Origin of the sequence: Pseudofrankia asymbiotica, from assembly GCF_001983105.1 — a bacterium.
GTDB classification, from domain to species: Bacteria; Actinomycetota; Actinomycetes; order Frankiales; family Frankiaceae; genus Pseudofrankia; species Pseudofrankia asymbiotica.
The window spans coordinates 1-57,671 of record NZ_MOMC01000067.1; the positions used below are offsets into that span (position 1 = coordinate 1).

Annotated in this window: 41 protein-coding genes (1 of these 41 running past the window's edge); 30 read left to right on the forward strand and 11 right to left on the reverse strand. The window is 72.0% G+C overall.

Annotated elements, in window-relative coordinates:
* From BL253_RS29570 to BL253_RS29575, 3 genes are all read left to right on the forward strand, one after another.
* On the forward strand, positions 1-2,639 hold a 2,639-nt coding region (locus BL253_RS29570; RefSeq protein WP_338013758.1), incomplete at its 5' end, for an RHS repeat-associated core domain-containing protein.
* A 4-nt stretch (positions 2,640-2,643) separates the two neighbouring features.
* The gene (locus tag BL253_RS41920) at positions 2,644-3,129 is read left to right on the forward strand and encodes a hypothetical protein (RefSeq protein ID WP_131831605.1); all 486 of its coding nucleotides are present in this window, start codon (positions 2,644-2,646) and stop codon (positions 3,127-3,129) included.
* Between the two features lie 768 nt (positions 3,130-3,897).
* A complete protein-coding gene (locus BL253_RS29575; protein WP_274535270.1) occupies positions 3,898-5,628 on the forward strand; it encodes an HNH endonuclease signature motif containing protein in 1,731 nt (576 codons plus the stop codon).
* A 196-nt stretch (positions 5,629-5,824) separates the two neighbouring features.
* Here the strand turns inward: BL253_RS29575 and BL253_RS29580 are convergent, their stop codons facing one another.
* Together BL253_RS29580 and BL253_RS29585 are read right to left on the reverse strand one after the other, a co-directional pair.
* Positions 5,825-6,949 (reverse strand): epoxide hydrolase family protein, encoded by a 1,125-nt coding sequence (locus BL253_RS29580; protein ID WP_076820600.1) that lies wholly within the window; start codon positions 6,947-6,949, stop codon positions 5,825-5,827.
* A 286-nt stretch (positions 6,950-7,235) separates the two neighbouring features.
* Positions 7,236-7,691, reverse strand: a complete 456-nt coding sequence (locus BL253_RS29585) for a tellurite resistance TerB family protein (RefSeq protein ID WP_076820601.1) — start codon at positions 7,689-7,691, stop codon at positions 7,236-7,238.
* A 375-nt stretch (positions 7,692-8,066) separates the two neighbouring features.
* On the opposite strand from BL253_RS29585, the gene BL253_RS29590 reads away from it, so the two are divergent.
* The 11 genes from BL253_RS29590 (at position 8,067) to BL253_RS29640 (ending at position 19,886) form a co-directional block, all read left to right on the forward strand.
* Positions 8,067-9,308 carry an ABC transporter ATP-binding protein gene (locus tag BL253_RS29590; RefSeq protein ID WP_241835265.1) on the forward strand — a complete coding sequence of 414 codons (1,242 nt, stop codon included), beginning with the start codon at positions 8,067-8,069 and terminating at the stop codon, positions 9,306-9,308.
* Positions 9,309-9,518: 210 nt separating this feature from the next.
* A complete protein-coding gene (locus BL253_RS29595) occupies positions 9,519-10,766 on the forward strand; it encodes an extracellular solute-binding protein (protein WP_076820602.1) in 1,248 nt (415 codons plus the stop codon).
* 185 nt (positions 10,767-10,951) lie between these two features.
* The gene (locus BL253_RS29600) at positions 10,952-11,839 is read left to right on the forward strand and encodes a carbohydrate ABC transporter permease (protein WP_076820603.1); all 888 of its coding nucleotides are present in this window, start codon (positions 10,952-10,954) and stop codon (positions 11,837-11,839) included.
* A complete protein-coding gene (locus BL253_RS29605) occupies positions 11,836-12,663 on the forward strand; it encodes a carbohydrate ABC transporter permease (RefSeq protein ID WP_076820604.1) in 828 nt (275 codons plus the stop codon). The genes BL253_RS29600 and BL253_RS29605 overlap by 4 nt, the downstream gene beginning before the upstream one ends.
* Entirely contained in the window at positions 12,660-13,838 is a 1,179-nt protein-coding gene (locus BL253_RS29610; protein WP_241835266.1) for an ROK family transcriptional regulator, read from the forward strand. Before BL253_RS29605 ends, BL253_RS29610 begins: the two co-directional genes overlap by 4 nt.
* Positions 13,835-14,806 carry an ROK family protein gene (locus BL253_RS29615; protein ID WP_241835267.1) on the forward strand — a complete coding sequence of 324 codons (972 nt, stop codon included), beginning with the start codon at positions 13,835-13,837 and terminating at the stop codon, positions 14,804-14,806. The genes BL253_RS29610 and BL253_RS29615 overlap by 4 nt, the downstream gene beginning before the upstream one ends.
* A gap of 64 nt (positions 14,807-14,870) precedes the next feature.
* Positions 14,871-16,142: an N-acetylglucosamine-6-phosphate deacetylase gene (locus BL253_RS29620; RefSeq protein ID WP_241835268.1), complete on the forward strand. Its 1,272-nt coding sequence runs from the start codon at positions 14,871-14,873 to the stop codon at positions 16,140-16,142.
* Positions 16,142-16,927: a glucosamine-6-phosphate deaminase gene (locus BL253_RS29625; protein ID WP_076820606.1), complete on the forward strand. Its 786-nt coding sequence runs from the start codon at positions 16,142-16,144 to the stop codon at positions 16,925-16,927. The genes BL253_RS29620 and BL253_RS29625 overlap by 1 nt, the downstream gene beginning before the upstream one ends.
* 272 nt (positions 16,928-17,199) lie before the next feature.
* Positions 17,200-17,478 (forward strand): hypothetical protein, encoded by a 279-nt coding sequence (locus tag BL253_RS29630; RefSeq protein WP_081438819.1) that lies wholly within the window; start codon positions 17,200-17,202, stop codon positions 17,476-17,478.
* Positions 17,479-17,800: 322 nt separating this feature from the next.
* Positions 17,801-18,340: a hypothetical protein gene (locus tag BL253_RS29635; RefSeq protein ID WP_076820636.1), complete on the forward strand. Its 540-nt coding sequence runs from the start codon at positions 17,801-17,803 to the stop codon at positions 18,338-18,340.
* A gap of 70 nt (positions 18,341-18,410) precedes the next feature.
* Complete coding sequence (locus BL253_RS29640; RefSeq protein WP_076820608.1) at positions 18,411-19,886, forward strand: zinc metalloprotease; 1,476 nt, start codon at positions 18,411-18,413, stop codon at positions 19,884-19,886.
* Positions 19,887-19,889: 3 nt separating this feature from the next.
* Here the strand turns inward: BL253_RS29640 and BL253_RS29645 are convergent, their stop codons facing one another.
* Positions 19,890-20,468 carry a nuclear transport factor 2 family protein gene (locus BL253_RS29645; RefSeq protein ID WP_081438820.1) on the reverse strand — a complete coding sequence of 193 codons (579 nt, stop codon included), beginning with the start codon at positions 20,466-20,468 and terminating at the stop codon, positions 19,890-19,892.
* A gap of 170 nt (positions 20,469-20,638) precedes the next feature.
* On the opposite strand from BL253_RS29645, the gene BL253_RS29650 reads away from it, so the two are divergent.
* Entirely contained in the window at positions 20,639-21,217 is a 579-nt protein-coding gene (locus tag BL253_RS29650; RefSeq protein WP_076820610.1) for a dihydrofolate reductase family protein, read from the forward strand.
* A 91-nt stretch (positions 21,218-21,308) separates the two neighbouring features.
* Here the strand turns inward: BL253_RS29650 and BL253_RS29655 are convergent, their stop codons facing one another.
* Positions 21,309-23,621 carry a phosphoinositide-specific phospholipase C-related protein gene (locus BL253_RS29655; protein WP_081438821.1) on the reverse strand — a complete coding sequence of 771 codons (2,313 nt, stop codon included), beginning with the start codon at positions 23,619-23,621 and terminating at the stop codon, positions 21,309-21,311.
* A 247-nt stretch (positions 23,622-23,868) separates the two neighbouring features.
* On the opposite strand from BL253_RS29655, the gene BL253_RS29660 reads away from it, so the two are divergent.
* The 9 genes from BL253_RS29660 (at position 23,869) to BL253_RS29700 (ending at position 33,915) form a co-directional block, all read left to right on the forward strand.
* Positions 23,869-24,603 (forward strand): DUF7873 family protein, encoded by a 735-nt coding sequence (locus tag BL253_RS29660; protein ID WP_076820611.1) that lies wholly within the window; start codon positions 23,869-23,871, stop codon positions 24,601-24,603.
* An 814-nt stretch (positions 24,604-25,417) separates the two neighbouring features.
* Positions 25,418-26,641: a glycosyltransferase family 4 protein gene (locus BL253_RS29665; RefSeq protein WP_241835269.1), complete on the forward strand. Its 1,224-nt coding sequence runs from the start codon at positions 25,418-25,420 to the stop codon at positions 26,639-26,641.
* Complete coding sequence (locus BL253_RS29670) at positions 26,638-27,906, forward strand: lysylphosphatidylglycerol synthase transmembrane domain-containing protein (RefSeq protein WP_081438822.1); 1,269 nt, start codon at positions 26,638-26,640, stop codon at positions 27,904-27,906. The genes BL253_RS29665 and BL253_RS29670 overlap by 4 nt, the downstream gene beginning before the upstream one ends.
* A gap of 67 nt (positions 27,907-27,973) precedes the next feature.
* Positions 27,974-28,930, forward strand: coding sequence for a sulfite exporter TauE/SafE family protein (locus tag BL253_RS29675; protein WP_076820613.1), 957 nt, complete (start codon positions 27,974-27,976; stop codon positions 28,928-28,930).
* 239 nt (positions 28,931-29,169) lie between these two features.
* On the forward strand, positions 29,170-29,766 hold the full coding sequence (locus BL253_RS29680) for a sulfite oxidase-like oxidoreductase (protein ID WP_076820614.1): 597 nt from the start codon (positions 29,170-29,172) through the stop codon (positions 29,764-29,766).
* A 42-nt stretch (positions 29,767-29,808) separates the two neighbouring features.
* On the forward strand, positions 29,809-30,579 hold the full coding sequence (locus BL253_RS29685) for a ferredoxin reductase (protein WP_076820615.1): 771 nt from the start codon (positions 29,809-29,811) through the stop codon (positions 30,577-30,579).
* A 130-nt stretch (positions 30,580-30,709) separates the two neighbouring features.
* The gene (locus tag BL253_RS29690; RefSeq protein WP_076820616.1) at positions 30,710-31,381 is read left to right on the forward strand and encodes an O-methyltransferase; all 672 of its coding nucleotides are present in this window, start codon (positions 30,710-30,712) and stop codon (positions 31,379-31,381) included.
* A 72-nt stretch (positions 31,382-31,453) separates the two neighbouring features.
* Positions 31,454-33,046: a phytoene desaturase family protein gene (locus BL253_RS29695; protein WP_076820617.1), complete on the forward strand. Its 1,593-nt coding sequence runs from the start codon at positions 31,454-31,456 to the stop codon at positions 33,044-33,046.
* A gap of 95 nt (positions 33,047-33,141) precedes the next feature.
* A complete protein-coding gene (locus tag BL253_RS29700; protein WP_076820618.1) occupies positions 33,142-33,915 on the forward strand; it encodes a class I SAM-dependent DNA methyltransferase in 774 nt (257 codons plus the stop codon).
* Between the two features lie 263 nt (positions 33,916-34,178).
* Here the strand turns inward: BL253_RS29700 and BL253_RS29705 are convergent, their stop codons facing one another.
* A complete protein-coding gene (locus tag BL253_RS29705; protein ID WP_076820619.1) occupies positions 34,179-35,156 on the reverse strand; it encodes a type IV toxin-antitoxin system AbiEi family antitoxin domain-containing protein in 978 nt (325 codons plus the stop codon).
* Between the two features lie 964 nt (positions 35,157-36,120).
* Here BL253_RS29705 and BL253_RS29715 point away from each other — a divergent pair.
* The 4 genes from BL253_RS29715 to BL253_RS29730 all read left to right on the forward strand — a co-directional run bounded on the left by BL253_RS29715 (position 36,121) and on the right by BL253_RS29730 (position 42,357).
* Entirely contained in the window at positions 36,121-38,028 is a 1,908-nt protein-coding gene (locus BL253_RS29715) for a methylmalonyl-CoA mutase subunit beta (RefSeq protein WP_076820621.1), read from the forward strand.
* Positions 38,028-40,343 carry a methylmalonyl-CoA mutase gene (scpA, locus tag BL253_RS29720; protein ID WP_076820622.1) on the forward strand — a complete coding sequence of 772 codons (2,316 nt, stop codon included), beginning with the start codon at positions 38,028-38,030 and terminating at the stop codon, positions 40,341-40,343. The genes BL253_RS29715 and scpA overlap by 1 nt, the downstream gene beginning before the upstream one ends.
* A gap of 4 nt (positions 40,344-40,347) precedes the next feature.
* The gene (gene meaB / locus BL253_RS29725; protein WP_274535271.1) at positions 40,348-41,394 is read left to right on the forward strand and encodes a methylmalonyl Co-A mutase-associated GTPase MeaB; all 1,047 of its coding nucleotides are present in this window, start codon (positions 40,348-40,350) and stop codon (positions 41,392-41,394) included.
* A gap of 150 nt (positions 41,395-41,544) precedes the next feature.
* The gene (locus BL253_RS29730) at positions 41,545-42,357 is read left to right on the forward strand and encodes a class I SAM-dependent methyltransferase (protein WP_076820623.1); all 813 of its coding nucleotides are present in this window, start codon (positions 41,545-41,547) and stop codon (positions 42,355-42,357) included.
* 35 nt (positions 42,358-42,392) lie between these two features.
* On the opposite strand, the gene BL253_RS29735 is transcribed toward BL253_RS29730, so the two are convergent.
* The 5 genes from BL253_RS29735 to BL253_RS29755 form a co-directional block, all read right to left on the reverse strand.
* The gene (locus BL253_RS29735) at positions 42,393-42,857 is read right to left on the reverse strand and encodes a DUF5990 family protein (protein ID WP_076820624.1); all 465 of its coding nucleotides are present in this window, start codon (positions 42,855-42,857) and stop codon (positions 42,393-42,395) included.
* 103 nt (positions 42,858-42,960) lie between these two features.
* A complete protein-coding gene (locus tag BL253_RS29740) occupies positions 42,961-45,540 on the reverse strand; it encodes an Hsp70 family protein (protein ID WP_076820625.1) in 2,580 nt (859 codons plus the stop codon).
* 259 nt (positions 45,541-45,799) lie between these two features.
* Positions 45,800-48,622, reverse strand: a complete 2,823-nt coding sequence (locus BL253_RS29745) for a WD40 repeat domain-containing serine/threonine protein kinase (RefSeq protein ID WP_241835270.1) — start codon at positions 48,620-48,622, stop codon at positions 45,800-45,802.
* A gap of 313 nt (positions 48,623-48,935) precedes the next feature.
* Positions 48,936-50,018 carry a hemolysin family protein gene (locus BL253_RS29750; protein WP_076820627.1) on the reverse strand — a complete coding sequence of 361 codons (1,083 nt, stop codon included), beginning with the start codon at positions 50,016-50,018 and terminating at the stop codon, positions 48,936-48,938.
* Positions 50,015-51,709 carry a hemolysin family protein gene (locus BL253_RS29755; RefSeq protein ID WP_076820628.1) on the reverse strand — a complete coding sequence of 565 codons (1,695 nt, stop codon included), beginning with the start codon at positions 51,707-51,709 and terminating at the stop codon, positions 50,015-50,017. Before BL253_RS29755 ends, BL253_RS29750 begins: the two co-directional genes overlap by 4 nt.
* 673 nt (positions 51,710-52,382) lie before the next feature.
* Between BL253_RS29755 and BL253_RS29760 the strand changes: the two genes are divergently transcribed.
* The gene (locus BL253_RS29760) at positions 52,383-54,635 is read left to right on the forward strand and encodes a glycosyltransferase (protein WP_076820629.1); all 2,253 of its coding nucleotides are present in this window, start codon (positions 52,383-52,385) and stop codon (positions 54,633-54,635) included.
* Positions 54,636-55,320: 685 nt separating this feature from the next.
* Entirely contained in the window at positions 55,321-56,853 is a 1,533-nt protein-coding gene (locus tag BL253_RS29765) for an NAD(P)/FAD-dependent oxidoreductase (RefSeq protein WP_076820630.1), read from the forward strand.
* A gap of 123 nt (positions 56,854-56,976) precedes the next feature.
* Here BL253_RS29765 and BL253_RS29770 read toward each other — a convergent pair whose 3' ends face one another.
* A protein-coding gene (locus tag BL253_RS29770; RefSeq protein ID WP_076820640.1) for an acyl-CoA thioesterase crosses the window boundary here: on the reverse strand, positions 56,977-57,671 show its 3' portion. The gene runs 268 nt beyond the window's last position; the window shows 695 of its 963 coding nt (coding positions 269-963); its start codon lies off the right edge, out of view; the stop codon is at positions 56,977-56,979.

The following is a 57,671-nucleotide window of genomic DNA, read 5'->3' on the forward strand; positions in this document are numbered from 1 at the left end:
CCCGCACCCTGCCCGACGGCGCCACCGACACCTACCGCCACGACCCCGAAGGCAACCTCGTCGAACACACCGACCCCGCCGGCCTCACCACCACCACCGAGCACACCCACTTCGACCTGCCCGCCGCCCGCACCACCCCCGACGGCGCCCGACTGGCCTTCGACTACGACACCGAACTGCGCCTCGTCGCCGTCACCAACCCCCACGGCCTGGTCTGGCGCTACACCTACGACCCCGCCGGCCAACTGACTACTGAGACCGACTTCAACGGCCGCGTCCTGCGCTACACCTACGACCCCGCCGGCCAACTCACCACCCGGACCAACGGCGCCGGCCAGACCATCACCCTCACCCGCGACGCCCTCGGCAACATCCTCGAGAAACACAGCCCGAACGGCGTGACCACCTTCGCCTACGACCCGGCCGGCCAGGTAGTACGAGCCACTAGCCCCGCCGGCGCCGGAGACGGCGGAGCCGGGGCCGGCGGCGAGGCCGCCAGGGTCGAGGTGACGTTCGAGCGCGACGCCGCCGGAAGGGTCGTCGCGGAGACGATCGCCGGCCGTCGCGTCGTCTCGGAGTACGACGCGCTGGGCCGCCGGACCCACCGAACCACCCCCTCAGGCGCGGTCAGCGATTGGGAATACGACGCCGCAGGTCATCCCCTGACGCTGCGTACCGCTGGCCATACCCTCCGATTCACCCACGACGCCGCCGGCCGCGAGATCGAACGCCTCCTGACACCGCTCGACGACGCCGAACTCAGACCAGGCGGCTCAGACATGAGCAGCTCAAGACTGGGCGATTCGGGACCGGCCGGTTCCGGGCCGGGCAATGTCGCGTCGGGCAATTCCGAACCGGACAGCTCAGGCACGGCCGTCGCGCTCACCCAGACCTGGGATACTAACCACCAACTGCTGTCCCAGACCGTCACCGCAGGCCCGCTCGACTCGCTCGGGACAGTATCCGCGAGCCTCGCTCGCCCTGCCAACGCCGCTGCGACCCGGCTATTGCAACGACGGGACTTCGCGTACAGCCCCGACGGCTACATCACGGAGATCGACGACCTCGCCGGTGGCCTGCGCCGCTACGATCTCGACCCGATGCGCCGCGTCGTCGCCGTCACCGGTTCCGCCTGGCAGGAACGCTACGCCTACGACGCCGCCGGCAACATCACCCACGCCACCTGGCCGGTCATCGGCTCACCGACGACCACCCAGAGAGGCATGGGCGACGAGACTGGAACCAGAGCCGGGACCGGAGCGGGAGCGAGAGCTGAGGTCGCAGACGGCACCGAGGTCGAAGTTGGGGTTGGAGTTGGCACCAGCCGCGGCGAGGAGGACGAGCGCGGCGGGCGTGAATACGCCGGCACCCTGATCCGCCGCGTCGGCGCCGTCCGCTACGAACACGACGCCCAGGGCCGCGTCACCCTCCGCCAACGCAGACGTCTCTCCGCCAAGCCCCACACCTGGCGCTACACCTGGGACGCCGACGACCGCCTCACCACCGTCGCCACCCCGGACGGCGCCCTCTGGCACTACCTCTATGACCCCTTCGGGCGCCGCGTCGCCAAACACCGCCTCACCGCAGACGGAACGATCGCCGAACGAACCACCTTCACTTGGGACGGAACGGTCCTCGCCGAACAACACCACACCACCGGAACCCTCGGCATCGGAACTCTCGGCACCGGTGATGACGTTGGCGTCATTGCCGCATCGGCAGCAACCGCCACCGACCTGAAGAGTCTCGCCACCAGCGGGCCGTCGGTGACCACCTGGGATTGGGAGCCCGGCACCTTCCGACCCCTCACCCAGACCGAACGTCGCCGTTCACAGGGCCCAGCGCGTCCCGGCGATTCCGAAGGCTCGGCCGGCTCTCCTGACTCGGCTGGCTCCGGCAGCCTAGACGGCTCTCACGGCTCCAACGGTGCTGACGGCATCAACAGCGCCGACCAGGCCTGGTTCGACGCCCGCTTCCACGCCATCATCACCGACCTCATCGGCACCCCCACCGACCTGGTCGCCCCCGACGGCACCCTCRCCTGGCACCCCCGCACCACCCTCTGGGGCGTCACCACCCCACCCACCCCTGACATCCCTATCTGCCCGCTACGCTTCCCCGGCCAATACCACGACCCCGAATCCGGCCTCAACTACAACTACCACCGCTACTACGACCCCGAAACCGCCCGTTACGAATCTCCCGACCCTCTTGGTCTTGAAGCATCGCCTAACCCTATTTTCTATGTAGCGAACCCGTTAAGCTGGCTTGACCCATTCGGCCTTGCGGCATATAAGAACTTGCACGCCTTCGGCAACAGGAGCGGCCCGCGTCCGCCACGGATAGATAAGGATCTTAAGGTTGGCCCAGATGGAAATCTAATTCCACAGGGCCCAGAAGATGCGATGGGGGCCTCCACCTTTGGGGATCCGATGAGAGCTCCGCTCAAAGGTCATTACCATTCTATTCCCGCCGATACTCAAATGCCGGAAGGTCTTGCGGTAGTTCGTGATGGATCTGATGTCGCAGGCCCTCACCTGCCGACGCATGCCACGATATACCCCACTCAGGCGATGACACCTGAAACGTTTGCCGAGCGCTTCTTGGCGCTACCTTGGAAGTATGCCGGAAGAAAGTAGCGACGTGGAGCCTTGGGAAGAGCTAGTCGAAACCGAGAAAGCGTATTTCGCCTGCAGAATGCGATTGTTTGCGGCCGGAGCCAAGGATCAGCTGGAGCTAGCGCTTACGGATCCGCGTGGGCGGGCCGCTGCGCTGCGAATGCTACTCGCCGTTCCGGTCGATTTGACGATGGAACTCGTGGAGGATGTATTCGAGGCAAGTATTGGTCTGACCGATGATATAGCGATAGCGCGAGATGTGTTGCGTCGAGTCGACCCGGGATGGCTATCGACTGCGCTACGCCCCCTTCTTGCCAATCGTTTCGAGGAGCCTAAAGAGCCAGTTGACTGGGTGGACTATCGGTGTGCAGCGGATCTTCTGGCGGATCTGAATCAGAATTCTCTCCTAAGTCGATTCCTCATCTGGGCCATCAGGATCGATGATCCTGATGTGCAAGAAATCGTGGACGATTACAGGTATGTCCTTGAAAATCACCCGCCCCAGCCATAGAATTCGATGTATTGTCCCTCGGATGTCCRCCGCCCCAAGGATCATGTCGCCATTTCCATTGCTGTTAAGGGATTCGCGAGATGGGGTTGGTCGGTATTGGCGGCACCGAGTATCGAATTTTTACCTTCGCCAGCGCGCACGACGATTACTKGACAGTGGAACGCGAGTATCTTGCCTGGATTCCTTGCGTCGAGAGGTCGCGTAATTGGATACCGGGCCGATGAATATTATGATCTTGGTCTGGTCGCGGGGTTCTCGTGTCGAACGAGTTCGGAATTATCGACGTGAGTCGATATCATTCGCGGTCAATGATAGTCATCTCCGTGTCGCCGGAAGGTATGCGGTTAGGTATGTAGCTCCCCTCTCTGTTGGCAGGATTGCGGCATCGGGACGGATTGGTTTCGTTGCTGCGTGAGACCGCGGATGAGCGTTCTTCGGGTCTCGAAAAATTCGGGGGGTGCACCCCCCGAAGGGTGCGAGCTGGACAGGTGTTCGAATGCGTGGTTTCGTTGGGACATGCCTGACGTGCCTGTTCCCGAGATCCCTCTTCCTGGGGGTGAGGCTGCCTGTCCGCCGGTAATCCCGGCCGGGTCGGTGGYCGGTATGTCCGCGGAATCGGCCCGGTTCGGATTCCGGGATGATTGTGGCTGCGTACGGGAAATCGAGGCAGAGAACGGGGATAAGGCGCCTTCTGGCGTTGGCGGTGACGGCTTGGGTGCAAGCGGCTCTGGTAGGGGTGCGGAGGGTACGGCTGTTGACGATGCGGGCGTGGGAAGTGGTGGCGAGGGCGACGGCCTGGTGGGCGGTCGTGGTGCGGGTGGTGCTGGGGCGGTTGCGGATGACAGCGAGGGTCTGGTCGGCGGGGGCGACGAGTGGTTGGGGCAGCGGCATCACGCGCTGGACGTGGCGGATGGGGTGGTCGGCGGACTGGAGAAGCTGGGCGGGGCGAACCTGTGGGCGCTGTCCGACGCGGAGGCGCTGGAACTGCTCGACCGGGCCGAGCGGTCCCGCCGGCTGCTGGCGGCGCTGCTGCTGGCGGTGGTCCGGGACCTGAACGACCGGGACCTGCGTGGAGTGTTCGGCGAGGAAGACCTGCCCTCCACCGCTGACCTGCTGCGCTGGCACCTGAAGACACGCCCCGCCGACGCGCGGCGGACGGTAACCCTCGCTCGCGATCTCGACGGCCCCTACCGGCGCACCGGCCAGGCGCTGGCCGCCGCCGAGATAAGCCACGAGCAGGCCACCGTCATCGCCGGCGCGCTCAACTCCCTGCCCGGCGATACGCCCACCGAACAGCGGGACTGGGCCGAGTCCTTCCTGCTCGACCAGGCCCGGCACCTCGACGCCGGTGACCTGGCCCAGCTCGGCAAGACCATCCGAGGCCGCCTTCAGGACCAGCTCCACCCGCCCGGCAGCGACCCGACCGACGACGGTGACCAGGCCCGTCGCCGCGAGCTGCACCTCACCGACCAGCCCGACGGCACGACCCGGATCCACGGCACGCTGGACGCCGAGGGCGCCGCCGCGTTGCGCGCCGCCCTCGAACCACTCTCCCGGCCGAAGCCCCTCGGCGAGAACCCGGAAGACCACCGCACGGTCGCCCAGCTCCGCGCTGACGCCCTCATCGAGATCACCGAGCGTGTCCTGGGCACCGGCACCCTGCCGCTCTCGCGTGGCACCCGGCCCCACGTCACGGTCACCACCACCGTCGACGAGCTGCTGAGCAGGGACCGGGCCGGGTTGGCCACCTCGGCCACTCCAACCACTCCAGCCACCACCGGCTATGGCCTGCCGCTGTCCCACGCCGCGCTGGAAAGAATCTGCTGTGACGCCGACCTCACCCACCTCCTGCTCTCCCGAGAAGGAATGCCCCTGGAACTCGGCCGGACCCGCAGGATCGTTCCGCCCTGGCTACGCCGCGCCCTCGCGGCCAGGGACGGCGGCTGTGCTTTCCCGAACTGCCCCAAACCGGCCGCCTGGGCAGATGCTCATCACCTCGTCCACTGGCTTTCCGGCGGCGAGACGAACGTCGGCAACACCATGCTGCTCTGTCCCTACCACCACCGTGTCATCCATCGCGATGAATGGAAAGTCCTCATGGGCGTGGACGGTCACCCGTACTTCATTCCACCCTATTCAGTCGACACACAGCAGCGGCCCCGACGCAACCCTCTCCACCGCACCCTCAACCACCTCTACACCGGAATCTGGGATCCCACCCATGCCGGCGGTGACGGCTTGCCCGACGAGCCCGTCCGGCAGCCCACTCATGACCGTGGCGTCAAGGAGGCCGTCAGCGGCTGGCGCGCGTCCGGTGTCCACGACGGCCCGGACAGTACTTTGTTCGTCGGCCCTCGTCGGCACTCCACCCTTCGTCAGCCCGGTGCCTCCGCCGGCCCTCTGCCATATGAGAACCACGAAGACCGCGAAGACGCCCTGCCGACCAGCGAACCCGCATCTCAGCCATGGCTCGGCTGGCCGGAACCACCAGCGAACTGACCTCGGCAGCGCCAGTGGAAAGTGGATGGAGCTGCCGGCAGCAGATCAGGCCACCCCGCCAAGGCGCATCGCGCCGCCCGCGAGCGCTGGAAGCGAACGAAGTGGGCGGTGCGACGACGAACTGGCGGTCCGAGCGGGCCAGACTGAGGGCTCCCGCCCCGAGCCGCCCGCCCCAGACCGAGCCGCCCCGAACCGTTCAGGTGACCTTGGCGAAGAACGCGCGGAGGTCGGCGGCGAAAGGACCCGGCTGGTCCATCGCGATGAAGTGATGGCCGGCGGGGTTGTCGTCCGGMCAGTGGAGGATGGTGTTGTGGCGTTCGGCGAGCCGGCGGATTCCAGGCGGTCCGCTGTAGACGCCGGTCGGCGCGGCGGTCTGGCCTTCCGGCCAGCTGGAGCTGGTGCTGTCGTAGTAGGGCCAGGCCGACGTTCCGAATGTTCCGGTGAACCAGTACAGGCTCACGTTCGTCAGGAACAGGTCCCGGTCGATCACCTGGTCCAGCGGCCGGCCTGACGCGTTGAACTCGTGGAACTTCTGCGTCATCCAGGCCAGCGCGGCGAGCGGGGRGTCGTGCCACCCGTACGCGAATGTCTGGGGCGCCGTCCGCAACAGCGCGTGATGGTCCACGCCGCTCGCCCAGTCCTGCGACATCATGCTGGCGTACGCCGCCCGCTCGTCCTCGGTCATGTCGGGCAGGTCCTTCTCGGTGGGGAAGCCGAGTCCGCTGACGACATAGACCCCAACCACCTGGTCCGGTGCCACCCTGGCCACCTCGGGGGCGACGTAGGCCCCGAAATCCCCGCCCGCCGCGCCGTACCGCTCATAGCCGAGACGGCGCATCAGCTCCACCCAGATCCCGGCCACCCGAGCCGCGGTCCAGCCGGTCTCCCGCGGCGGCGCGGAGAACCCGAATCCCGGCACGGAAGGTACGACGACGTGGAACGCCTGGGCCGGGTCATCCCCACGCGCGCCGGGATTGGTCAGGTGGTCGATGAGACCGGTGAACTCCACGAACGAGTTCGGCCAGCCATGCGTCAGGACGATCGGAAGGGCGGCGGGCTCGGGCGAGCGTACGTGCAGGAAATGGATGTCCTGGCCGTCGATCTCCGTCGTGAACTGCGGGAACTCGTTCAGTCGTGCCTCGTGCCGGCGCCAGTCGTAACTGTCGCGCCAGTAGTCGGCCAGCTCTCGGAGGTAGGCGGCGGGGACACCACGGCTCCAGCCGTCGCCGGGCAGCTGCCGCGGCCACCGGGCGTGGTCCAGCCGGTCTTTCAGGTCCGCTGCGTCGATCTCGATCTGGAATGGGCGGGTCCCAGCGCTCATGTCTCTCCCAGTTCGTCGAGGCGATGGGATCAACGGTAGAGCCTCTACAGGTCGGAACCTGTCCTAAATGAGCGGCGAGAGACGCGCGGTGGCGGGAAACCTCCTCCGGGCATGTCGGCTTCCGGGCATGCCGAAGCGCCGGGAGGGCGACCACGGCGGTCACCCTCCCGGCGGGGCTGACGTCAGCGCCGGAAAAGCCGAGCCCGAGAGCCGGGGCTCGAGAAGCCTGGGCCCGAAACGCCTGGGCCCGGAAAGCCAGAGGCCTGACGTCAGAGACCGAGACGGGTCAGAGGTCGAACTCCTCGGGGGAGAGGCCGACGGCGAAGCAGGCCTCGCGGACGACCGCCTGCTCGGTCTTGTCGAAGGTGCCGTCCGCGCCGCCGATGATGATGCCGATCTGGATCACGGCGCGGGCCTCGGCCGGCTTCTTCTTCGTCTTGCCGATCTCCTGCAGTACCGAGACCTTGCCGAAGGCGAAGTCGGCCATCAGCTTGTTCAGGTACTCGTTGAAGCGCCGCTGCAGGTCGTCGGCCGGGAAGTTGTTGAGGACCTCGTTGGTCGCGATCAGGCCGGCCACCCGCTGGCGCTCGGCCGGGTCGACGCTGCCATCGGCGGCGGCGACCAGGGCGCACATCGCCATGCTCGCGTCGCGGAACGCCCCGCTCTTCAGGTCGTTCTTCTTCGCGACCAGCTGGGTCTGCATGCCCTGCGCCGACTGCCGCAACTGATTCCAGATTGCCACCGCTGCTCCTTTGCGCGCGGCCGGCCCGGCGGGCCTGCCGGGCCGGTCCCTCGTCAGCCGCCCGCCGGATCACGGCCCGTCCGGCGTCGCCGATTCTGCCCAGTCAACGTCCGACGATCGCGGCGCGCTCCCAGCCACGGCGCGCGGCCGGCCACGGCGCGCAACCGATCCCGGCGCGTAGCCGATCGGCGGCCGTCGCGGTCTGACCGCGAGGTGGCGCGGCCTCGGACCTTGGGTGATCCGGGCGGGACGTTCCGTACCGGGGTGTGCCGAACCGGGGTGTACGGTGACTCCTCGCCACGCGCCGAGACAAGGCGCGGGTGTCTCTTCACAACGGATCGTCCGGCACGTACCTGCCGGTGGAGGGGAAACAAGATGGCRACCGTGACCTTCGAGAAGGCCGAACGGCGGTATCCCGGAGCGCCCACGGCGGCGGTCAGGGGCATCGACCTCACGATCGAGGACGGCGAGTTCATGGTGCTCGTCGGTCCCTCGGGGTGTGRCAAGTCGACGACCCTGCGCATGCTCGCCGGGCTCGAGGAGGTGACCTCGGGCCGCATCCTGATCGGCGACCGCGACGTCACCAACGCCCCGCCGAGGGACCGCGACATCGCGATGGTCTTCCAGAGCTACGCGCTGTACCCGCACATGTCGGTCTTCGAGAACATGGAGTACGCGCTCAAGATCGCAAAAACGCCCAAGGAGGAGCGTGAGCGCCGGGTCAGGGCCGCCGCGACGCTCCTCGGCCTCACGGACTACCTCGACCGCAAGCCGAAGGCGCTGTCCGGTGGCCAGCGCCAGCGGGTGGCGATGGGCCGGGCGATCGTCCGGGAGCCGCAGGTCTTCTGCATGGACGAGCCGCTGTCGAACCTCGACGCCAAGATGCGGGTGCAGACCAGGACCGACATCGCGAAGCTGCAGGCCGACCTCGGCGCCACGACGGTCTACGTCACCCATGATCAGGTCGAGGCGATGACCATGGGTGACCGCGTCGCGGTGATGAACGAGGGCGAGCTGCAGCAGGTCGCCGCGCCGATGGAGCTCTACCGTCGTCCCGCCAACCTCTTCGTCGCCGGCTTCATCGGCAGCCCGCAGATGAACCTCCTACCGGCGACGGTGACCGGTGGCTCGATCCGGCTCGGCGAGTACATCCTGCCGCTCAAGGCCCCGGCTCTGGCGAAGCTGCCCAGGGACCTGACCGTCGGCCTGCGCCCGGAGGCGTTCCAGGTCGTGCCCGACGGCGGCCTCCCGCTGGACGTCGTGGTCGTCGAACACCTCGGCTCGGACTCGTACGCCCACGGCACCGTGACGCTGGGTGAGGGGCCGGCGGGGCCGGCGGGGCCGGCGGGGCCGGCGGGGCCGGCGGGGGCGGCGGGGGCGGCGGGGGCGGCGGGGGCGATGGGGGCGGCGGGGGCGATGGGGGCGGGAGCGCCGGGTGAGCGAGTGCCGGGTGAGGCGGCTTTGGGCGAGGGGCCCCTGGGCTCGGGAACCAGCCGCCTGGTGGTCCGGGTCCCGTCGCGGCAGGAGGTCGCCAAGGGCGACCGGCTCCGGGTGGCCGTGGACGGCGGGGACATCCATCTCTTCGACACCGTCACGGGTCTGCGCCTGGACGCCTGACCGCTGTCTCGCCCCGGCCGTCCGTGGCCGGGGCGAGGCGCGGCAGGGCGGGTCAGCACGGAGCGTCGTTACGTTCCGGTGAAACCGGAAGATTCTTCTTGACCTGAATAAGTAAGGATGGTCAACTAACAAACCATCGCTGGGCGGTCGATCGACCGGATGCCCAGACAGCTCCGTGACAGTCAGTGACAGCCAGGAGACGGGAGTCCGATGAAGAAGAAGCTCACCGGTCGGGTCGCGGGCGGCGTCGCGCTCGTGGCGGCGACCACGCTCGCGCTGACCGCGTGCGGCGGTGGCGGCTCGTCCGACGACGGCTCGACCACGCTCAAGCTCGTGGTCGCCGACTACGGCACCGGACCGGACAACGCCAGCTCCAGGTACTGGCAGGGCATCGCCGACGACTTCCACGCGGCGCACGCCGACATCACCGTCAAGATCACGTCGATCCCGTGGACCCAGTTCGACCAGCAGGTCCAGACGATGATCCAGAACAAGCAGTACCCGGACATCACCGAGGGCGACTACTTCTCGAACTACGCCGAGGACGGCCTGCTCTACCCCGCCTCCGACGTGCTGTCGAACCCGGGCAACCTGCTGCCCGCCTTCAAGGACCAGGGCACGTTCGAGGGCCAGCAGTACGGCCTGYCGTTCACGACGTCGAGCCGCACGCTGTTCTACAACAAGAAGCTCTTCACGCAGGCCGGCATCACCAGTGCGCCGAAGACCTGGGCCGACGTCCAGGCGGACGCCGAGAAGGTCAAGGGCCTCGGCCAGACCGGCTTCGGCCTGCCGCTCGGCGCCGAGGAGGCGCAGGCCGAGTCGCTGCTGTGGATGCTCGGTGCCGGCGGCGGCTTCCAGGCGGACGGCAAGTACACCATCGACAGCGCGGCGAACGTCGAGGCCTTCACCTTCCTCAAGGGCCTGGTCGCCGCGGGTGACACCGAGCCGAACCCCGCCACCGTCAACCGCACCGACCTGTGGCAGAAGTTCGCGCAGGGCCAGGTCGGAATGATCAACGGTTCGCCGGCCCTCATCCCGATCATCCAGGACGCCGGCGTGCTGCGGGACAGCGACTGGACCTCGGTCCCGATCGCGGGCAAGAGCGGCCCGCTGGCGACCACGCTCGGCGTCTGCGACAACGTCGCGGCGTTCAAGCCGAACGGCCACCAGACGCAGATCAAGCAGTTCCTGGACTTCGCCTACCAGGACAAGTACCAGCTCCAGTTCGACAAGGAGTACAAGCTGCTGCCGGCCACCACCACGGCCAGTACCGCGCTTGAGTCCGACCCCGTGTTCGCGCCGTTCCTCACGGCCCTGCCCAAGTCGATCCAGTACCCCAGCGACACGTCGTGGGCGAACGTGAAGACGAAGATCCAGCAGACCATCGGCACGGCCGTGACCGGCGACCCGGCGTCGGTTCTCGGTGACCTGCAGAAGTCGGCCACGGCCGGCAGCTAGCCCTGGACCCCTCGGGCTGGGTCCGGTCCCGGGCCGGACCCAGCCCGAGGCATGCTCACCCCACCGCGTTCCGGAACCGAAATCCCAATACCGGAACGCCGGCACCGGAATGCCGGCGTTCCGGTGCCGGCACCGGAACGCCGGCACCTCTGTCCCAGCAGCCGAACCAGAAACGTGAGGATCAGATGGCCGCCCTGCGTCGCCTGACGCCCCTGGCGTGGCTCGGCCCGGCGCTCGTGCTCATCGGCGTCGTCGTCCTGTGGCCCGTCGTGGTCATGGTCCAGTCGTCGTTCCAGCACATCGGCGGCGAGGGCTTCGTCGCCGGGTACAACGGGACCGACAACTACGACCGCCTGTTCCACGAGCCCGACTTCGTCCCGGTGCTGCTGCGGACGCTCGTGTGGGTGGTCGTGGTCGTCGCCGTGACGATGCTGCTGGCGCTCGGCCTCGCGCAGCTCTTCCACCAGCGCTTTCCCGGCCGCCGGGTGGCGCGGTGGGCACTGATCGTCCCCTGGGCCGCGTCGGTGATGATGACGGCGCTCATCTTCAGGTGGGCGCTCGACYCGAACAGCGGCGTCATCAACCTGTTCCTGCACCAGATAGGCGTCGTCGACAAGCTCGGCTCGAACCAGGCGCACTGGCTGGGCGACCCGCACCACGCGCTGCCCTGGATGATGGCCGTGGCCGTCTTCGTGTCGCTCCCGTTCACGACGTACGCGATCCTCTCCGGACTGYAGGGCATTCCCGAGGACGTGTACGAGGCGGCGTCGCTCGAYGGGGCCACCGGGCTGCGTAGCTACCGCGACATCACGCTGCCGCTGCTGCGGCCGGCGATCGTGGTCGCCACGCTCATCAACGTCATCAACGTCTTCAACTCTTTCCCGATCATCTGGGAGATGACGCGGGGAGGGCCGGGCTACCAGACGAGCACCTCGACCATCTTCATGGTCGACCTCAAGCAGGGCAACGTCGGCGAGGCGGCCGCGATGTCGGTCATCAACTTCGCCCTGGTGATCGTGATCGTCGTGGTCTACCTGTCGACGACGCGCTGGAAGGAGCAGGTGGACCGGTGAGGACCTCCCGTGCCCGCACCGTGGCGGTCGCCACCGGGGCGTACCTGGTCGCGATCGTCTTCCTGCTGCCCTACGTCGAGATGATCATCGCGGCTGGCCGGACGAAGCGCGAGCTGCTGGACGCGAACTACTTCCCGAAGCACTTCACGTTCTCGAACTTCACGTCGCTGTGGTCCGCGGACGGGCTCGGCGGCAACATCTGGGTCAGCCTGCAGGTCGCCGGCGGTGCCACGATCCTGGCACTCCTGGTCGCCATACCGGCGGGGTACTACACGGCGCGGCACCGTTTCCGCGGCCGCACGGCGTTCCTGCTCGTGGTGCTGGCGACCCAGATGTTCCAGCCGGCCGCCATGCTGGTCGGCCTGCAGCGCGAGTTCACGAACTTCGACCTGCCCTCGGCGACCGTCTCCCTGATCATCGTGAACGCCGGGTTCAACCTCGCCTTCGCGATCTGGATCCTCAACGCCTTCTTCTCCTCCATCCCCGTCGAGCTGGAGGAGGCCGCGCAGGTCGACGGCCTCAGCCGGATCGGCGCGCTCGTCCGGATCACCCTCCCGCTGGCGGCGCCGGGCATCGTGACCGCGCTGATCTTCACCTTCATCACCGCCTGGAACGAGTTCCTGGTCGCGCTCACCCTCAGCCTCGGCTCGCCACCGGCCGACCGRCCGCTGACCGTGGCGATCGACGGGTATGTCGGGCAGTACTCCACCGACTGGGGCCACCTCTTCGCCGGCGGCCTGGTCGCGACCGTGCCGGTGATCATCCTCTTCGCGCTGATCGAGCGCCGCGTGGTGACCGGCCTGACGGCCGGAGCGGTCAAGTGACCCGGACCTCCCGGATCGGCTCCGCGGGCTCCGCCAATCCGGCAGGGACCCCGGGTCCACAGGAGCGGCCCGCCGCCCCGCGCCGCCGCCAGCTGCGGCCGACCGGCAAGCTGCTCGCCGAGGATGCCAGGCGCCACCACCGCGCCCTGATGCTGCAGCGGCTCTTCAGCGAGGGCCCGGTCAGCCGCGCGGACCTCGCCCGCGCCACCGGCCTGACCCGCGTGACGGTGTCCGACCTGGTGGGTGGCCTGATCGACGACGGCCTGATCGTCGAGCTCGGCTCGCCGGCCGAGACCCGGGTCGGGAAGCCGCCCACCCTCGTCGGCATCGCCGCCGACGCGCGGCACATCGTGGCCCTCGACCTGTCACCCGACGATCGCATGATCGGCACGGTCCAGGACCTCCTCGGCGCGGTCAAGGCGCGCGTCGAGCTCCCGCGCGAGGGGCGGTCCGGCGCCCAGGCTGTCCGCCTCGCGGTCAGCCTGGCCGCGGAGCTGCTGCGGGCGACGGACCGGACGGTGCTCGGGATCGGCGTCGGCAGCCCCGGCATCGTCGACGGCCGCGGCGTCGTGCTCGACGCGCCGAACCTGAGCTGGCGCGACGTCGACCTCGCGGGCACGCTGCACCGCGAGTTCGGCGTCCCCGTCCACGTCGCGAACGACGCGAACACCGCCGTGCTCGGCGAGCACACGTTCGGCGAGGCCGGCGACGGCGACTTCCTGCTGCTGCGCATCGCGACGGGCGTCGGCGCCGGCCTCGTCGTCGGCGGCGTCCTCGTGCAGGGCCACGGGTCGGCCGCGGGCGAGATCGGCCATGTGATCGTCGACCCCGGGGGCAAGCCGTGCGCCTGCGGACGGGTCGGCTGCCTGGAGACGGTGCTGGCCGTGCCCCGGCTGCGGGAGCGGGACCCGGCGGCCCTCGCCCAGGTCGGCGAGGTGCTCGGCGAGGCGCTGGCGCCGGTCATCGGCCTCCTCAACCTGCACCAGCTCGTCCTCGCCGGCCCGCGGGACCTGCTCGACGGCGCGCTGCGCGACGCCGTCGACCGGACCGTCAGGGAGCGCACCATGGCGGTGACCACGGAGGATTTCGTGGTACGCACCTCCCCGCTGGGCGACGATGTCGTCCTGGCCGGCGCCGCGGTGCTGGTGCTGTCCGGAGAGCTGGGGGTCTCGTGAGCGCGGCGACGGAGCTGGTTCGAGACGCTCGAGACGCCGCTGGCGCGCGGGTGGGGCTTGACATCGGGGCGACCAAGATCCTTGGAGTGGTCGTCGCCGCGGACGGGACCGTGCTCGCCCAGGCCAGGGAGACGACCGTCGCCGGGCCCGACGGGGTGCTGGCCTCGGCCGGGGCCGTGCTCGAACGGCTCGCCGCGGCGGCCGGCGGCTCGCTGCCGGCGGTCATCGGGGTCGGCGTGCCCGGCATCGTCGACCGCGCCGCCGGCGCGGTGAAACACGCGGTCAACCTCGGCCTGGACGGCGACTGGTTCCCGCTCGCCGCGCGCATCGGCGCGCGCGCCGGCGACCTGCGCCAGCCGGGGGCGGGCGCGGCTCGGGTGACGCTCGAGAACGACCTCAACGCCGCGACCTGGGGCGCCCACGTGCTCAGCGGGGCCGACGACCTCGCCTACGTGAGCCTCGGGACCGGGCTCGCGGCGGGCTTCGTCCTCGACGGCGTGCTGCGGCGCGGAGCGCACGGCGCGGCCGGCGAGATCGGGCATGTGCCCGTCGACCCGGCCGGCGAGCTGTGCTCCTGCGGGCAGAAGGGCTGCCTCGAACTGGTCGCGTCCGGCTCGGCCGTGACGGCCGCGTGGCCGTCGCCGGATCTGCCCGCCGCCGAGGCGCTGTTCGCGGCCGCGTCGGCCGGCGACCCGGCGGCGGTCGCGGCGCGCGACCGCTTCGTGCACGGGGTCGCCGACGCGGTCCGGATGCTCGGGCTGACCGTCGACCCGGCCGTGATCATCCTAGGCGGTGGCGTCGCGAACCTCGGTGCCCCGCTGCGCGACGCGGTGGCCGCGACGCTGCGCACGCAGGCGGCGACCTCGCCGTTCCTCGCGTCGCTCGACCTGGCGAGCCGGCTGCGGCTGGTGCCCCAGGGCATGCCCGTCGGCGCCCTGGGCGCCGCGATGATCGGGGATGCCGGGTGACCGGGCAGCCCAGGTGACGGGCCGGGCTCAGGTGGACAAGGCTCAGATGGCCTACGAGGCTCAGGTGACCGACAGATCCCAGACGGCCGGCGACCTGCGGATCGTCGGCGGCCTGGACGCCGCCGGCCGGCCGGTCGAGATCCTGATCGCGGGCGGCCTGGTCGCCGACCCGTTGGTCGGCACCCGGTTGGCCGACTCTCTAGCCGGCGCGGCGGAGTTCGACGCCGCCGGCTGCCATGTGCTGCCCGGCCTCATCGACCTGCAGGTCAACGGCGCCGGGGGATGCGACCTGACGGACCAGCCCGACCGGCTGTGGGACGTCGCGACGACGCTCGCTCGCTTCGGCGTCACCGCCTTCGCGCCGACCGTGATCAGCTCCTCCCCGGAGGCCCGCGCGGCGGCGCTGGCGGCCCTGCGCGCCGGCCCGCCCGCGGGCTGGGCCGGCGCCGTTCCGCTCGGGCTGCACTTCGAGGGGCCGATGATCGCCCCCGGCCGCAAGGGGGCACATCCCGAGCACCGGCTGGTGGCGCCGTCGGCGGCTGTGATCGAGGGCTGGTCGCGGGCGGGCGGAGTCCTCATGGCGACCGTGGCGCCCGAGCTGCCCGGCGCCTTGCGGGTCATCCGTGAGCTGGCCGCCCGCGGCGTGCTCGTGTCGATCGGCCATACGGAGGCCGTGGCGGCCCAGGTCGCGGCCGCGGTCGCGGCCGGCGCCAGGCTTGTCACCCATCTCGGCAACGCCATGCCGCCGCTGTCCGCCCGTGAGCCGGGACCGATCGGCGCCGCGCTCGGGGGCTCGGAGCTGCTCGCCGGGGTGATCGCGGACGGCTTTCACCTCGACCCGCTCACGCTGCGGCTCGCCTGGCGCGCGCTGGAGCCCGACCGATTCCTCGTCGTCACCGACACCACCGCCGCGCTCGGCATGCCCGACGGCCCGGCCAGGCTCGGGGACCAGGACGTGATCGTCTCAGGTGGCACCGTCCGCCTCGCCGACGGGACGCTGGCCGGCTCGGCGGCCTCGCTGCCGTGGTGCCTGCGCACGCTGGTGGCGACCGCCGGCTGCCACCTGGCCGACGCCGTCGCGTGCTGCACGTCGACGCCCGCCGCGCTCGTCGGCGACCCGTCCCGGGGGTGGCTTCGGCCGGGAGCCCGCGGCGACGTGACGATCCTCGACCGGAACCTCGACGTGGTCGCCACGATCGTGGCCGGCCGCGTGGTCCACGACGCGAGGCGCGCCGTCAGTACGGGGCACACCTTCGGTACGGGGCACACCTTCGGTACCGGGCACACGGTCCACGGCACGGGGCACATCGATCACGACACGAACGGAAGGTCCTGATGGAGGTCGTGCCGCTCACGACGGCCGGGGAGGTCGCGGCGCTGGCGGCCGACGTCGTCGAGGCGCTGGTGCGGCGCAGGCCGGCCGCGGTGCTCGGGCTCGCCACCGGCTCCAGCCCGCTGCCCGCCTACCAGGAGCTGACCCGGCGCCACCGGGCCGGCGCCGGCCCGTCGTACGACGAGGTGACCTGCCTGAACCTCGACGAGTACGTCGGCCTGCCGCCCGGCCACGAGCAGAGCTACCGTGCCACCATCGCCCGCGAGCTCACCGACGGGCTCGGCATCGATCCCGCCAGGGTGCACGGCCCCGACCCTGGCGAGGACGGCCTGGCGACGGCGGGGGAGCGGTACGAGGAGCTGATTCTCAAAGTCGGCGGTGTCGACGTCCAGCTGCTCGGGATCGGCTCGGACGGTCACCTGGCCTTCAACGAGCCGGGCTCGTCGCTGGCAAGCCGTACCCGGATGAAGACGCTCACGGCGCGGACCCGGGCGGACAACGCGCGTTTCTTCGGCTCGCTCGACGAGGTACCGCGACATGTGCTGACCCAGGGGCTCGGCACGATCCTGCGGGCCCGCCACCTGCTGCTGGTCGCCACCGGTGCCGGCAAGGCGGCGGCGGTCGCGGCCGCCGTGGAAGGGCCGGTCTCGGCGTCCTGTCCCGGTTCGGTGCTGCAGCTGCATCCGCACGCCACCGTGCTGCTCGACGAGGCCGCCGCGTCGGGACTCGAGCGGGGCTCCTACTACCGCGAGGTGTACGCCGGCAAACCGGCCTGGCAGGGGCTCTAGCCCGGCTGGCCTTCCTGGTCGAGCGGCCTGATCTTCCTGATCGCGACGGTCAACATCGCTTTGCGGCCCCGTCGGGAAGGTCCTATGGTTCGGATGTGCCAGCCGGATACAGCGGGTGATGAACGCCGGCCTGGCACTGACCCGATCTCGGCCATGGCGCCCGCGCCGCAGGCCGATGTTCGCGCGTCAAGYCGTCGCAAAATACCGACGGTGTGCCCCCAAAGGCAGGTCATGGCGGCCGCCGGGCTGGAAGACCGAAACGGGAGCAGGTCATGCGGGATGACGTGGGAATGGATCCGATAGGAACGCCTCGCTCGGGGATGGATATCACCGAGCTGGCGGCGGAGCATGTCGAGTTGCTGCCTGAGCGTATGACGCTGGCGGTGATCCACAACGGTGAGTCCATCGGCACCGGGAACAACTCTCCGGTCAACTCGCCGGGCAGCAACAACATCGTTACCGGGAACAGCTCGATGGTGCAGACGATCGGCAACGCCAATCCGTTCATCCAGTCTGTGGCAAGTGGCGACAGCTTCTTCGACCAGTGGTGACCGCCGGGCGGGCGTAAATTGGCGCGGGCGCGGGCTCCTCCGTCCRTGGCTCCTCCGTCCGTGGCTCCGCCTGTCCGAGCCGCTTTCCCTACCGCCGCCGGGTGCGTTCTCTGCATTCTTGAACGACCTCGGGCTGTGGAACAGTCCGCCCGAGCCTGCCTGGCGGGCAGGCGGATTCTCCATGTCCTGACCGCGTATCGGATGGTCCCGAAAATTTTTTCCGGCAGTGGCGACACGCCCGCGAAAATGTTTTGGGTCGTCTCCCGGTGCGGCTAGCCTCTCGCTGAAAGTAGTCGTGGAGGCACCGGACCGGGAGATGAAGATGAGTGAGGCYGGCGCGAATCAGCGGGACGAGTGGGCGGAACTGTCCGAGGAGCGGGCGGAGCTGCTCCCCGACCGGACCACCCTCGCTGCGGTCGAGATCGGTCGGAAGGAGTTCTACCCGTCCAACGTCGCGGTCGAGAATCCCACGTCGAACAACTTCCCGGTCGGCTCTCCCGCGTCGAACAACGCGATTGTCGCCAATGCCTCGGCGCCGGAGGTCACCGGCGGCTTCATGCCGATCCTGATCACGCTGATGCCGAGTATCAACGTCATAGTCCAGAAGTCGGATCTCGACAGCCTCGACGTCGGGCACCATTCGGACGACGGGTACTCGGATGACGCGCCTGTCAGCGAGGGGCACGCTGACACGCCCGTGAGCGAGGGGCACGCTGATACGCCCGTCAGCGAGGGGCACGCTGACGCGCTCGCGGACGAGGGGAATACACACGACTCCCCCGTCGACGACGGTCGGGCGGCTGACCCGTATGCCGACGGCAATGGATGGATGGACTTCCTGCGGCGGTTGTTCGGGCGATAGTGGATGTATTCCATGATCGACGAGGCGCCGAAAGGAGGTGACGAACGGGCGCCAGGGGAGAGGATGCGCGATGACCGAGCCCGCGTGGCCGGCACAGGCTCCGGCTCCCACGGCTCCCGTCCCGACGGCTCCCGTCCCGACGGCTCCAGCCTCCACGGTTCCGTCCTCCACGGTTCCGGCCCCAGAACTGCCCGACCGGCCCAGCCGGGCTGATGGGCTGGCGTTGCTCGGCGAGTTCGCCGGGTCCGGCCTCGCGCGTCCCGTCTTCCTGGCGCGCCGTGCCGATGGCCAGGTCGTGACGCTCACCGAGCTGCTCGCGCGGATCGTCGAGGCGGCGGACGGCACCCGTGACGTCGCCGCGATCGCCGACCGCGTCGGGCGTCGCTGCGCCCGCGCGGTGAGCGGCGCCGACGTCGCATACCTGATGACCCACCGGCTCATGCCACTCGGCCTGATCGCCGCGCCGACCGGCGTGACGCCGACGCCGCGGGCGAAGGCCCTGCTCACGCTCTCCGCCCGGCGCACCCTGCTGCCCGCGCCGGCCGTGCGCCGGATCAGCGGGGCGCTCGCCGGGTTCTTCCGGCCGGCGGTCGTCTCCGTGCTGCTCGCCCTGCTGGTGGTCGCCGACGTCTGGATGTTCGGAAGGCACAGCGTGCGGGACAGCGCCGCCATGGTGCTGGCCACCCCGTCGATGATCCTGGTGCTGCTTGGCCTCACGCTCGCCTGCGCGCTTGTCCACGAGTGCGGCCACGCGGCGGCCTGCCGCTACGGCGGCGCTCGGCCGGGCGTGATCGGCGTCGGCATGTATCTCGTCTGGCCGGCCTTCTTCACCGATGTCACCGACTCCTACCGGTTGAGCCGCTGGGGGCGGCTGCGTACCGACCTGGGCGGGATCTACTTCAACGGGCTCTTCGCGCTGCTCGTGACCGGGACGTTCGCCCTCACCCGGGCCGAGGTGTTGGTGATGGCCCTGCTCCTCGTCCACATGGACGCGCTGCGGCAGCTCGCGCCGTTCGTCCGGCTGGACGGCTACTACATCGTCAGTGATCTCGTCGGGGTGCCGGACCTGTTCAACCGCATGGGACCGGCTGTGCGCTCCGCCTGGCGGACGGCGAGGCTCGTGATCCCGTCCCGGCGGCGTGCCCGGGCGAGCGCGGGATCGGCGCCGGACCCTGGGCTGGCCGGGTTGACCCGGCGGGCCCGTCTCCTGGTGACCGCCTGGGCGCTGTGCGCCGCGCCGATGATCGCCGTGAACCTCGTCATGCTGGCGGTCTACGCGCCCTTCGTGCTGCCCCGGACGGCCCTGGCGGTGCGCGACGAGTTCGGCCAGGCGAGCCGGGCCCTGGCCGGTGGGGAGCTGGTCGCGGCGCTCGCCGGGGCCGTCGGCACGGTGCTGGTCGCGTTGCCGGCCATCGGGATGGTCTACGTGCTCGTCCGGGTCGGCCGGCGGCTGGCGCGGGTCGCGCGGGTGGCGTGGGCGCACTGGACGAGCCGGCGACGCTCCGGGTGCGTCAGCCACGCTGGTGCGCGGTCCGTCGGCGGTTGATCTTCAGCTCGCCGGGCCAGAGCCGCCAGTCACCCATCGACGCGGTAGCGATCGAGGTAGACCGAACCAGGGCAGCACGCTGTTCTCGAAGCGCGTCATCGCGCGGACGCGGTCCGCGGCCAGGCCCAGGACGATGAGGCCGGTGCCGTGGCGGATGCCGCTGGGGGTGTGTACGTAGAGCCCGAACGCGGGCTGGCCGTTGGCGCGGGTCGGCACGAGGTCGTACGCGCGGCCGGCGCCGAACAGGAGCGCGCAGAAGCTGGTCACGACGTCCCGTCCCTCGTATTCGAGGGGCATGGGTGGCATGGACATGAAGACGTCGTCGGTCAGCAGGGCGGCCAGGGCGTCGAGGTCACCCGACTCGTACGCGCGGACGAACCTCGCCACCAGCTCGTCCTCGGCCGGCGACCCGGCGACGGGTGCCGGCTCGCGGGCCGCGGCCGCGGGCTGATCGCGCCGCAGGCTGGCCCGGGCTCGTTTGAGGGCGCCGTTGACGGACTCCACCGTCGCCGTCGCCGTCGCCGTCGCCCTTGCCCTTGCCGTTGCCGTTGCCGTTGCCGTGTCGCCTTCCTCCGGCGCCATGTCCTGCCTCCCTCTCGGTTCGGAATCCGCCGTCCCGGTATGGACACCGGCCAGGACCCGAACTGGGCGGTCGGCCGGCGACCAGTGTGCCGACGGCGCGGTGTCTACCTCGGTGGTTGCTGACCACGTCAGCCGCTGATCACATCAACGGACTCAGATGGAGCACGGACATGGGAAAGATCGTTACCAGTGAGAACGTCTCGTTGGATGGTGTCGTCCAGGACCCGACCGGTGAGGAGGGCTTCAAGTTCGGGGGCTGGTTCGGCCGGATGTCGGACGCGGACCGCGGGGCGTGGGGCGCGCTGGAGTTCCAGGAGGCGCTGGCCGCCGGGGCGCTGCTGCTGGGCGGACGCAGCTACCAGTACTTCGCCACCGGGTGGGCGTCCCGCGACGGCGAGTGGGCGGACCGGCTGCGGAGCCTGCCCAAGTACGTCGTGTCCTCGACCCTCGCCGACCCCTCGTGGGTCAACACCACCATCCTGACCGGCGACGTGCTGGCCCAGGTCGCGAAGCTGAGGGAGACGGCCGACGGGGACGTCGTCGTCTATGCCAGCGGCCAGCTCGTGCAGGCGCTGCTGGAGCACGACCTCGTYGACGAGCTGCGACTGGTCGTCCACCCGTTCGTCCTCGGTTCCGGCGAGCGCCTGTTCCGCGAGACCAGCGACATGAAGCCCGTACGCCTGGTCGACGCCCGGACCATCGGTGAGGGCCTCTCCCTGCTGGTCTACCGACCCATCCGAGACGCCTGACCTCCGTCCACGACCACCCTCGCGACCTGCCCAGCGCCCAGCGCCACCTGGTCCTGGTGCCACCTGGTCCTGGCGCTACTGGCCGTGGGCGCTACTTGGCCGCGGACAGGCCGTTGAGGGTGGCCATGGCCTGGGGGAGGGCGCCGATGTTGGCGAAGTCGACGGCGACGAAGGTGGGGCGGCGGTCCCGTTCGCGTTCGCAGAGGGCCGCGCGGGCGAGCAGGATGCCGGTCGTGTTGTCGCTCAGTGCCGCGCGGCGGTCGGGGGCGGCCGCGGTCAGCCAGTGGTTGACCAGCAGGAGCTTGGCGTCGGCGGAGCCGCGCTTGACCGTGCAGGTGGCGAGGTCGTCCGCCGTTCGCGCGTCGAACGGGGTGTCCGAGGCGTAGCGGTAGAACGAGCGCAGGAAGCTGCCCGGGGTGTCCTGGCTCTCGGTGAAGACCACCAGGCGGTGCCCGGAGGTGATCATCTCCCGCAGCGTCGGCCACCCGCCGTCCGGGTCGGCCGGCGGGGAGAGCACCTTGCTCCCGAGCCCGGCCTGCTCGACCGCGCCGATGATCTCGCTGGCCGGTACCTGGTCCTGCAGGATCAGGGTGACGACCTCGGTGGGGTTGCGGTTCATCCAGTCGCCGATCGCGCGCAGCTCGGTGGTGAAGTCGAGCGCGCCGAGTTGGCACATGTCATGGCAGAGCCACAGCCCTGGCCGGGCCGAGACGGCGCCGCGGGTCAGCGGCTCCAGCGCCGCCCTGGTCGTGGGATCGAGCGCGTCGAGGGCCCTGCTCACCTCCTCGGGCGTCGTCCAGTGATGGACGTCGAGCAGTAGGCCGCGCACGCCCAGGTCGAGCTGGTGGACGATCGACGGGTCCTGCGACGGGCCGAGGAACCGGTCCTCGCTGTTGGCCATCGCGTTGTGGCTCGCCGCGTAGCTGACCTGGTCGTAGTGCCGGTCGCAGAGCCGCGCGGACCCCTCGCACACCACGCGGGTGTCCGCCGCCGCGCCGGGGAACGCGGCCCACGTGACGGCGACGATGGCCGGGATGACGACCACCGCGGTGGCCACCAGCCGGCGCCGCCGGGTGTGCCGCTCGAGCCGCGCCACCGCGGCGGCCAGCAGCGACAGCCCGGCCACGACCACGCCGAGTATCAGCATCCAGATCGCGAGGCGCAGGAAGTCGCTCTCGATCCCGCGGTAGGCGCTGGCGCCGAAGTCGGTCAGGACACCGGCGGCGCCCTTGGGCAGCTTCGAACCGGACGTGTCGAGGGAGGTCAACGGGTTCGGCAGGGCCAGCCGCATCGCCACCCCGAGCAGCAGCGATCCCACGCCCGCCGCGAGCCCCGCGTAGCCCAGCGCCCGCACCGGCGAGCGGCCGCGGGACGTCGCCACCGCGGCGACGCCGACGAGCCCGCCGAAGATCGCCACCACGCACGCGGCGCCGACCGGGAGCAGCAGCCCGGAGATGTCGTGCAGCCGGTCGATGGCCCTGATCGTCGGCTGGTCGCGCAGGTCCGACAGCGACACGCCGAAGTTGAGGACGGTGCCGTCCACGAGCCTGCCGCGCAGCTGCTGGATCGCCTGGTCGTCCCCCTGGAACAGCGGCGGGCCGAGCAGGGCCAGCGCCCCGGCGATGTCGCCTGACAGCAGCAGCGCCCGCGCCGGCTCCTGTAGCTGCGCCCGGGTTATCGGGTCGAACCGGGCGAGCACCGTGCCGAGCACCAGGTCGGCGTCCTGCGGGCGCAGCTTCATGGTCGGCAGCGACTTGGGCGGGCGGCCGGCGGCGACGTCGTTCAGCGTGGCGATCACGCCGTCGGTGAACGCGGAGACGTTCGACACCTGGTAGGTGGTGCCGGCGCCGAGCTCGCCGGCGAGGTAGCGGTTGGCCAGACCCGAGATGTTGGTGAACAGCGGGCGCATGTCGACGGTGAGCGTGATGTCGTCGGCGTCGCCGCGCAGGTAGGCGACGACCCGGCGGATCTGCTCGTCGGTCATCCCCTCGACGGTCGACGGCGGCAGCACCGTGCGCAGGTTGGCGGTGATCAGCGTCCGGTCGACCGGGAGGCCGRCCAGCAGGTCGTCGACGGCCGGGTCGGGCAGGACCTCCGTGTAGACCCGGTCGTAGGCGTGCACGTGGCTCAGGCCCTCGGTGTAGAAGTTCGGGCTGAGCACGGTGGACCGCGCGGTGAGGATCACGACCAGCGGCAGCCAGCTGAGCACGACCAGCGCCGTCAGGGCGATCTGCGCGAGCCTGCGCCGGCCGGAGTCCACCCGGGCGTCCACTCGCCTGTCCGCCCGCTCACCCGCGGGGCCGCGCCTGCTCAGGCGGGCGGCCAGCCCCGGCCGTTTCCGGGCGCCCTCCAGCCCCGCCGCCGCCGGTGGCGCCGTCGTCCCGTCCTGCTCCCCGAGCCGCACGGGCCCCAACCTACCGAGATCCGGACAGCCCGACCGGTGCCCCGGGGGAAGCCCTGGACCATCGGGCGCCGACGGGCCGTGTGGTGTCACGCGGTGTCGCRTTGCCGACCGCCGGCGCGGGAAAACCGTTCGGACATTTCGGATGGTTTCGGTACTGTTGGCGAATCCAGAGATCAAACCGGCTCGCCGGGCCAGGGAGAAACCGTCCCGGTTCGTCGGCCCGCTTTCGTCAGCCCAGGGAGGTGCCGTGACCAAGCTGAACCAGATCGTCGCGATCGAGAAGGGCGTGAAGGCGCGCGCCGCGCGCGAGTTCGCCGATTTGCAGGGTTCCGCGCAGAAGGACGCCCTGCTCGCCGGTATCTCCCGGACCTACCTGCCGCGCGACGAGGAGGGCGACCAGCTGCCGCCCGAGGGCACCAAGGTCCAGGTGCGTGTGGAGGATGTGCTGACGCAGCTTTCCGGGGTTCTGACCCGGCTGTTCGACGTCGTCGCCACCAAGGACATCGCGAACCGCGCGGCGACGGCCGACGTCACCGTCGACGGCGTGACGCTGCTGCGTGACGTGCCGGTCGCCTACCTGCTCTTCCTGGAGAAGCAGCTGGCCGATCTGCAGGCGTTCCTCGCCAAGCTGCCGGTGCTCGACCCGGCCGAGGACTGGGCCTGGGACCCGGCCGCCGGCGTCTACCGCACGCCGACGACGAAGACCCTGCGCTCCCGCAAGGTGCCCAAGGTGCTCGTCAAGTACGAGGCGACGGAGCACCACCCGGCGCAGACCGAGGTGTTCACGGTCGACGAGCCGGTCGGCGAGTGGTCGACGGTGAAGTTCTCCGGCGCCCTGCCCGCGGACCGGCGCAGGCAGCTGGTCGACCGGGTCGTCGCCCTGGCGGAGGCCGTGAAGGTCGCCCGCGAGGCCGCGAACCAGTTCGAGGTGACCGATCAGACCGTCGGCCGGCAGGTGTTCGACTACCTGTTCGCCCGTTAGTTCGCCCAGGGGGCCGCCTCCCGCCCGTCAGCGGATAAAATCCCTGACGGGCCGGGACCGGCCCGCGTAACCGGCCCCCGGCGGCCGGTTCACAGTCTCCCGCCTGGAGCGGCGGGACGCGCTCGGTGACGGGCGCGAAGCTGAGACTCATACTCAGGATCACAAGGGATGGTGACAGCGGGGGTTCGATTCCCCTCCCCGGCTCGAACCTGCCGGGGTAGCCCAGTGGTAGAGGCAGCCGTCCATGAATCTTAGTCTCTCGCTCCACAACTGAAGACAGGCCATATCGCCAGGCCGGCCGACGTCCGGACAATTAAGGTCGAGGTTGCGGGTTCAAGCCCCGCGCGGTGCTCCACCTGCGCCGCTAGCTCAATAGGAAGAGCGCGACCCGTGTGATGCTGACCGGCCGCCAACAAAACGGACTGGCGTGTGCATGATGGCCATCCTCGGGGCCCGGAGAAGGGTAGTCTCCGGGCTCCACCAAATCTCGCCGGGCGTCACCGGTTCCAGCGGTCGTGGCCTGTCTCGGGCGCGGTCGGCCGCCCTGGTCCAGGCCACCGCCGTAAGCTGACGCGGCCAGGCCGACCACCTGGTAGGCGGCCGGGCCGGCCGCCGGTAGCGGCTGGCTGGCGCCCGTCCGATCGGGTCGACGGCGAGACAGGCCACATGGAGATGCTTGAGGTCAGGGGTATCTTCCGGTATGTCCGACCTGGCGGTGCCTGGGCCCGTCCGCCAGCCGTCCTCCAGCCCAACGCGGACAGGTCGCGTCGTCCGCCCGAAAGGCGGCCGACAGTTGATGTCCACGCACCGGTCGATGCATCGCACTCTGATCGTCGCGGACAAGTTCCCGCCAGTGCTGGGCGGGATCCAGACCTTCGCCTACGCCTTCGCCGCGACGCTGCCCGCTGACAAGGTCCTCGTCGTCGCGCCACCGCACCCGGACGCGCCCAAACTGGACGCGGACGCGCCCTTCGAGATCGTCCGGCATCCCGCCGCCCGGCTGCGCCTGCCCGGCGCCGGGCCCGCCATCGGCCGGATCGCGCGCGCGGAGGGCTGCGCCGCGGCCTGGTTCCCCGCCGGCACGCCGCGCGGGATGATCGCGCCCGCGCTGCGCCGCGCCGGGGTGGAATGGGTGGTGTCGTCCACACACGGGCATGAGTACGGGTGGTCGCAGCTTCCCTACGGCTGGTCCCTGGTACGGGCGGTCGCCGCCCGGGCGGACGTCGTCACCCACCTGACCGAGGTGACCCTGCGTCGCCTGCGCAAGGTCGCGCCCGCCGGTACCAACTTCGAGCGGCTGACCGGTGGCGTCGACGTCGACCGGTTCCAGCCCGGGACGGGCGGCGAGGACATCCGTCGCAGGCATKGATGGGGTGATCGTCCTGTTGTGACCTGTGTGGCCCGTTTGGTGCCGCGTAAGGGCCAGGACGTCCTGATCAGGGGGTTCCCGTCGGTGTTGCGTAACCACCCGGACGCGCTACTGGTCGTCATCGGCCGTGGGCGGAGCGCCGGCCGGCTGCGACGACTGGCGGCGAGCGCCGGTGTCAGGGAGAATGTCGTTCTCACGGGCCCCGTGCCCGAGGGGGAGCTGCCCGCCTACCTGGACGCGGCGGATGTGTTCGCGATGCCGTCGCGGCCCGCCAAGCTGGGCCTGGACCTGGAGGGACTCGGACTGTCGTCGCTGGAAGCCGCCGCCGCTGGCAAGCCGGTGATCACCGGCGCCGCCGGGGGAGCGCCCGAGGTCGTGATCCCCGGTGAGACCGGGCTGGTCGTCGACGGTTCCGACGTGTCCGCTGTCGCCGGTGCGGTCGACGGGCTGCTCGCCGACCCGGACCGCGCCCGGCGCATGGGCGCCGCCGGCCGGGAGTTCATGATGTCGTCCTGGACCTGGGAGTACCTCGGCGGCCGGCTCGCCGCGATGCTGACCGGCCCGTCGTACGCCTCCGCCCTCGCGGGCGCCCCCGCGAGGGCGGCCTCCCCGCCGTCACTGGATCTTCCGTTCCCGGCGGACCGCACAGACGGCCCGACGGCGCCATGAGCGAACTGGCGGAGCGGGTGGTCGAGCCGGTAGCCGGTCCGACGTCGCCCGAAGTGACGCTGCCCGAGGCCTCGCCGCTCGGAACCGAGCTGCTCGGAACCGAGCTGCCCGAAACCGAGCCACCAGCGACCCGGCCGGCCGAGACCGCGTCGTCGGCGACCCCTCTCCTGGCAACCGAGCAGACCGGAACCGACCTGGCTGGAACCGACTCGTCCGAAACTGAACTGGCCGGAATCGAACTAGCTGGAACCGAACTGGCCGGAACCGAACTGGCCGGAACCGAACTGGTCGGAATCGAGCAGCCCCTGGCGGCGCCCGCGAGCGTGCCGTCGGCGGCGAAGTCCCGCCGGTCCCGGCGGATCATGGCCGTGCTCAGCATCATCGCGCCCGCCATTGGCGCGGTGTGGCTCGGAACGCACCACGAGGAGCTGCGGGCGGCCTTCCAGGCCTGCAAGCGGGCCGACGGCGAGTGGCTGCTGGTCGCGGTGGTGGCGGCGTGCGCGACCTACTTCGCCGCGGCGGCGAGCATGAAGGGCGCGGTGACGCGCAAGCTCCCGTTCGGCCAGCTGCTCGCCATCCAGATCGCCGGGATCCTGCCGAACGTGCTGGTGCCCGCCGGCATGGGCGTCGCCGCCCTGCAGACCCGCTACCTGCTCAGGCGCGGCCTGACCATGGCCGAGGCCGTCGCCTCGACCGCCGCGAACGCGACGGCCGGCGCGATCCCGCATGCCGTGATGCTCGTCGTGCTGCTGTTCGCCGGGGCGGTCCCGTTGCCGCACCTCGCGTTCGGGGGGATCATTCGCTACCTCGTGGTGGCCACCGCGGTGGTGGTGCTCGTGACGGCGTGCGTGCCCAAGGTGCGCCGGGTCGTCGGCTCGGGGGCACGCCGCCTGGCCGAGCACCGTGACCTGCTGTCCGGCGCGGGCAGCACCCAGCGGGCCGTGCTGCTGTGGGGCGGCTCGATCGCGATCCCGATGCTGCACGCCGCGACGCTGTGCGCGATCGCGGCCGCGCTGCACGCCCCGCTCGGCCCTGGAAAGATCATCGTGGTCTACCTGGTGGCGAGCGCGCTGTCGGCCATCATCCCGTCGCCCGGCGGCTTCGGCGGGCTCGACGCGGCCCTGACGGCGCTGCTCACCGGTGCCGGCGTGCCCACCGCCACGGCGATCGCCGCCGTCCTCGGCTACCGCCTGCTCACCGCCTGGCTCCCGCTGGCCCCCTCCGCCGCCGTCTGCGGCGTCCTCATCCGCACCCGCGTCATCTGACAAGATCTGACAGGTTTGTGAGCCGGGCACAAGGCGGGTCCGCGCGCGGGGCCGGAGGGTCTGGGGCGTGAACGGGATCGACGCGCTGCTGACGGCCGGGGCCGGGCTGCTGGCCGGTGGCGTCAACGCGATCGCGGGCGGCGGCACGCTGATCGCCTTCCCCGCGCTGCTGGCCGCCGGGCTGCCGGCCGTCACCGCCAACATCACCTCGTCGGTCGGGCTGGTCACCGGCTACGCGGGCGGCGCGCTGGGCTACCGACGCGAGCTCGCCGGCCAGGCGGCGCGGCTGCGGGCGCTCGGCCCGGCCGCGATCCTCGGCGGGGCCGCCGGCGCCGTGATCCTGCTGGTCACGCCCGGGGGCGCCTTCAAGGTGGCCGTCCCGTTCCTCGTCCTGCTCTCGTGCGCGCTGCTGGCCAGCCAGACGAAGCTCGCCGGTGTCGTCGCCCGCCGCCGCGCGGCCAGGACCACCGGATCGGCGGCGGTCGCGGCACCCGCCGTGCCGACGGCCGGGCTGGGTGCCACACCGGGCGGGCCTGCCGCACCAGACGGGCCCGCGCCGGGGGGGTCTCCGGCCGGAGCCGGCACGGCGACCGCCGAGGTGACCGCCACCTCCCAGGCCACCACGCCGGCGGCGGCGGTGCCGGCGGGCGCCTCCGCCGCGCAGCCGGTCACCTGGCCGACGCGGGTCGGGGTGTTCCTCGCCGGCGCCTACGGGTCCTACTTCGGGGCAGGGCTTGGCGTCCTGCTGCTGGGGGTGCTCGGGATCCTGCTGGTCGACGACCTGCAGCGCACGAACGCCCTCAAGACGCTGCTGTCGTTCATCGTGAACGCCGTCGGTGTCGTGATCTTCCTGGCGAGCGCCCAGGTCGCCTGGGCCTACGCCGGCATTCTCGTCGTCGCCTCGGCCGTCGGCGGCGTGCTGGGCGCCCGCGTCGCGCGCCGCCTGCCCGCCAAGGGCCTGCGCGCCGGCGTCATCACGCTCGGCCTTGTCGTCGCGGTCGTCCTGCTCATCCGTGACCTGTGACGGCCTGACCTGTGACGGCCTGACCTGGGGCGATCTGAGCTGGGGCGGCCTCGTCCAGCGGGCCTCCCGCCCGGCCCCGACCGCGACCGCGCCGTCGCCCGCCTGACGCTCCTCGACCGCGACCTCGCCGCCCGCTGACGCCGCCGGCCGCCGCCGTTCCCGGCCGCTGACTTCATGCGCGGGACGCGCCTGGCGGGCGCCGTGGTACGTGTAAGCACGGCCGTGGTACGTGTAAGCGCATGGGGATCGTCTCGCCCGGCTTCCAGGGCCGGCGCCGTTCCAGCCCGACGCTGCCACCAGGCCAGTACCTCGAAGAGGACTTCCCGGTCCTGTCGGCCGGCCCTACGCCACGTATCCCGCTGGACCGGTGGCGGTTCACCATCACGACCGAGACCGGCGAGAAGTACGCCTGGACCTGGGACGAGCTGCGGGCACTGCCGCAGGAGACGCCGACGGTCGACATCCACTGCGTCACCAGCTGGTCGAAACTGGGCACCGAATGGGAGGGCGTCTCGCTCGACGTCCTGTTCGCCGACGTCGAGACGACCGCCGACTACGCGATGATCCATTCCTACGGCGGCTACACCACGAACCTGCCGATGGAGGATCTGCTCGACGGCCAGGCGTGGATCGCGCACAGCTACGACGGCGAGAACCTGGACCCGGAGCACGGCGGCCCCGCCCGGCTCCTCGTACCGCACCTGTACTTCTGGAAGTCCGCGAAGTGGGTCCGCGGCATCCAGCTCATGGTCGAGGACGCCCCGGGCTTCTGGGAGGCGGCGGGCTACCACGAACGTGGCGATCCGTGGCGGGAGGAGCGCTACGAGGGCGACTGATGGCGGGTGACTGATGGGGAAGGCTCCGTTGGTGAAGACTCCATGACCGCCCGCCCGGCCCGGGTAGCGGCCCGGATGGCGTGGCGGGTCGGCCGCCTGACCGAGATCGTCGACGAGACCTCGACAGCCCGCACGCTCGTCCTCGACGTGCCCGGCTGGCCGGGGCACCTCGCCGGCCAGCGGGTCGACGTCCGGCTGACGGCCGAGGATGGCTACCACGCCTCGCGTGCCTACTCGATCGCCGCGCCCGCGAACGGCGACCGGGTGGAGGTCACCGTCCAGCGAGTGCCAGACGGTGAGGTGTCGCCCTACCTGACCGAGGTCTTCGCGGTGGGGGACCCGGTCGAGCTGCGCGGGCCGATCGGCGGCTGGTTCGTGTGGCGACCGGACGGGCCACCCGATCCGGTGCTGCTCGTCGCCGGTGGCTCCGGGATCGTCCCGCTGATGGCGATGATCCGTGCTCGCCGCGCGGCCCGCAGCCGAGTCCCGTTCCGGCTGGTCTACGCCCTGCGCGGCCCCGGCGAGACGTACTACGCCGCCGAGCTGCGCGCCCGCGGCCCCGAGGATGGCGGCCTGGACGTGGCCTATGTCTACAGCCGGGCTGTTCCGGAAGGCTGGCGGCTCTCGCCCCACCGGATCACCGGGACGGACCTGGCCGCCAGCGGCTGGCCCGCCGAGCTCAACCCCACCTGCTACGTCTGTGGCCCCACCGGCTTCGTCGAGCATGTGGCCGACCTGCTCGTCGACCAGGGTCACGACCCGTCCCGCGTCCGCACCGAGCGCTTCGGTCCCACCGGCTCCTCAGGCCGCTGACGCCGGCCGGTGTGCCGGTCGAGGCGACCGGACCACCGCGGGCAGCGGCGGGAATCACGCTGGAGATGTTTGAGGCTCCGGGGGAGAGTTGAAGGGCGGAAGCCGTGATGTGCGCTGGCGAGGAGGCCGGATGACGCAGGAGCTGTGGGACGCCGTCGACGACTATTTCGAGGGACTGCTGGTGCCGGCGGACCCTGTGCTCGACGAGGCGCTGCGGGCCAGCGACGCGGGCGGGCTGCCGGAGATCCAGGTGACGGCGAGCCAGGGCAAGCTGCTGCACCTGCTGGCGCGGACGGTCGGGGCGCGCTCGATCCTCGAGGTCGGGACGCTCGGCGGTTACAGCACGATCTGGCTGGCGCGGGCGCTGCCGGCCGGTGGCCGGCTCGTCACCCTGGAGGTCGATCCGGCGCACGCGGTCGTCGCCAGCGCCAACATCGAACGCGCGGGACTCGCGGACGCCGTCGACGTGCGGGTCGGGCCCGCGCTGGAGACCCTGCCCAAGCTCGCCGCCGAGGGAGGCGACCCGTTCGACCTGGTCTTCATCGACGCGGACAAGATAAACAACCCCGGCTACTTCGAATGGGCAGTCAGGCTTACCCGGCTCGGTGGCCTCATCATCATCGACAACGTCGTCCGGTCGGGCGCCGTCGCGGACCCGGGCAACAACGATYCCTCGGTCACCGGGACGCGCCGTGCCCACGACCTGATCGCCGCCGAGCCCCGGGTCAGCGCCACCACCATCCAGACCGTCGGCCGCAAGGGCTACGACGGTTTCACCCTGGCGCTCGTCGTCGCCGAGTAGCCCGCGCCATCCCGTCAGCCGGCGCGCGCGGGTGGGCGTCGCCGGGCGCGGCGGGGTGGGGGAGCGGTGGAGATGAGGGGCGTGGTGGCCCAGAGCGGCCGAACACGGGCAGCGGCCCGGCCGGACGGCTTCGACGCGGTCGTGGTCGGTTCCGGGCCCAACGGCCTGGCGGGGGCGGTCACGCTCGCCGAGGCCGGGTGGCGGGTGCTCGTCCTGGAAGCCGCCGGGCAGCCGGGCGGTGGGCTGAGGACCGAGGAGCTGACCCTGCCCGGGTACCGCCACGACGTCTGCGCCACGGTCCTGGCGCTCGCCGCGGTGTCCCCGGCGTTGCGCGCCTACGGCACGGATACGCCCGTGCCTGCGCCAACGCCAGGGACGGATGGCACGGGCGAGCCGCGGCCCGGCGCCGATGCCGTGCGCGGGCTGACAGCCCCCTCGGTCCGGTGGGCCCACCCGCCGGTGCCGCTCGCCCATCCGCTCGACGGCGGGGCGGCCGCGCTGCTGCTGCGCGAGGTCGCCGTGACGGCCGCCACCCTGGGCCGAATCGAGGCGAGGAAGCCCGCCAGGAAGCTGATCGACCCGGCCGGGTGGGGGAGGCTCGTGGGGCCGCTTGTCGCGGCCGGGCCGAAACTGACCGACGGGGTGCTGTCGCTGCTCGACCTGCCGCCCGCCGCGCCGTTCGCGCTGGCGCGGTTCGGGGCGGTCGGGGTGTGGCCCGCGACGGTGCTCGCCCGGGCCGCGCTGCGCGGCGACGCGGCCCGGGCGCTGCTCGGTGGGCTCGCCGCGCACTCGATGCTCGACCTGGGCCAGCCGATGACCGCGGCCTACGGCCTGCTCCTGGCGGTGAGCGCCCACCAGGTCGGCTGGCCGGTCGCCGTCGGCGGTTCACAGACGCTCGCTGATGCCCTCGTCGCCCGGCTGCGGGCGCTCGGCGGTGAGCTCGTCACGGGCCGGCGGGTGACGAGCCTGCGCGAACTGCCGCCCGCGCGGGCGGTCCTGCTCGACCTCACCCCCCGGCAGGTGCTGCGCATCGCGGGCGGCGAGCTGCCCGCGCGCTACCGGACCGCGCTGGCGCGCTACCGGTACGGCCCCGGCGTCTTCAAGGTCGACTGGGCGCTCGACGGGCCGGTGCCGTGGCGGGACGAGGCGGTGGCCGGCGCCGGGACCGTGCATCTGGGCGGCACCCTCGCCGAGGTCGCCGCGGCCGAGCGTGCCGTCGCCCGCGGGCGGCACCCGGAACGACCGTTCGTCCTGTTCGTCCAGGCGACGGTCGCCGACCCGACCCGGGCGCCGGAAGGCGGGCACACCGGCTGGGCGTACTGCCACGTCCCGTTCGGCTCGACCGTCGACATGACCGCCGCGATCGAGGCCCAGGTCGAGCGCTTCGCCCCGGGCTTCCGCGACCGGATCCTCGCCCGTCACGTCATGGGCCCCGCGGCGCTGGAGGCGCACAACGCCAACGAGGTCGGTGGCGACATCGGCGGCGGCACGGCCGACCTGCGCCAGCTCGTCGCCCGCCCTGTCCTGTCCCGTCATCCCTGGGCCACCCCGCTGCCGGGCGTGTACCTCTGTTCCTCGTCCACCCCACCCGGCGCCGGCGCCCACGGGATGTCCGGCTACCACGCCGCCCGCCTGGCACTGCGCCGCGCCGAGGCGCGGTCCTGACCCGCGAGAACGRCTCAGGAGTGGAAGCGGCCAAGGGAAGCGACCCGGCAGAAAATGAGGTGCGGGCGAGCGGGGCCCCTGACACCCTTCTCCGCATGGCCGAATTGCCCGGCGGATGGGACCCAGCCGAATACGGAGACCGGATCGCGGACGTCTACGACGACTGGCACGACGACCTGGAGCCGGCGATGCCCGCGGCTGTCGGGATGCTCGCCGCGCTGGCCGGGGACGGCCCGGCACTGGAGCTGGGCATCGGCACGGGACGCGCGGCCCTGCCGCTGGCCGCCGCCGGAGTGAAGGTGGCCGGGATCGACGCGTCCGAGCGGATGGTGGCCCGGCTGTGGTCGAAACCGGGTGGCGCGGACATCCCCGTCACGATCGGCGACTTCGGCGATCCTGCCGTTTTCGCGGAGGCCGCCGCTCCGTTCGGCGGTTTCCAGGTTGTCTACGTCGTCTTCAACACGTTCTTCGTGCTGCCCTCGCAGGCTGAGCAGGTCCGGTGCCTCGCCGCGGTCGCCGGCGCCCTCGCGCCTGGGGGCGCCTTCGTCATGCGAGCCTTCGTCCCCGACCAAGGGCTCCATACGAACGGCTCGAGTTTCACCACTGAGGCGATCGTCGGTGACGAGTCCAGGCTGGTTGCCGTCATCCACGACCGCAACGCCCAGACGGTCCGCGGCAACCACATCGTCATCAGCCGGCGAGGCGTCGAGACGTACCCGGTCAACCTCCGCTACGCCTGGCCCGCCGAGCTCGACCTGATGGCCGCGCTCGCGGGACTGACCCTCACGTCCCGCCACGCCGACTGGTCCGCCGCCCCCTTCACCAACGCCAGCCCCTTCCACGTCTCGGTCTGGCGCAAGCCGGCCTGACCCCGCGCCCGCCGAGCCGTCGCAAGCCGTGGGGAGCTCCTGTACTCGAGCATGGCGTGTGGTGCCCAAAGACACCTCGATGCGCACCACACGCCATGGTCAGAGTCGTTGCCTCGGTGCCTCACGTTGGCCTTGACGCAGTGTGTGGTGTGGCGAGATCTGGTACGGCGAGACCTGGTACGGCGAGACCTGGTACGGCGAGACCTGGTACGGCGAGGTCTGGCGCGTCGAGGTCTGGTACGGCGAGGTCTGGCGCGTCGAACTCAGGAGGCTCGAGAGTTCAGGGCGCCGCGGACGTCCGCGATCACATCCAACGGCTGTTCCGTGACGTCGAACCAGGTGACTCGCACGATCTTCCAGTCCAATCGGGCGAGCGCGTTCTGTCGGCGACGGTCACGGAAGACCGGGTCGACGCGCTCGCGTGCCCAGGCTGAGCCTTTCACGTCGTTGGTCCCGACCGCGCCGCCGTGAAAACGGATACCGTCGGCCTCCACCGCCACGCGGCGGCTGGGATAGGCGAGATCGACCCGCGCGACGGGAACACCGGACTCGTCCGGGACCAGCCACTGCAACTGCTCGGGCGGGATGCCGCCGCTCACGAGAGCCAGGCGGGCCCAGGTCTCCAGCGCGGACTCGGACCGCCCGTCGGCCAGGGACCACCACTGTTCCGCCCGCCTGCATCCCGGCCTGCCCGCCGCGGCGGCCTGTGCGGCGTCGAGCGTGGCCAGACCGCCGGACCACAACGCCGCGTCCATGAGGCTGACCGCTTCGCCCTGCTTCGCGCAGCCGAGTACGAGATCCGCCAACGTGCGAGCCGGGGACGTCACTGGCAGGCCTCGTATCGTGGTGACCTCGTCCGTACCGAGAACGCCGAACCGAACGTGGACACCCCGTACCGACCGGATTGCGCCGCGTCGGTCGACCAGCAGGTGTACTGGTTCGTCCGCGGTCAGCGGCGGTAGTGCGTGGACGCCGAGACCGAGAATCCGAGCCGCCGTGATTCCGCCGATGACGGCGCCCGGCCGCCCGGCGACGGCGGACTGAGAGCGCGCCCGCAGGTCGCCCTCGCCGTCCACTGGCCCGGCGACCGCGCGGACCACGTAGCTGCCACGGCAAGGCGAATACCACCAGCCACGCGCGACAAACCGGCGAACCTGTTCCCTCGTCAGACCGGCGTCCAATGCCTGCCGATAGGTGATCATGCCGTTCTGGGACCGGGCGACCTGCCCCGCGAGCAGCATCGCGGCGGTGACCGGGGAGGTCGCGAGAGAGGCAGTGGGAGGAGTGGGAGGAGTGGGAGAAAGGGGAAAAAGGGGAGAAGCGCGAGAAGAAGTGGGAGAGGAGGAAGGCCGGTGGCGCACCGCGCCACGTTCCCGCCGGTCCCACGGTCCGTCGAGCGTGTTCCGCCGACTTGTGGATAACCGTGCCCGCGATCGGATAGCCCTCCCTGCTGGACAGCCGTGCCTGCTGGACAGCCGTGCCTGCTGGACAGCCGTGCCTGCTGGACAGCCGTGCCTGCTGGACAGCCGTGCCCGCGGTTGCCACACCCATCACGGTCTGGGATCGGACCATGGCCTGTGGGCGCCAACCCTGGCTGCTGGGGCACCACACGCGATGTGTGGATGGGCTGGGTAGGGGACGGCGCTCGGCATTGTCGGCCGAAGGCGAGAGGCTTGGGTCGATCCAGTCCGACGCGGTAGGCGACCTGCCGGGCAGCCCGATCGGCTCGGCCGAGTCAGCACTTCGGTTCATGAGATCGGGCCATGGCCTGTGGGGCGAAAGGCGGTGTCCTGGGCGCCACACCCGATGGGAAGATAGAGCCAGAGGTCCAGAAGCCATGATTCGGTGCGGGTGCGGGTGCGGGTGCGGGTGCGGGTGCGGGTGCGGGTCTGGGTGCGGGTGCGGGTGCGGGTGCGGGTGCGGGTCTGGGTGCGGGTGCGGGTCTGGGTGCGGGTCTGGAGCTGAGGCTGGTCCTCGTCTGGGGCTGGTCCGGGGGGCGTGGGCTGTCCTCGGGCGGATCACCTCGGGGCGGGGCGGAACCGTCCGTGGTGTCGGAGGTGGCCACCGTCCGTGGTGTCGGAGGTGGCCGTCGGAGGCGTCGGAATCGGACCGACCGGTGGCATCGGGGCTTGGTTTTTCTCGCAAGTGGTTGTGACTGAGAGTACATTCCGGGATCCCCGGGGCGAGGGACTCTACGATCCGGTCATGACCGTTCCCACGGCCGAGTTGGAGCTGGCCGCGCTGTTCCCGCAGGCGTCGCGAGAAGCCTGGCAGAAGCTGGTACTCGCGGTTCTGCGCAAGTCGGGAGCAGCCGGAGAGCAGGCTGTCCCGGCCGACGCGGAGCACCTGCTCGCGACCGCCACCTACGACGGTTTCGCGATCAAGCCGCTGTACACAGCGGGTGACGGAGTGCCCATCGACGCCGGCGTTCCCGGCCTCGCCCCGTTCGTCCGCGGGCGACGCGCCGAGGGCGCGGTCGGCGGCTGGGACCTGCGGGCGGCGCATTCCCACCCGGACGCGAAGACGACCGCCGAGGCCGTGCTCGCCGACCTGGAGGGCGGTGCCACGTCGCTGTGGCTGCGGCTCGCGCCAGCCGGTGGCATCGCCGTCGAGGCCCTGCCGGACGTGCTGCGCGACGTCTACCTTGACCTGGCGCCCATCGTGCTCGACACCGGCGGCGACGCGGTGACGGCGACCGCCGCGGCCGACGTGCTGCTCGCGCTGGCGGCTGCCCGCGGGGTCGCTCCGTCGGTGCTGGCGGGGACGCTTGGCGCCGACCCGCTCGGCCACGCGGCCCGGACCGGCCTCGCGGGCGAGGCGGTGACGGCTCATCTGGACGAGGCGTCACGGCTCGCCGACCGAGTCGCCGCCAGTTACCCGGGGATCCGGACCTTCGTCGTCGACGCGAGGCCGTACCACGACACGGGCGGCAGCGACGCGCAGGAGCTCGGCGCGTCGCTGGCCACGGGCGTCGCCTACCTGCGGGCGCTCACCGCGGCCGGCTTCGACGTCGCCGGCGCGCTCGGCCAGCTCGAGTTCCGGTACGCCGCGACCGCGGGCCAGTTCTCGACGATCGCGAAGCTGCGCGCCGCCCGGCTGCTGTGGGCCCGCGTCGCCGAGGTCTGCGGCGCGGCCGAGGCCGACCGCGCACAGCGGCAGCACGCCGTCACGTCGTCGGCGATGATGACGCGGCGTGACCCGTATGTGAACCTGCTGCGCACGACGATCGCCGCGTTCGCCGCCGGCGTCGGCGGGGCCGACGCGGTCACCGTGCTGCCGTTCGACGCGCGCCTGGGCCTGCCGGACGACACGTCCCGCCGGCTGGCCCGCAACATCCAGGTGCTGCTGCAGGAGGAGTCGAGCCTGACCCGGGTGATCGACCCGGCGGGCGGCTCCTGGTACGTCGAGGCGTTGACGGCCCAGCTCGCCGAGGCCGCCTGGGCGTTCTTCACCGAGATCGAGCGGGCCGGCGGGATGGCGGCGGCACTCGCGAGTGGTCTCGTCGGCGACCGGCTCGACGCCACCTGGGCGCGCCGCCGGGAGGACCTGGCGCTGCGCCGCGCGCCGCTGACCGGCGTCAGCGAGTTCCCGAACGTCGCCGAGACGCTGCCCGCCCGCCTCCCGGCGCCGGAGCAGGCCCTGACCGGCGGGCTGCCCGTCCGGCACTACGACGAGGACTACGAGGACCTGCGCGCCCGCGCGGACGCCGAGCTCGCGGCGACCGGCACCCGGCCGGTCGCGTTCCTCGCGACGATCGGTTCGCTCGCGAACTTCACCCCGCGCGCGACGTTCGCCGCGAACCTCTTCCAGGCCGGCGGGTTCGACACCCCGAACGCGGGTCCCGGCGACGACCCGGCGGCGATCGCCGCGGCGTTCACCGCGTCCGGCGCGAAGATCGCCTGCCTGTGCGCGTCGGACAAGGTGTACGCGGCCAGCGCCGCGCCCGTGGCCGCCGCCCTCAGGGCCGCCGGCGCGACCCATATCTGGCTGGCGGGCAAGGCAGGGGAACGGGCGGCGTCGGACGAGGCGGCCGGGATCGGCGGCTACGTCTTCACCGGCTGCGACGCGGTCGACGTCCTGCGCTCCGCTCTAGCGAAGGCCGAGGTCGCCTGATGACCAGCAAGGACCTGATTCCGGACTTCGCCGACGTCGAGCTCGGCCTCGCCGCGCCGTCGGCGTCGGCCGCGCCGTCGGCTGGCCCGGACGGGGCGGCCGCCGCGCGGCAGGAGAGCCAGTGGCGTGCCGCCGTCGAGGCCGCGACCGGAAAGAACGTCGACGCGCTGACGTGGGACACCCCGGAAGGCATCGAGGTCAAGCCGCTCTACACCGCCGCCGACACCGCGGGCCTCGACTTCCTCGACACCTACCCGGGGATCGCGCCGTTCCTGCGCGGGCCGTACGCGCCGATGTACGTCACCCAGCCGTGGACGATCCGCCAGTACGCCGGCTTCTCGACGGCCGCCGACTCGAACGCCTTCTACCGGCGCAACCTGGCCGCCGGCCAGAAGGGTCTCTCGGTCGCGTTCGACCTGCCGACCCACCGGGGCTACGACTCGGACCACCCACGGGTGACCGGCGACGTCGGCATGGCGGGCGTGGCGATCGACTCGATCTACGACATGCGCCAGCTGTTCGACGGCATCCCGCTGGACAAGATGAGCGTGTCGATGACGATGAACGGCGCCGTGCTGCCGATTCTGTCGCTCTACATCGTCGCGGCCGAGGAACAGGGTGTCGCCCCGGAGCAGCTGGCCGGGACCATCCAGAACGAYATCCTCAAAGAATTCATGGTCCGCAACACCTACATCTACCCGCCGAAGCCGTCGATGCAGATCATCTCGGACATCTTCGCGTACTCCTCGCAGAAGATGCCGAAGTTCAACTCGATCTCCATCTCCGGCTACCACATGCAGGAGGCGGGGGCGAGCGCGGACCTGGAGCTCGCCTACACGCTCGCCGACGGTGTCGAGTACATCCGCGCGGGTCTCGCCGCTGGCCTTGACATCGACGCGTTCGCGCCGCGGCTGTCGTTCTTCTGGGCGATCGGCATGAACTTCTTCATGGAGGTCGCCAAGATGCGGGCCGCGCGCCTGCTCTGGGCGCGGCTGGTGAAGGAGTTCGGCCCGAAGAGCACCAAGTCGCTGTCGCTGCGGACGCACTCGCAGACCTCCGGCTGGTCGCTGACGGCCCAGGACGTCTTCAACAACGTCGCCCGCACCTGCGTCGAGGCGATGGCCGCCACCCAGGGCCACACCCAGTCGCTGCACACCAACGCCCTCGACGAGGCGCTGGCGCTGCCGACCGACTTCTCCGCCCGGATCGCCCGCAACACCCAGCTGTTCCTGCAGCAGGAGTCCGGCACCACCCAGGTCATCGACCCCTGGGGCGGCTCCTACTACGTCGAGCGGCTCACCTACGACCTCGCCCGCAAGGCCTGGGGCCACATCGCCGAGGTCGAGGAGCGCGGCGGCATGGCGGCGGCGATCGACGCCGGCATCCCGAAGCTGCGGATCGAGGAGGTCGCGGCCCGCACCCAGGCCCGTATCGACTCGGGCCGCCAGCCGCTCGTCGGCGTCAACAAGTACCGCCTCACCGGCGGGGAGGACATCGAGGTCCTCAAGGTCGACAACTCGGCGGTGCGCACCGAGCAGCTCGCCAAGCTGCGCCAGCTGCGCGCCGACCGCGACCCGCGGGCCGTCGAGGCCGCCCTCGCCGCCCTCACCCGCGCCGCCGAACAGGCCCAGGCGGGCACCCGGGCCGCCGGTCTCGACGGCAACCTGCTCAAGCTCGGCGTCGACGCCGCCCGCGCGAAGGCGACCGTCGGGGAGATCTCCGACGCGTTGGAGAAGGTCTACGGGCGGCATGCCGCGCAGATCCGTACGATTTCCGGCGTGTACCGCGACGAGGCCGGGCCGTCCCCCGAGATCAGGCGGGCGCGGGCGATGGCCACCGCGTTCGAGCAGGCCGAGGGCCGCCGGCCCCGCATCCTGATCGCGAAGATGGGCCAGGACGGGCACGACCGCGGCCAGAAGGTCGTCGCCTCCGGCTACGCCGACCTCGGCTTCGACGTGGACGTCGGCCCGCTGTTCCAGACGCCGGCCGAGGTCGCTCGCCAGGCGGTCGAGGCGGACGTGCAGATCGTCGGCGTGTCGTCGCTGGCCGCCGGCCACCTGACGCTCGCGCCGGAGCTGCGCGCGGAGCTGGCCAAGCTCGACCGGGCCGACATCCTGGTGACCTTCGGCGGCGTCATCCCGCCGCAGGACTACGAGGCGCTGCGCGCCGCCGGCGCCGCCGCGATCTTCCCGCCGGGCACGAGCGTCGCCGAGTCCGCCGTCGAGGTGCTCGGCATCCTCGCCGCCCAGCTCGGCCACGACCTCAGCGACGCCGACGCCGACGCCGACGGCGCCGACGACGCAGGCGCGGCCTGAGCCGGTGACGGAGGTTCTCGCCCGAGTGCCAGCCGCCCGCCATCTCGTCGACGTCGACGCCTACGCCGACGGGGTGCTCGCGAACAACCGGACGATGGTCGCGCGGGCGATCACCCTGGTCGAGTCGAGGCGGCCCGACCACCAGGCGGCGGCGCAGCGGCTGCTGGTGAAGCTGCTGCCGCACACCGGCAAGGCCCGCCGGATCGGGATCACGGGCGTGCCGGGCGTGGGCAAGTCGACGTTCATCGACGCCCTCGGCACGCGGCTGACCGCCGCCGGCCACCGGATCGCGGTACTCGCGGTCGACCCGTCGTCGACCCGCACCGGCGGCAGCATCCTCGGCGACAAGACCCGGATGGCGACGCTGTCCGCCGACCCGAACGCCTTCATCCGGCCGTCGCCGACGGCGGGCACGCTCGGCGGCGTCGCGAAGGCCACCCGCGAGGCGATCGTCATCATGGAGGCCGCCGGCTACGACGTCGTGCTCGTCGAGACGGTCGGCGTCGGCCAGTCGGAGACGACCGTCGCCGACATGGTCGACACCTTCCTGTTCCTGACGCTCGCCCGCACCGGCGACCAGCTGCAGGGCATCAAGAAGGGCGTCCTCGAGATCGCCGACGTCATCGCCGTCAACAAGGCCGACGGTCCCCACGAGATCGACGCCCAGCGGGCGGCCCGCGAGCTCGCCGGCGCGCTGCGGATGCTGCGCGCCCCCGACGACGGCTGGCGCGCCCCGGTCCTGACCTGCTCCGCGATCGAGAACAGGGGCCTGGACGAGGTGTGGGACCAGGTCGTCGCCCACCAGGACCTGCTCGACGCCGGCGGGCTGCTCGCGGCGAGACGCCGCCGCCAGCAGGTCGACTGGACGTGGGCGATGGTGCACGACCGGCTGCTCGCCGACCTGCGCGCCCGCCCGGCGGTCCGGGCGCTCACCCCCGACCTGGAGCGCCGCGTCCGCGAGGGCACGCTCACCCCCAGCCTCGCCGCCGACGCGATCCTCGCCGCCTACGCCGAGCCCGCCGTCCCCGGGGCCGATCCCGCCAGCCCCTAGCCGGACCGGCGATCCCGCGTGACTCGGGACCTTCCGCCCTAAAGCGGTACTCGAACCGCGCGCTGGTTCTACGATCCGCTTGCGGGGGTTGACAGCGAGCGATCGTGTGAGTGTTCCCTCGGCCCTGCTCCGTGGCCCGGGAGGTCCCCGTTGTTCCAGCGGCACGCAGAGAAGTTCGACGTCACCTTCGTCGTCTCGGACGGACTGCTCGGGTCGATGTCGGCGCAGCCGCGAGAGCTGATGCTGCGCCGCGCGCTCGACGAGTTCGTCGCCGACGTCACCGAGCTCGACGTCGCGTCGGGCGGCATGGTCGCGGGCAGCGCCCGGCCGCTCATCGACGCGGCGATCGACGTGGCCGTGCCCCGGCTGACCGACGACGAGCTGGTCGTCTCCGGCCAGGAGGTGATGCAGGCCTGGGAGTATCCGCTGATGCGGGCGCTCGCGCGCGCCGTGGCACGGCCGGGCGGCTCGGTGCTGGAGGTGGGCTTCGGCATGGCGATCTCCGCCGGCTATGTGCAGGACGCCGGCGCGGCGCGGCACACCATCATCGAGGCGAACCCCCAGGTCGCCGACACGGCCAGGACCTGGGCCGCCGAGCGCCCCGGCGTCGAGATCATCGAGGGCCGTTGGCAGGACGTCATCGGCGGACTTGGCCGTTACGACGGGATCCTGTTCGACACCTACCCGCTGACCGAGGCGGAGGTCGACGAGTACTACGTGCGGGGGGCGACGTTCGCCGAGCACTTCTTCGCGACCGCGGCCGAGCATCTCGCCGACGGCGGCGCCTTCACCTACTACTCGAACGAGATCGACTCGGTGTCCCGCCGCCACCAGCGCGCCCTGCTACGCCACTTCGGCGCCTTCGGCGTCCGCGTCGTCGACGGCCTCACCCCACCCGCCGACTGCACCTACTGGTGGGCCCCGTCCATGGCCGTCATCGTCGCCACCGACCCCCGCCGCTGACCGGCGAAAATCCTGTCTGTTCAAGGACCTCGTGGTCAGGCGGGGGGCTCGGCGGTCCAGGTGATGACGGGTGGGCGGACGGAGGCGCACAGGGGGTGGCCCTTTGGGTCGGTGAGGCCGAGGCGGCCGACGAGGAGGTCCGACGCGACGGCCGCGGTGAGGACGTCGACGGGCACCGCGTTCAGCCAGAGCTTGGCCCGCCGGAACATCGCGAAGCCGCCCTCGGCCGTGTCGGTCACGCCCCAGGACAGGTAGATGAAGCGCTCACCCGGGCGGCCCTGGATGTGCGGGCCCCTGAGGTCGATCCCGCCGGGTGTGGTGGTGGCGGTGCACTCGAGAGTCCACACCGCCGCCGCGGCGTCGCCCGGGACGAGGCCGAGCAGGTCGGCGGGCCGGCCCCGCCGCTGGACGGCGACGTGGATGTCCGCGTATCCCGGGAAACCGGGGCCGCCCGCRCACGCCCGGCCCGGCAGGTCCGACCCCTCGACGCGGATCAGCATGGGCTCGTCCCTCCGCTCGCGACACGGGTCCGAAAACAGCGCGGCGGCGGAATCCTCTCACCGAGGTGAGACAGAACTCCGCCGCCGGTGTGAACTTCCCGCCTTAGGCGGTTACCGGGCCCACTCCCTGGGATAGCTGGCCCAGGCGGTCGATGTTGGACTTGGTGGTGGCGTTGGAGCGGCCGACGTAGCCGGTCTCGGTCGTGATGGTCTGCGCGTGCTCCAGGTAGTAGCGCAGGTAGGCGACGGTGGCCGGGTCCTTCAGCGCGTCGACACGGGCATAGACGAACAGCGGCTTGCACAGCGGCACGTAGGCGCCGCTGCCGGCGGTGATGGCGTTCGGCGGCTGGCAGCCCTCGCCCTCCCCGCCGTCGACGAGCACGCCGCGCAGCTTGGAGCCCAGCTGGTTGTACGTCGGGAAGTCGAGATACCCGATGGCGTCCCGGTCGTTCTGCACGGTCTGCGCGACGCCGGCCAGGTCTGTCGTCGTGTACGGCCGGGACTTGGAGCTGTCGCCGCTGATGCTGGCGTTGAACACCTGCGCCTGCACGCTGTCGCGCTTCGGCCCGACGAAGTTGATCGGCTCGTCCGGGTACGACGGGTCGATCTGGTTCCAGCGAGTGACCTTCGAGTCGGCTCCCCAGATCTGCTTGAGCTGGTCGAGGTTCATGCAGCCGAGCCAGCTGTTGGCCGGGTTCACCACGATCGGCAGGGTGTGGTGCGCGATCTCGAACCCGACCACCTGGTCCTTGCAGCTCGGATTCGGCGCGAACTTCGGATCCAGCTCGTAGGAGGTGCCCGCGATGGCGACGTCGCCGTTGCACAGCTTGGTGAAGGCCTGGGTGGTGTCGGTGACCTGCGGGTCGAAGGCGACCGTCACCTTGGACTCGGACTGGCGGAACTCCTGGAACGCGCGCTCACTGATCGGCGCGACCTCGTTCGAGTCGGCCACCCGGACCAGGTTGCGGGTCACGACCGGCGGTGTCGCCGCGGCGGCCGTGGCCGGCTGCGACGACGGCTGGCTGGGCGGCTGCGCGGTGATCGTCGGGCCGGAGCTGTCCGAGCTGGTCAGCGTGAGCCCGAGCGCGGTGCCGCCGGCGATGAACAGCACCGCCGCGATGATGGCCGCGATGCCGGCCTTGGTGCGCAGCGAGGCCAGCACGCCCGAACGGCGCGCCGACCGGCTCCCTGGCCTTTGCGGGGCGTGCCCTCCTGGGGGCCGACCGGCTCCGCCAGCGCCACTGGGCCCGCCGTGCACGACCGTGCGCGCCCCCGAGCCCGGTCCGGTGCCCCACGAGACGAGGCCCTGCTGGTCCGGCTGACCGGCGGTGGAGGCCGCCGCGCCAGTCGCGCCCGCGCCCGCGGTGGTGCTGGCGGCGGCCGCCGGGAAGGCGTCGTAGCCGGCCGTGAGGCGTGCCGTCGAGTCCGGGTCCCAGCCGGCGCCGGCGCCGACGCCGACGGCCGTCGCCGCGTCGGCCCCAGGCGCCACGTAGGTCGTGCCGGCCGGCGGCACGGACAGCCCGGGGAAGGACGACAGCTCCGGCGGCTCCATCGTCGACGGGCCGATCAGCGCCGTCGCGCCACCGGCGACCGGCTCAGACTGCTCGGCGAGCCCGGCGGCCAGCAACGCGGCCCCGACCGCGAGGTCCTCGGCCGGCCGGTGCTCGAAGCGGGCGGCGCCGGGCAGGGCGGCCCTTACCAGCCGGTCGACCAGCGGCATCCGCGCCACGCCGCCGTAAAGCAGCACCGCCGACAGCGACTCGGCGGACGCCGGTACCGAGCGCACCGTGCGGACCAGCGCCCGCACACTGTCCTCGACCGCGGGCGCGACCAGGCGCTCCACCTCCTCGCGGCGCAGCGTCACCCAGGCGAACACACCGGGCAGGGTCACCGGGACGGAGGTCTCGTCGTCGGCGGCCAACGACTCCTTGGCGGCGACGATCTCGTGGCGCAGCCGGCCGAGTGCGGTGACCGTCGCCGGGTCGGACCGGTCCAGCTCCGCCGCGGCCTGGCCGGCGGCGGACAGCACGTGCTCGAGCAGAAGCGTGTCCAGGTCGACGCCGCCGGTGTGGGCGAGCCCGGTCGGCGAGCCGACGACCTCGGCACCGTAGTCGGTGACCGACAGCACCGCCGTCTCGCAGGTGCCCGCGCCGAAGTCGTAGACGGCGACCAGGTCGGTGCGCCGGCCAGGGGTCCTGGTCGCCGCGCGTCGCGCCAGCACCGCGCCGAGCGCCTCGGCCGCCGGCGCGGCGGACACCCGGATGTCGCGCACGTCGAGCCGTTCCAGCGCCTCGGCGAACAGCTCCCGGCGTCGCGCGTTCCAGCTCGTCGGAAACGTGACGACGACCTGGTCGGGATCCGACCCGCGTGTCTCCGCCGCCGTCGCGATGACCCGGTCCAGGAATCGGGTGACGAGTCCCTCCGGCGCGTATGCACCGCCACTGATCATGATGGGGGAGGAGTCGCCGACCCGGCGCACGAATCCTTCTGTCGCGCGCGCCGGATCGGTCAGTGCGCGCCGCGAGGCCGCGCGGCCGAACGAGAGCGTGCCGGTCGGTGGGAAATGGAGCACCGTCGGTATGGACGGGCCGCCCGCGACCGTGAGTACCTGCGGCCAGTCTCCGTCCGAAATGGCGACGACGGTGTTGGCTGTGCCGATGTCGATGCCGAGCTGGTAGCCCATGGCTATCCCMTGTGCTTCCTGCCGCCTCACGCCGGGGCCACGGTCATGGCGGCTCCGGCAGCGTTCCCCGGTTGGCTGTTCAATTGGTGAGTCAACACGATCGAGTGCTTTCGGCGGCGACCGGCCTGTTTGCGCGTGCCGGCCGCCGTCTACTGTCCTGGAGAATTCCCGCTACCGCGTGCCTGGCGCCTTTCGGCGCCAGGCTCGTCATTTCACTGCTTCCGCCCCGTCCGTCGTTTTCCGCCCCGTCCGTCGTTCGTCATCTGCCGGCGCAGGGATCCTCGTAGGCCAGGCCGGTGATGAGGCTTGTCCACTCGGTGGCGCTCATCCGGTTCGCGGGCGTCCCGCAGGCGACCTTCACGAGCTGGGCCGGGTCGGTCGAGCCGAGGGTCACCTCGCCGGCCGAGGCGTCGGCCGGCGCGCTGAGCAGCCACTTCCCGCCGCCGTCGGCGGCCGCATAGCGGGGCGCCACCTGACCGTCGAGTGACACGGGCGTCGGGTTGGACGATCCGGCGCCGAGGTCCCAGCCGAGCAGCGCGCCGCTGGCGTCCGTGCTCGCGACCAGGGTCCTCCCGACCGGCACGACGTCGAGTACGCCGGACTTGTGCCCGCGCCACTCCTGGCCCACCTGCTTCGGGTTCGCCAGGTCGGTGACGTCCCATAGCCGTACGGTCGCGTCGTCGTTTCCGGTAACCAGGTGCTTGCCATCAGGCAGGAACGCGACCGCGTTCACTTGGCCTACCAGTCCCCCCGCCGTCTGGCCACGATCGACCGGGTTCATCGGATCGGTGATGTCCCGGAGGCTAACCGTGCCACCCACCCCCGCGATCGCCAGGGTGCGTCCGTCGGGGCTGAGYGCGACGTCGGTCGTCAGCCCGGTGCTTCGCAACGGCCGCAGGTGGCGCGGTTTGGCCGGGTCGCTCACGTCCCACAGGTCGATCTGCTGCTCCATGTCTGTCGTCGCGAGCAGCTTGCCGTTGCCCGAGAGCGCCAGCCGCACCACCTGGCCCACCTGAGGGGCGACCTCGGCAAGCAGGTTGGGCGCGTGCGGGTCGGTCAGGTCCCAGGTATGGCCGGTCTCGCCGCCGGTCACCAGGCCGCCGGCGGGAAGGAAGCGCGGGCCGGCCGCGGTCGGTCCGGCGCCGGCGCCGGACGTCGGGACGTCGGCGACCTGCGTGGGGCTGGCCGGGTTCGACAGGTCCCACAGCCGCAGGTGGCCGGCGTTGTCGGTCGCGGCGGCGAGCCTGCCATCGGCGGAGAGCGCGTCGCCGGTGTAGGCCGCGGCGGATCCGGGCAGCGCGGCCCAGGAGTCCGCGGTGAACGACGCGATCATCGCCGCCGAGGCCGCCTCGGTCGGCGCGATCCGGTAGGCGGCGAGGCTGAGCCGCTTCGCCTTGGCCGGGTCGCCTGCCCGGACCGCGGCGGCCTGCTGGGCGAGGCCGGTGGAAAGCTCGGCTCGGTTCGCCGCGGAGCCGCCGCCGTCACCGCCGCCGCTCCCGATCGCCAGCGGGATCGTGACGGCCGCGACCGCGAGCACCACGAGCCCCGCGATGACGAGGAGCGCCTTACGCCGGCCCGGACGCTGGCTGGCGCCGTCGTGACCCTCGTCTGGCTGGCCGCCGGCGGCTCCCGCGCCGCCGGTCAGCGAGGTCGGCGGTGCCTGGCGGCTGACCGTCGGCGCGGGCCCGCCGCCCGGGCCGGACCAGGCGCCCGAGCGGGCTTCCGGCCCCCGGCTGGCGACGGGCACCGGCGAGAGGGGCGCACCCGGCGGGCCACCTGGCGCGGGCGAGGCGGGCGGCTGGGATCGCGGAGCACCTGGGCCGCGCGACGGCGGGCTCACCGGACCGCCCGACCTGGCGGCCGGGCCGGCCGAGCCCGGCGGCGCGGGCGGCGGGGAGGCGGGTGTCGCTGTCCGGCCCGGCGTCGCCGCCGGACCGGGCGTAGCTGTCGGGCCAGGGGTCGATGGCGCGCGGGACGTGGTCGCGGGCGGCCTGGACGTCGTCGCCGGTGGCGGGGTGAGCAGGCCGGTCGCGACGCTGGCCGGTCCCGACCGCGGCGACGATCCGGGCGTGGCGGTGACGGGCGGCTCCTCAGCCGCCGGGCCCCGGCCGGCGCGGCTGAACAGGTGGCCGCGGCGGCGGCGCGAGCCTTCGCCCGCTTCGCCACCCGCCTCTCTGCCCGAGGCCGGCGGGGCCGCCAGGCCGGCCGCCGAGGCGGCGGCGCCCGGCACGAGGTCGCCGCCGCTCATCAGCGCGGCGCGCAGCGCCTCGGCCGTCGGGCGCCGTTCCGGCTCCTTCTGCAGGGCGGCGTCGACGAGCGGCGCGAGCTCGGCGGGAACACCGTCGATGTTCGCGGGCTCGTAGAGGATCCGGTAGAGCAACGCCTCGATCCGGCCCTCGCCGAACGGCGCCCGGCCGGTCGCGGCGAAGATCGTGATGGCGCCCCAGGCGAAGATGTCCGCCGCGGAGGTCACCGGGGAGTCCAGGATCTGCTCGGGCGCCATGTAGCCAGGAGTGCCGATCGCGTGCCGCGCGGTGCGGCTGAACTCGCCGGATCCCTCGAAGTCACGCGCCAGGCCGAAGTCGATCACCTTTGGCCCGACGGGGGAGAGCAGCACGTTCGCCGGCGTCAGGTCTCGGTGCACGATGCCGGCGGCGTGGATGGCCGAGAGCGCGGTCGCGACGGACAGCGCCAGCTGCTCCAGGTCGGCCGGGCGCATCGGGCCGCGCCGGGCGACCATCTTCGACAGCGTCGGGCCTTCGACGTACTCCGTGACCAGGTAGGGATTCGGCCCGTCAGGGTCGGCGTCGAGCACGGCGGCGGTGGTGAACCGACGGACCCGGCGGGCGCTCTCCGCCTCGCGCCGGAACCGGCCGCGGAACTCCGGCGCCTCGGCCAGCTCCGGTTTGATCACCTTGATGGCGACAGGAGTACCCTCGGGGGACCGGCCAAGGAACACGGTCCCCATGCCGCCCTGGCCCAGGCGGCCGATGATCTCGTACGGGCCCAGTCGCCGAGGGTCGGCGGCGCTCAGTGGGGTCGGGGCATTCCCGGACACCGGGGGTGGAGTCGATCCCGCCACCGGATTGCCTCCCGCCTGGACGCAGCGTCACACTAGTCGCGTCGTCGGTGACGACGTCGACGTGCGACGACGCTCCCCCCCAGCCTGGAAGGCAGCCCCTGGATTGGGATGTCCGACCATGGTGGTTGTGCCGCCGACCTTCCCCGGCACTGGTCAACACGCTACGCCGCGTCGAACCTGGCGAGTACCGCGATAGCACAGGCAACCGGCCCGTTGACGGCCATCCGACACCTCCGTGGTGGCGGTTGGGCGGCTCCGGCCCGCCGGCGTGACGCGGCGGTTCTGATCAGCGGCTACCGGTGATGGCGAGCCGTCACGCCGTGCGCTGCGACGCCGGCGCCGCCATCGGCCGGACCGGGCGGCCGGCGGCCTCGTCCCGGATCTCGCCGACGAGCTCCTCCAGGATGTCCTCCAGCGCGACCAGGCCGAGTGACTCGCCGTGTTCGTCCGTCACCTGGCCGAGGTGCGCGCCCGAGCGCTGCATGGTCGCCAGGGCGTGGCGCAGCGTCGCGTCCGCCGGCACGTGGACGAGCGGTCGCAACCATTTGGCCGCGACCGGCGAGGCCCGCCGGTCCGGCCTGGTCTCGAGAATGTCCTTCAGGTGCAGGTAGCCGATGAGGCGGCCCGTGAAGTCGAGCACCGGGAACCGGGTGTAGCCGGTGCTCGCCGCGAGGTCCTCGATCTCCCGCGGGGTGACGGCCATCGGCACCGTGACCAGGCCCTCCCGGGGGAGCAGCACGTCGCGGGCGGTCCGCTCGTCGAACGCCAGCGCACCGCTGACCAGGTCGTGCTCGTCCTCCTGGAGCAGCCCCTCCCGGTGCGACTCGTCGACCAGCCCGGCCACCTCGTCGCGGGTGAACACGCTCGCGACCTCGTCCTTCGGCTCGACCCCGGCGATCCGCAGGCTGGCGTTCGCGACCCAGTTCAGGGCGTAAATCACCGGGCGCAGCAGCCAGACGAAGCCGGCGAGCGGGGGGGTGAGCACGAGCGCCGCCCGGTCCGGCCCGGCGAGCGCGATGTTCTTCGGCACCATCTCGCCGATCACCACGTGCAGGAAGGTGACGAGCGCGAGCGCGAGCACGAACGCGACGGGGTGGAGCGCCGCGCTGGGAATCCCCGCGGCGTCGAACGGGCGCTCGATCAGGTGGGCGATCGTCGGCTCGGCCAGCGCGCCCAGGCCGAGCGTGCAGACCGTGACGCCGAGCTGGGAGCCGGCGAGCATGATCGAGACGTGTTCCATCGCCCGCAGCGTGATCCTGGCCGACCACGACCCGGCGGCCGCGCGCGGCTCGATCGTGGTCCGTCGCGCCGAGATGAGGGCGAACTCCGACCCGACGAACAGCGCGTTGCCGAGCAGGAGAAGCACGGTCAGCGCCAGCTTGAGCAGGTCGTTCATCGACGCCCCTCCGCCGTCGCGGTGTGGTTGCGCCGGCTGTGGCCGCGCGGCGGGTGCGCGGGTGGCAGCGCCCGGCGCGGGTCGACCACCGTGTCACCCTCGGTGAGGCCGTCGCCGTCGCAGTCGCCCGGCCTGCCCTGTTCCTGGTAGCCGGTCTGGCCGGTCTGGCCGGCCGGATCGGCGGGATCGGCGGAACCGGGGCGGCCGCCGCCGCCGTCCGGGCGCGGCCCGTCGGCCGGCCGGGCACCGCCGCGTCCGCGCTCCGTGTGGCCCGGGCCGGTTGTCTCGCTCCCGCGGTCCGCGCGGTCCGCCTGGTCCGCACGGTCCGAGTGGTCCGCACGGTCCGAGTGGTCCGCACGGTCCGAGTGGTCCGCACGGTCCCGGCGGGAGTGGCCATCGGTCGGTGGCTCGAGGCGGACACGGTCGACGCGGCGGCCGTCCATCCGCTCCACGGTGTAACGGACGCCGGCGGTCTCGACCATGTCCCCGGCGGCCGGGATGCGCCCGAGCGCGGCGGCCATCAACCCGCCGAGCGTCTGGTAGGCGTCGTCCGTCGGCACCGGCACCCCTGTCAGCTCCTCGGCCTCCTCCGGGCGCAGCAGGCCGGACAGCGCCCAGCTGCCGTCGCGGTGACGGACCGCTCGGGGGCTCACCCGGTCGTGCTCGTCGACGACGTCGCCGACGATCTCCTCGATCAGGTCCTCGGCGGTGACCAGGCCGTCCGTGCCGCCGAACTCGTCGACGACGATCGCCATCTGCAGGCCGCCGGCGCGCAGCTGCTCCAGCAGCGGCTCGAGCGGCATGCCCGACGGGACAGTGACGGCGGGGGCCATCACGGACCGGACGGGCGTGATCGTCCGGGCTTCCTCCGGCACGGCCACCGCGTGCTTGATGTGGACCAGGCCGACGACGTCGTCGCTGTCCTCGCCCAGCACGGGGAAGCGGGAGTGCCCGGTGCGCCTCGTCAGCGCGATCACCGCGGAGATCGGCTCGTCGGCGCTGATCGAGCGCATCCGCACCCGTGGGGTCATCACGTCCTGCGCCGTGCGGTCGCCGAACAGCAGCGAGCGCTGCACCAGCGTCGCGGTCTCCCGCGCCAGCGCGCCGTGCTCGGCCGACCGACCGACCAGCGAGAACAGCTCCTGGGCCGAGCGGGCCGAGGCGAGCTCCTCTCGGGGGGTGATCCCGAACCGGCCCAGCAGCAGGTTCGCCGCCCCGTTGAGAAACCTGATCACGGGGTGGGTGGCCCGGGTGAAGCCGCGCTGGAAGCGCTGGGTCGCCTTCGCCGTGCCCAGCGGGCGGGCGAGCGCCAGGTTCTTCGGCACCAGCTCGCCGAAGACCATCGTCAGCGCGGTGGCGATGACCAGCGCCAGCGCCACGGACAGGGTGTCCGCGAGCTTCTCGGAGGCGCCGAGCGTGGCCGCTGGTCCGTCGAGCAGCTCGGCGATGGCCGGCTGGGCGAGGTAGCCGATGCCGAGGTTGGTCAGCGTGATGCCGAGCTGGGCCCCGGAGAGCTGGGTGGACAGGGTGCGCAGCGCGGTCAGCGTGCCGCGGGCGGCACGGTCGCCGCGCTGGGCCGCGCGCTCGACGCTCGACCGGTCGACCGTGACAAGCGCGAACTCGGCAGCCACGAACAGCCCGCAGCCCGCGAGCAGCAGAACGCCGAGAACGAGAAGGAGCGCCTGGATCAAGGCTCGACCTCCGCGGGCGCTTCCATACGCGGGGGTCGGTTCGGACTACAGCCGGTATCGCCGGAGCCGCTCATGATCCCTTCCGTCGTCGGGGGTCCGGAAACGTCTCCCGGACGGACCTCGCGGGCCTCCAGGACGGGCACCCGTAGGTGTCTCCCCGGCCAGCCCGCCGAAGCGGGCGGCCGGCGCCGGCGCGGGAGGGCCCGTCTGTGCCACGCCGGCTGGTGGCCAGGCACCCGGCCGCCCGCACGGATGCCTCCGCTACCGGGTGTTTCCGGGCCTGGCCGTCGGTACCCGCTCTAGGTACCCAGCTGGCGTGGTGCGATGCGACGCCCGTCCCGGGCGCGCCTCGCGGGTCCATACCCGATCGTAAGTGGTCCGGCGACTCTTGGGGATCCCTCCTGCCGTCCTGGCCGCCCGTGCCGTCTTCCGTCGCCCGTTGGCGCCCAGGGCACTGGCTCCGCCGCCCGGATGGGGCACGTCGATCTCACGGAATGTTACTGTCCGCAACTGAGGTGTAACTGATTGTTCGGAAGGGGTGGGCATGGTTGGCCAAGGAGCAGATCGCGATGCCRCTCGCCGCGCTGCCGCCCGCCGCGCGAGGGCCCAGGCCGCCATTCCCACGCCCCGCGACGGGGAACCGGACGCTGGCGGCGGAGCCGTCCCCTCGACCGTGAAGGCGGCCAGGACCTTCAAGTACCTCAAGCCGGCCACCCTCACGGAACCCGTCGAGCATGTCGAGTCCGGCGGCCCCGCGGGACCTGCCGAACCCGAACCCGAACCCAAACCCGAGCCCGAGCCCGCCGAGCCCGAGCCCGCCGAGCCCAAGCCCAAGCCCAAGCCCATCCCGTCCAAGTCGGCCCAGTCCGAGTCCGTCCAGCCCAGGAAGACGGCCGGGCCGGCCAGGGCGGTCGGGTCCTCGGCGGCCGTGCCGTCGGCGCGCACCGCCGAGATCGAGGCGGCGCGGCCGGGGGCCGGGCCACGGACGACCGGCGAGCAGGGCGAGCGGCCGGACACGACCCTGCCGGTCGACCGGTCGCCGGCGTCGGCCGTGCGGGCCGGTTGGCACCTGGCGCCAGGCGGGCTGGCCCTCGCGGCGGCCATGCCCGCGGCCGCGGGCGGCGTGGTCGTCCTCGCCGGAGTGGCCTACCTGGGATGGCGGGCCCGCCACATCGGCGGCACCGGGCTCACCGGCGCGGTGTGCTTCGTCGCGGAGATGGTTGCCTACCTGACGCTGGCCGTGCTGGCCGTRCATGCCGCCCGGGTGAACCAACGCTTCGTCCGCCGCGCGCCCGGCCCGGCGGGATCGCTGGACGTGTTCGTCGTGGCGCGGGGCGAGCCGCTCGCCGAGGTCGACCACGCGCTGCGCTCCGCCCGCGACCTCGCGTACCCGCACCGGACCTACCTGGTCGCCGACACCCGGGTCGACGGCGCCGCCACGCGCCGCGCCCTCRCGCTCGAGGCACTCGCCGAGCGGCTGGACGTCACCTGCCTCTGGCGCGCCGACGGGCCGACGGGCCGGCCAGGACTGCTCAACATGGCGCTCGCCCGCACCGGAGGTGAGGCGGTCCTGCTGCTCGACGCGGGTGACGTCGTCACCCCGAACGCCGCCCACCAGATGCTTGGCTACCTGCGTGACCCGCACGTCGGGCTGGTCGCCCCGGGGTGGCGGGCCGCCGCCGACCCCGGCCCCCTGCCGGACCGGTCCGAGCCGGCGTTTGCGCGCCTGCTGGCCGCCGCCAGGGACCGCGACGGCGCCGCCGCCGGTGCCGGCAGCGGCACTCTCTACCGACGGGCCGCGCTCGAGACCGTCGACGGGTTCAGCGAGCGTGGCGGCACGGAGGAGCCCCGTACCTCCTATGAGCTGCACGCGGCCGGCTGGGCGAGCGTCCACCACCCGTCCGTCCTGGTCGCCCGCGCCACCCGGCCGCCGGCGACGGCCGCCCGGCTCCTGGTCATCCGTGCCGTCGACCGGCTGCGCATCCTGCTGTTCGACAACCCGCTGCGCAAGCCCGGCCTCGACCGCCGGCAGCGGGCGCATTACCTGTGGGACGCCGCGGCGCCACTGCTGGCCGCCGCGCAGGCCGGGATATGGCTCGGCCCGGCGCTGGTGGTCCTCGGCGGCGGCCGGCTCGCGACAGGTGCCGGCGCGGTTGGCTGGCTCGGCTTCGGACTGCCCTACCTGGCCGCCGCCGCGCTGTTCGGCTTCGCGGTGACCGGTACGGGCGGTACCGGCGCGAAGGGCGCCGCGGTGGCGCTCGCGGGCTGGTTGGCCTTGATCCCCCTCTCGCTGATGGCCGTGGCCCGAGTCACCCTCCTCGGCGGCCGGACGGGCGCCGGCACCGCCCCGGACGTCGCGCCGCCCGTCCCAGGCCCCGCTCCCGCTCCCGCTCCCGCGTCGCCCGCGACGGTGTCAGCGTCGTCGAAGGCGTCGGCGAAGCCGTTGACGCCGGCGGCCTCCACCAGCACGGCGACCGTGCCCGTGCCCGTGCCCGTGCCCGTGCCCGTGCCCGCGACCGCGACCGGGCACGCGGCGATCGCCGCTGGGGTCCCCGCGAGCGGGCCGGCGGGCCCGGGGAAGATCCGGATCTCCGTGCGACGCCCGTTCGGGTGGATCTCCCGGTCGCGGTGGGCCGAGTGCCGTGGGGCGGCGGCGCGGCTGGCCTCGGAGGCCTGGACGCCGCTTCTGCCTGTGCCACTCGCCGCCGCCGTGCTCGCCGTCGCGGTCGTCGCCGCCGGGGTGCGGCCGGAACGCGCCACCCTGGGCGTGGTCGGGTGGGCGGCCGCGGTCCTGCTCGCCATCGCGAAGCCCGTGGCGGCGGGCTGCGGGATCCCCTGGACGACCCCGAACGACCGCCGCCGCCTGCACGCGACCATCGCGGCGGTGGCGCTGCTCGCGATGTTCCTCGTCCTCGTCTTCGGCTGAGGCGCGCCGCGGCGGAGCAGCCCTGCGTGAGCCGCGGGCCGGGACGGCGCGGATGCCTTCGTCACCGCGGACGGTGACGAGAGGACAGTGGCCTTCGTCACCCACAGCGCCAGGGAGGGCGGGTCCCCGCTCCTCGAGCGGAGGCCCCCAGCGCCGGGCCCAGGCGTGCCATCTTCGACGAACACGGCGGTTTTGAGACGTGGCGTGGAGGGGAACACCTCCGCTCGGAACGGGAATTCATCACTTTCCGTGACCGTGTTCGGCGGGTGATCCGGGCCGCCGCCGGCGGCTGACCTGCTGTGCTGGCGGTGCTGGCGCACGTGATCGGTCACGTGTGCCCGCGGCATTCGTTCGTCGACAGTGCGTGGCGGGGTGGACCCGTGCGTTTCGCCGTTCTGTCGGCCGGTTACAGTGTGCGCGAAGCGGATAACCCCATCCGCTTCTCTCCCCCAAGTCCCCGCGACCCCAGGAACTCGAAGCGGAGTCAACGATGTGTGAGCGGCTCGCCCTCTTCGGGGCGATACGCCCGCACCGCTGGCATGCTGAGCACGCCGCGAGGGACGCTGCCGTCGGTTCCGACACGTTGAGTGACCATTGGTGGGTCTCTCTGGCGTGCGCGGGTGCACCGGCGGCGCGACCTGYGTCGTCGCCCTCGTCATACACCCCAAGGAACGGCTGAGTCTTGATGTCGGAAAACGTAGACGTCGTCGTCATCGGCGCCGGACCGGCGGGCCTCACCGCCTCCTACGAGCTGCACCGGTACGGGATCCCCTCGACCATCCTCGAGGCCGACACCCAGGTGGGTGGAATCTCCCGCACCGTTGAGCGTGACGGCTGGCGGTTCGACATCGGTGGCCACCGGTTCTTCTCGAAGGTCCAGCGAGTCGAGGACTTCTGGCACGAGATCCTGCCGCAGGAGGACTTCCTGCTGCGGCCGCGCAAGAGCCGGATCTTCTACCAGGGCAAGTACTACGACTACCCGATCAAGGCCGTGAACGCGCTGCAGAACCTTGGCCCCAAGGAGGCCGCGGTCTGCATCGCCTCGTATCTGCAGGCACGGGTCAGGCCGCCGAAGGACCAGTCGGACTACGAGAGCTGGCTGGTCGCCCGCTTCGGCTGGCGGCTCTACCGGACGTTCTTCAAGACCTACACCGAGAAGGTCTGGGGCGTCCCGGTCAGCGAGATGCCGGCCGACTGGGCCGCGCAGCGCATCAAGAGCCTCAACCTCGGCAATGCGATCCTCAACGCGGTCAAGCCGAAGACGAACCAGAAAGAGATCACCTCGCTCATCGAGGAGTTCGAGTACCCGAAGTACGGCCCCGGGATGATGTGGGAGGTCTGTCGCGACAAGGTCGTCGCCCAGGGCTCCAAGGTCGTCCTGGAGACCAAGGTGACCAAGATCCGGCATGAGAACGGCAAGGCCTACGAGGTCGTCGCCGAGCACGCCGACGGCGACGTCGAGGTTCTCCCGGCGACCGAGGTCATCTCCTCGATGCCGATCTCGCAGCTCATCGAGATCATGGACCCGCCGGTGCCGCCGCGGGTGCTCAAGGCGGCCCACGGCCTGCGCTACCGCGACTTCCTCACCGTCGCCCTGGTCGTGCCGGCGAGCGCCGTGTCGTGGACGGACAACTGGATCTACATCCACGACCCGAGCGTCCGCACCATGCGGATCCAGAACTTCGCCTCGTGGTCGCCTTACCTCGTCAAGGACGGCCGCAACGTCCTCGGCCTCGAGTACACCGTGTTCGAGAACGACGCCGACTGGACCGCCTCGGACGAGAAGCTCATCGAGCAGGGCAAGCAGGAGCTCGACCGGCTCGGCCTGGTCAAGTACCTCGACATCGAGGCCGGCTACGTCGTTCGCCAGCCGAAGGCGTACCCGATCTACGACGACGTCTACGCGGCCAACGTCGACGTCATCCGCGGCTGGCTGACCGACTACGCCAGCAACGTGCACCCGGTCGGTCGCAACGGCATGTTCCGCTACAACAACGCCGACCACTCGATGTTCACCGCCATGCTGACGGCGGAGAACATCGCGAAGGGCACGGACCACGACGTCTGGACGGTCAACGTCGAGGAGGAGTACCACGAGGAGAAGGCCTCCTCCGGTGCTCCGAAGCCGGCGGGCTCGCACGGCACCGGACGCGACGCGCCGGTCCTGTCCCGCAAGGTCCTCGACGCCGCCCGCTCCCGTGTCGGCGGCTCGCACTAGCGGGTAACCAGCAGGAAGTACTCCCCGGCCCCGGCGCGCATCGCGTGCCGGGGCCGTCACCTTTTCTGGCCCAGATCCGTCAGCCGGGGCCGGGGAAGGCCGTGGTGGCCGGAGCCGTGTCCGTCAGCCGGCGTGGCGGCGGGCGGGGCGGACCAGGGCCTCCTGGACGACGGTGGCGACGAGGGTGCCGGCCGCGTCGAAGAACTCGCCGACGGCCAGCCCCCTGGCACCCGACGCGGTCGGGCTCTCCTGGTCGAACAGCAGCCACTCGTCGGCCCGGAACGGGCGGTGGAACCAGACCGCGTGGTCGAGCGAGGTCAGCTGCATGCCCTGGCCCGCGCCGCCTTCCGCGCCGCGGATCGAGTGCGACAGCGTCAGGTCCGACATGTAGACCAGGGCGCAGGCCTGCGTGTGCTGGTCGTCCGGCAGCTTCTCGGTCACCCGCAGCCAGGCGCGCATTCGGGCCGGCGCCGGCTGCGAACCGTCGACCGGTCCACCGGGCTGCTCGCCCGCCTCGCTGGTCGCCGCGGGCTGGTCCGCCGGCGACACGACCCGCACCTCGAAGCCGCGCCGAGCCCAGGCGTTGCGCCGCTCGTTGGCCCACTCTTCGGTGCCGCCCCGCGGGGCGTTGGCTCCCGCCTGCTCGGGGTCGCGCGGCGGCCGGCCGTCGAACAGCGGGAGGCCGTCCGGGGGCGGCGGGACGCGCGGCGCCCGGCGCTGGTGGTCGACCGGGCTGTCCTCGTGGCGGTGGAACGACGCGGACAGGACGAAGATCGCCTCGTCGTGCTGGACGGCGGTGATCCGCCGGGTGGTGAACG

Bases quoted from the DNA above. Each gene is read 5' to 3' on its own strand.
- BL253_RS29750 (WP_076820627.1), bottom strand. From the start codon at position 50,018: ATGAACGACCTGCTCAAGCTGGCGCTGACCGTGCTTCTCCTGCTCGGC.
- BL253_RS29765 (WP_076820630.1), top strand. From the start codon at position 55,321: ATGTCGGAAAACGTAGACGTCGTCGTCATCGGCGCCGGACCGGCGGGC.
- BL253_RS29630 (WP_081438819.1), top strand. From the start codon at position 17,200: ATGCGGGATGACGTGGGAATGGATCCGATAGGAACGCCTCGCTCGGGG.
- BL253_RS29670 (WP_081438822.1), top strand. From the start codon at position 26,638: ATGAGCGAACTGGCGGAGCGGGTGGTCGAGCCGGTAGCCGGTCCGACG.
- BL253_RS29695 (WP_076820617.1), top strand. From the start codon at position 31,454: ATGAGGGGCGTGGTGGCCCAGAGCGGCCGAACACGGGCAGCGGCCCGG.
- BL253_RS29715 (WP_076820621.1), top strand. From the start codon at position 36,121: ATGACCGTTCCCACGGCCGAGTTGGAGCTGGCCGCGCTGTTCCCGCAG.
- BL253_RS29680 (WP_076820614.1), top strand. From the start codon at position 29,170: ATGGGGATCGTCTCGCCCGGCTTCCAGGGCCGGCGCCGTTCCAGCCCG.
- BL253_RS29705 (WP_076820619.1), bottom strand. From the start codon at position 35,156: ATGCTGCTCGCGGGGCAGGTCGCCCGGTCCCAGAACGGCATGATCACC.
- BL253_RS29625 (WP_076820606.1), top strand. From the start codon at position 16,142: ATGGAGGTCGTGCCGCTCACGACGGCCGGGGAGGTCGCGGCGCTGGCG.
- BL253_RS29740 (WP_076820625.1), bottom strand. From the start codon at position 45,540: ATGGGCTACCAGCTCGGCATCGACATCGGCACAGCCAACACCGTCGTC.
- BL253_RS29640 (WP_076820608.1), top strand. From the start codon at position 18,411: ATGACCGAGCCCGCGTGGCCGGCACAGGCTCCGGCTCCCACGGCTCCC.
- BL253_RS29645 (WP_081438820.1), bottom strand. From the start codon at position 20,468: ATGGCGCCGGAGGAAGGCGACACGGCAACGGCAACGGCAACGGCAAGG.
- BL253_RS29685 (WP_076820615.1), top strand. From the start codon at position 29,809: ATGACCGCCCGCCCGGCCCGGGTAGCGGCCCGGATGGCGTGGCGGGTC.
- BL253_RS29700 (WP_076820618.1), top strand. From the start codon at position 33,142: ATGGCCGAATTGCCCGGCGGATGGGACCCAGCCGAATACGGAGACCGG.